Annotated in this window: 48 protein-coding genes, 5 tRNA genes and 1 pseudogene; 27 read left to right on the top strand and 27 right to left on the bottom strand. The window is 65.4% G+C overall.

Annotated elements, in window-relative coordinates; all coding sequences use genetic code 11:
* Nucleotides 1–54: 54 nt before the first annotated feature.
* From ACLPJJ_RS00535 to ACLPJJ_RS00510, 6 genes are read right to left on the bottom strand one after another with little or no spacing between them, the layout of a single operon-like run.
* The gene (locus ACLPJJ_RS00535; protein ID WP_443588712.1) at nucleotides 55–1722 is read right to left on the bottom strand and encodes a dipeptide ABC transporter ATP-binding protein; all 1668 of its coding nucleotides are present in this window, start codon (nucleotides 1720–1722) and stop codon (nucleotides 55–57) included.
* Nucleotides 1722–2579, bottom strand: coding sequence for an ABC transporter permease (locus ACLPJJ_RS00530; RefSeq protein WP_443588711.1), 858 nt, complete (start codon nucleotides 2577–2579; stop codon nucleotides 1722–1724). The genes ACLPJJ_RS00535 and ACLPJJ_RS00530 overlap by 1 nt, the downstream gene beginning before the upstream one ends.
* Complete coding sequence (locus ACLPJJ_RS00525; RefSeq protein ID WP_443588710.1) at nucleotides 2576–3511, bottom strand: ABC transporter permease; 936 nt, start codon at nucleotides 3509–3511, stop codon at nucleotides 2576–2578. Before ACLPJJ_RS00525 ends, ACLPJJ_RS00530 begins: the two co-directional genes overlap by 4 nt.
* Nucleotides 3508–5172 carry an ABC transporter substrate-binding protein gene (locus tag ACLPJJ_RS00520; RefSeq protein ID WP_443588709.1) on the bottom strand — a complete coding sequence of 555 codons (1665 nt, stop codon included), beginning with the start codon at nucleotides 5170–5172 and terminating at the stop codon, nucleotides 3508–3510. The genes ACLPJJ_RS00525 and ACLPJJ_RS00520 overlap by 4 nt, the downstream gene beginning before the upstream one ends.
* A 22-nt stretch (nucleotides 5173–5194) precedes the next feature.
* Complete coding sequence (locus ACLPJJ_RS00515) at nucleotides 5195–6544, bottom strand: LLM class flavin-dependent oxidoreductase (protein WP_443588707.1); 1350 nt, start codon at nucleotides 6542–6544, stop codon at nucleotides 5195–5197.
* An 18-nt stretch (nucleotides 6545–6562) separates the two neighbouring features.
* A complete protein-coding gene (locus ACLPJJ_RS00510; RefSeq protein ID WP_443588705.1) occupies nucleotides 6563–7870 on the bottom strand; it encodes an acyl-CoA dehydrogenase family protein in 1308 nt (435 codons plus the stop codon).
* A gap of 235 nt (nucleotides 7871–8105) precedes the next feature.
* On the opposite strand from ACLPJJ_RS00510, the gene ACLPJJ_RS00505 reads away from it, so the two are divergent.
* Genes ACLPJJ_RS00505 through ACLPJJ_RS00490 form a run of 4 tightly spaced genes read left to right on the top strand, consistent with a single transcriptional unit; the run spans nucleotide 8106 to nucleotide 12439 of the window.
* Nucleotides 8106–9596 carry an LLM class flavin-dependent oxidoreductase gene (locus ACLPJJ_RS00505; protein WP_443588704.1) on the top strand — a complete coding sequence of 497 codons (1491 nt, stop codon included), beginning with the start codon at nucleotides 8106–8108 and terminating at the stop codon, nucleotides 9594–9596.
* 58 nt (nucleotides 9597–9654) lie between these two features.
* Nucleotides 9655–10854: an SfnB family sulfur acquisition oxidoreductase gene (locus ACLPJJ_RS00500; RefSeq protein ID WP_443588702.1), complete on the top strand. Its 1200-nt coding sequence runs from the start codon at nucleotides 9655–9657 to the stop codon at nucleotides 10852–10854.
* 37 nt (nucleotides 10855–10891) lie between these two features.
* Complete coding sequence (locus tag ACLPJJ_RS00495; protein ID WP_443588700.1) at nucleotides 10892–11908, top strand: aldo/keto reductase; 1017 nt, start codon at nucleotides 10892–10894, stop codon at nucleotides 11906–11908.
* Nucleotides 11909–11926: 18 nt separating this feature from the next.
* A complete protein-coding gene (locus ACLPJJ_RS00490; RefSeq protein WP_443588699.1) occupies nucleotides 11927–12439 on the top strand; it encodes a GrpB family protein in 513 nt (170 codons plus the stop codon).
* 2 nt (nucleotides 12440–12441) lie between these two features.
* Here ACLPJJ_RS00490 and ACLPJJ_RS00485 read toward each other — a convergent pair whose 3' ends face one another.
* The 4 genes from ACLPJJ_RS00485 to hrcA form a co-directional block, all read right to left on the bottom strand.
* The gene (locus tag ACLPJJ_RS00485) at nucleotides 12442–14256 is read right to left on the bottom strand and encodes an ABC transporter ATP-binding protein (RefSeq protein WP_443588697.1); all 1815 of its coding nucleotides are present in this window, start codon (nucleotides 14254–14256) and stop codon (nucleotides 12442–12444) included.
* The gene (locus ACLPJJ_RS00480; protein WP_443588696.1) at nucleotides 14253–16073 is read right to left on the bottom strand and encodes an ABC transporter ATP-binding protein; all 1821 of its coding nucleotides are present in this window, start codon (nucleotides 16071–16073) and stop codon (nucleotides 14253–14255) included. The genes ACLPJJ_RS00485 and ACLPJJ_RS00480 overlap by 4 nt, the downstream gene beginning before the upstream one ends.
* Before the next feature lie 718 nt (nucleotides 16074–16791).
* A tRNA-Thr gene (locus ACLPJJ_RS00475) sits at nucleotides 16792–16866 on the bottom strand.
* Between the two features lie 72 nt (nucleotides 16867–16938).
* A complete protein-coding gene (gene hrcA, locus ACLPJJ_RS00470; RefSeq protein WP_443588695.1) occupies nucleotides 16939–18006 on the bottom strand; it encodes a heat-inducible transcriptional repressor HrcA in 1068 nt (355 codons plus the stop codon).
* Nucleotides 18007–18054: 48 nt separating this feature from the next.
* Between hrcA and rph the strand changes: the two genes are divergently transcribed.
* Together rph and ACLPJJ_RS00460 are read left to right on the top strand one after the other, a co-directional pair.
* Nucleotides 18055–18768, top strand: coding sequence for a ribonuclease PH (gene rph / locus ACLPJJ_RS00465; protein ID WP_443588693.1), 714 nt, complete (start codon nucleotides 18055–18057; stop codon nucleotides 18766–18768).
* Between the two features lie 98 nt (nucleotides 18769–18866).
* On the top strand, nucleotides 18867–19208 hold the full coding sequence (locus tag ACLPJJ_RS00460) for a helix-turn-helix domain-containing protein (RefSeq protein ID WP_443588691.1): 342 nt from the start codon (nucleotides 18867–18869) through the stop codon (nucleotides 19206–19208).
* A gap of 7 nt (nucleotides 19209–19215) precedes the next feature.
* On the opposite strand, the gene ACLPJJ_RS00455 is transcribed toward ACLPJJ_RS00460, so the two are convergent.
* Both ACLPJJ_RS00455 and ACLPJJ_RS00450 read right to left on the bottom strand, forming a co-directional pair.
* Nucleotides 19216–19839, bottom strand: coding sequence for a hypothetical protein (locus tag ACLPJJ_RS00455; RefSeq protein WP_443588689.1), 624 nt, complete (start codon nucleotides 19837–19839; stop codon nucleotides 19216–19218).
* 83 nt (nucleotides 19840–19922) lie between these two features.
* Nucleotides 19923–20339 carry a CoA-binding protein gene (locus ACLPJJ_RS00450; protein WP_443588687.1) on the bottom strand — a complete coding sequence of 139 codons (417 nt, stop codon included), beginning with the start codon at nucleotides 20337–20339 and terminating at the stop codon, nucleotides 19923–19925.
* Between the two features lie 41 nt (nucleotides 20340–20380).
* Here ACLPJJ_RS00450 and ACLPJJ_RS00445 point away from each other — a divergent pair, with 41 nt between their 5' ends.
* Nucleotides 20381–21958, top strand: coding sequence for a glycoside hydrolase family 17 protein (locus ACLPJJ_RS00445; protein ID WP_443588685.1), 1578 nt, complete (start codon nucleotides 20381–20383; stop codon nucleotides 21956–21958).
* Here ACLPJJ_RS00445 and ACLPJJ_RS00440 read toward each other — a convergent pair.
* Together ACLPJJ_RS00440 and ACLPJJ_RS00435 are read right to left on the bottom strand one after the other, a co-directional pair.
* Entirely contained in the window at nucleotides 21946–22356 is a 411-nt protein-coding gene (locus ACLPJJ_RS00440; RefSeq protein WP_443588683.1) for a GFA family protein, read from the bottom strand. The genes ACLPJJ_RS00445 and ACLPJJ_RS00440 overlap by 13 nt on opposite strands.
* A 2-nt stretch (nucleotides 22357–22358) precedes the next feature.
* Nucleotides 22359–22937 carry a cupin domain-containing protein gene (locus ACLPJJ_RS00435; protein WP_443588681.1) on the bottom strand — a complete coding sequence of 193 codons (579 nt, stop codon included), beginning with the start codon at nucleotides 22935–22937 and terminating at the stop codon, nucleotides 22359–22361.
* A gap of 228 nt (nucleotides 22938–23165) precedes the next feature.
* Here ACLPJJ_RS00435 and ACLPJJ_RS00430 point away from each other — a divergent pair, with 228 nt between their 5' ends.
* The 8 genes from ACLPJJ_RS00430 to ACLPJJ_RS00395 all read left to right on the top strand — a co-directional run bounded on the left by ACLPJJ_RS00430 (nucleotide 23166) and on the right by ACLPJJ_RS00395 (nucleotide 32757).
* Nucleotides 23166–24281 (top strand): ABC transporter ATP-binding protein, encoded by a 1116-nt coding sequence (locus tag ACLPJJ_RS00430; protein WP_443588679.1) that lies wholly within the window; start codon nucleotides 23166–23168, stop codon nucleotides 24279–24281.
* Nucleotides 24278–25195: an ABC transporter permease gene (locus tag ACLPJJ_RS00425; RefSeq protein WP_443588677.1), complete on the top strand. Its 918-nt coding sequence runs from the start codon at nucleotides 24278–24280 to the stop codon at nucleotides 25193–25195. The genes ACLPJJ_RS00430 and ACLPJJ_RS00425 overlap by 4 nt, the downstream gene beginning before the upstream one ends.
* Nucleotides 25192–26031, top strand: a complete 840-nt coding sequence (locus ACLPJJ_RS00420) for an ABC transporter permease (protein WP_443588675.1) — start codon at nucleotides 25192–25194, stop codon at nucleotides 26029–26031. The genes ACLPJJ_RS00425 and ACLPJJ_RS00420 overlap by 4 nt, the downstream gene beginning before the upstream one ends.
* Nucleotides 26028–27092, top strand: coding sequence for a polyamine ABC transporter substrate-binding protein (locus tag ACLPJJ_RS00415; RefSeq protein ID WP_443588673.1), 1065 nt, complete (start codon nucleotides 26028–26030; stop codon nucleotides 27090–27092). The genes ACLPJJ_RS00420 and ACLPJJ_RS00415 overlap by 4 nt, the downstream gene beginning before the upstream one ends.
* Nucleotides 27093–27232: 140 nt before the next feature.
* Nucleotides 27233–28585: a glutamine synthetase family protein gene (locus ACLPJJ_RS00410; RefSeq protein WP_443588672.1), complete on the top strand. Its 1353-nt coding sequence runs from the start codon at nucleotides 27233–27235 to the stop codon at nucleotides 28583–28585.
* A 14-nt stretch (nucleotides 28586–28599) separates the two neighbouring features.
* Nucleotides 28600–29856, top strand: a complete 1257-nt coding sequence (locus ACLPJJ_RS00405; RefSeq protein ID WP_443588670.1) for an NAD(P)/FAD-dependent oxidoreductase — start codon at nucleotides 28600–28602, stop codon at nucleotides 29854–29856.
* Nucleotides 29857–30074: 218 nt separating this feature from the next.
* The gene (locus tag ACLPJJ_RS00400; protein WP_443588669.1) at nucleotides 30075–30944 is read left to right on the top strand and encodes a universal stress protein; all 870 of its coding nucleotides are present in this window, start codon (nucleotides 30075–30077) and stop codon (nucleotides 30942–30944) included.
* A gap of 232 nt (nucleotides 30945–31176) precedes the next feature.
* Nucleotides 31177–32757, top strand: a complete 1581-nt coding sequence (locus ACLPJJ_RS00395; RefSeq protein ID WP_443588668.1) for a Do family serine endopeptidase — start codon at nucleotides 31177–31179, stop codon at nucleotides 32755–32757.
* A gap of 59 nt (nucleotides 32758–32816) precedes the next feature.
* On the opposite strand, the gene ACLPJJ_RS00390 is transcribed toward ACLPJJ_RS00395, so the two are convergent.
* The 3 genes from ACLPJJ_RS00390 to ACLPJJ_RS00380 are packed head-to-tail and all read right to left on the bottom strand — an operon-like array spanning nucleotide 32817 to nucleotide 36757.
* Nucleotides 32817–34208 carry an aldehyde dehydrogenase family protein gene (locus ACLPJJ_RS00390; protein WP_443588666.1) on the bottom strand — a complete coding sequence of 464 codons (1392 nt, stop codon included), beginning with the start codon at nucleotides 34206–34208 and terminating at the stop codon, nucleotides 32817–32819.
* Nucleotides 34205–35164, bottom strand: a complete 960-nt coding sequence (locus tag ACLPJJ_RS00385; protein ID WP_443588665.1) for a hypothetical protein — start codon at nucleotides 35162–35164, stop codon at nucleotides 34205–34207. Before ACLPJJ_RS00385 ends, ACLPJJ_RS00390 begins: the two co-directional genes overlap by 4 nt.
* Nucleotides 35165–35185: 21 nt before the next feature.
* On the bottom strand, nucleotides 35186–36757 hold the full coding sequence (locus ACLPJJ_RS00380) for a lysine--tRNA ligase (protein WP_443588664.1): 1572 nt from the start codon (nucleotides 36755–36757) through the stop codon (nucleotides 35186–35188).
* Nucleotides 36758–36853: 96 nt separating this feature from the next.
* Here ACLPJJ_RS00380 and ACLPJJ_RS00375 point away from each other — a divergent pair, with 96 nt between their 5' ends.
* A complete protein-coding gene (locus ACLPJJ_RS00375; protein WP_443588663.1) occupies nucleotides 36854–39571 on the top strand; it encodes an ATP-dependent DNA helicase in 2718 nt (905 codons plus the stop codon).
* A 69-nt stretch (nucleotides 39572–39640) separates the two neighbouring features.
* On the opposite strand, the gene phbB is transcribed toward ACLPJJ_RS00375, so the two are convergent.
* From phbB to ACLPJJ_RS00335, 8 genes are all read right to left on the bottom strand, one after another.
* Complete coding sequence (phbB, locus tag ACLPJJ_RS00370; protein WP_443588662.1) at nucleotides 39641–40363, bottom strand: acetoacetyl-CoA reductase; 723 nt, start codon at nucleotides 40361–40363, stop codon at nucleotides 39641–39643.
* Between the two features lie 190 nt (nucleotides 40364–40553).
* Nucleotides 40554–42116: an MDR family MFS transporter gene (locus ACLPJJ_RS00365; protein WP_443588661.1), complete on the bottom strand. Its 1563-nt coding sequence runs from the start codon at nucleotides 42114–42116 to the stop codon at nucleotides 40554–40556.
* Nucleotides 42113–43126: an HlyD family secretion protein gene (locus ACLPJJ_RS00360; protein ID WP_443588660.1), complete on the bottom strand. Its 1014-nt coding sequence runs from the start codon at nucleotides 43124–43126 to the stop codon at nucleotides 42113–42115. The genes ACLPJJ_RS00365 and ACLPJJ_RS00360 overlap by 4 nt, the downstream gene beginning before the upstream one ends.
* 60 nt (nucleotides 43127–43186) lie before the next feature.
* Nucleotides 43187–43717: a transcription termination/antitermination protein NusG gene (gene nusG, locus ACLPJJ_RS00355; RefSeq protein WP_443588659.1), complete on the bottom strand. Its 531-nt coding sequence runs from the start codon at nucleotides 43715–43717 to the stop codon at nucleotides 43187–43189.
* A gap of 11 nt (nucleotides 43718–43728) precedes the next feature.
* A complete protein-coding gene (secE, locus tag ACLPJJ_RS00350) occupies nucleotides 43729–43923 on the bottom strand; it encodes a preprotein translocase subunit SecE (RefSeq protein ID WP_443588658.1) in 195 nt (64 codons plus the stop codon).
* 42 nt (nucleotides 43924–43965) lie between these two features.
* Nucleotides 43966–44042: transfer RNA gene (locus ACLPJJ_RS00345), tRNA-Trp, on the bottom strand.
* Between the two features lie 93 nt (nucleotides 44043–44135).
* Nucleotides 44136–44209 (bottom strand) — tRNA-Gly (locus ACLPJJ_RS00340).
* A 228-nt stretch (nucleotides 44210–44437) separates the two neighbouring features.
* Nucleotides 44438–44523: transfer RNA gene (locus tag ACLPJJ_RS00335), tRNA-Tyr, on the bottom strand.
* 69 nt (nucleotides 44524–44592) lie between these two features.
* Between ACLPJJ_RS00335 and ACLPJJ_RS00330 the strand changes: the two genes are divergently transcribed.
* The 11 genes from ACLPJJ_RS00330 (at nucleotide 44593) to ACLPJJ_RS00280 (ending at nucleotide 55822) form a co-directional block, all read left to right on the top strand.
* Nucleotides 44593–45522, top strand: coding sequence for a TrmH family RNA methyltransferase (locus tag ACLPJJ_RS00330; RefSeq protein ID WP_443588657.1), 930 nt, complete (start codon nucleotides 44593–44595; stop codon nucleotides 45520–45522).
* 205 nt (nucleotides 45523–45727) lie between these two features.
* Nucleotides 45728–47302 (top strand): 2-isopropylmalate synthase, encoded by a 1575-nt coding sequence (locus ACLPJJ_RS00325; RefSeq protein ID WP_443588656.1) that lies wholly within the window; start codon nucleotides 45728–45730, stop codon nucleotides 47300–47302.
* Between the two features lie 130 nt (nucleotides 47303–47432).
* A complete protein-coding gene (gene dnaK, locus ACLPJJ_RS00320; protein ID WP_443588654.1) occupies nucleotides 47433–49337 on the top strand; it encodes a molecular chaperone DnaK in 1905 nt (634 codons plus the stop codon).
* 86 nt (nucleotides 49338–49423) lie between these two features.
* Nucleotides 49424–50554 (top strand): molecular chaperone DnaJ, encoded by a 1131-nt coding sequence (gene dnaJ / locus ACLPJJ_RS00315; protein WP_443588652.1) that lies wholly within the window; start codon nucleotides 49424–49426, stop codon nucleotides 50552–50554.
* Between the two features lie 184 nt (nucleotides 50555–50738).
* Nucleotides 50739–51248: a hypothetical protein gene (locus ACLPJJ_RS00310; RefSeq protein ID WP_443588650.1), complete on the top strand. Its 510-nt coding sequence runs from the start codon at nucleotides 50739–50741 to the stop codon at nucleotides 51246–51248.
* A gap of 100 nt (nucleotides 51249–51348) precedes the next feature.
* Complete coding sequence (locus ACLPJJ_RS00305; protein WP_443588649.1) at nucleotides 51349–52116, top strand: energy transducer TonB; 768 nt, start codon at nucleotides 51349–51351, stop codon at nucleotides 52114–52116.
* A gap of 55 nt (nucleotides 52117–52171) precedes the next feature.
* Nucleotides 52172–53941 (top strand): single-stranded-DNA-specific exonuclease RecJ, encoded by a 1770-nt coding sequence (gene recJ / locus ACLPJJ_RS00300; RefSeq protein ID WP_443588717.1) that lies wholly within the window; start codon nucleotides 52172–52174, stop codon nucleotides 53939–53941.
* 38 nt (nucleotides 53942–53979) lie between these two features.
* Nucleotides 53980–54055 (top strand) — tRNA-Glu (locus tag ACLPJJ_RS00295).
* Nucleotides 54056–54203: 148 nt separating this feature from the next.
* Nucleotides 54204–54416 carry a hypothetical protein gene (locus tag ACLPJJ_RS00290; protein ID WP_443588647.1) on the top strand — a complete coding sequence of 71 codons (213 nt, stop codon included), beginning with the start codon at nucleotides 54204–54206 and terminating at the stop codon, nucleotides 54414–54416.
* Nucleotides 54394–54630, top strand: coding sequence for a hypothetical protein (locus tag ACLPJJ_RS00285; protein ID WP_443588645.1), 237 nt, complete (start codon nucleotides 54394–54396; stop codon nucleotides 54628–54630). The genes ACLPJJ_RS00290 and ACLPJJ_RS00285 overlap by 23 nt, the downstream gene beginning before the upstream one ends.
* Before the next feature lie 76 nt (nucleotides 54631–54706).
* Nucleotides 54707–55822, top strand: coding sequence for a hypothetical protein (locus ACLPJJ_RS00280; RefSeq protein ID WP_443588643.1), 1116 nt, complete (start codon nucleotides 54707–54709; stop codon nucleotides 55820–55822).
* Between the two features lie 320 nt (nucleotides 55823–56142).
* Here the strand turns inward: ACLPJJ_RS00280 and ACLPJJ_RS00275 are convergent.
* Nucleotides 56143–56742, bottom strand: a pseudogene (locus ACLPJJ_RS00275) (IS3 family transposase); the annotation flags it as partial.
* A 24-nt stretch (nucleotides 56743–56766) separates the two neighbouring features.
* Nucleotides 56767–56863, bottom strand: a 97-nt coding sequence (locus ACLPJJ_RS00270; protein WP_443588716.1) for an IS3 family transposase, incomplete at its 5' end; no start/stop codon positions are given.

The raw sequence follows: 56863 nt of genomic DNA, 5'->3' as shown, positions 1-56863 counted from the left end.
CAATTCTATCTACTTTATAGAGATTTTGCGCATTCAGGGGCGAATTCCAGGATTTCAGTATACAAAAAACATTCCACGACCAGCTTCCTGATCGCAACTATTATCCATCGGAGATGACGCGGCATCGGTATGAAATTCCACATCCGGGATGGCGGCGAGGAGGGCCTGCGTATAGGGGTGACGCGGGGCGCGGAAAATGTCGCTGGCCTCGCCCGTCTCCACTATATGGCCGTCCTTCATCACGGCGATGTCGTCGCTCACGCGGCGGATCACGCCGAGATCATGCGAGATGAACAGGCAAGCGAGGTTGAGGTCGCGCTTGAGTTCGGCAAGCAGCGTGAGGATTTGCGCCTGCACCGGGATGTCGAGGGCTGAAACCGGTTCGTCGCAGATGAGCACGGCGGGTTCAGGCGCCAGGGCGCGGGCGATGGCGACGCGCTGACGCTGGCCGCCGGAAAGTTCGATGGGCCGGCGCGGCAGATGCGACTCATCAAGGCGCACCAGATGCAGCAACTCCAGCGCGCGGGCGCGGCGCTCGGGGCCGCGCTTGTAGCCCGCCACGTTCAGCGCCTCGCCCAGGACGGCCTCCACCGTGTAGCGCGGGTCGAAGGAGCTGAGCGGGTCTTGGAACACCGGCTGTACGCGACGGCGGGCGGCGCGGAGCTCGGCGGGGGAGAGGGTCAGGCAAGGACGGCCCTGAAACTGGACCTCGCCGGAATCGGCTTTCTCCAGCCCCAGGATGATGCGGGTGAGCGTGGTTTTGCCCGAACCTGAGCCGCCAACGATGCCCAGCGTGCGGCCGGCGCGCAGCGTGACAGAGGAGGAGGCTAAGGCCAGGCGCTTGCCGCCGCCGGGGCTGGCGAAGCTCTTGGTCACGCCGATTGCGGCGACCTCCACTGGTGTGGAGCGGCGCGCCGCAGGCACGGATGGAGCCGAATCGTGGGCATGCACGGTGGTGGCGGCGGCCAGCAGCTCGCGCGTGTAGGGGTGCTGCGGACGGCGCAAGATCTCTTGCGTGGGGCCGGCTTCCACAATCTCGCCGGCGCGCATCACCGCCACGCGGTCAGCTAGGCGCGCCGCCACGGCCAGGTCGTGGCTGACGATGAGCATGGCGGTATTGCCGTCGCGCAGGCTGGCCAGCAGGTCGAGCACTTGCGTCTGCACCAGCGCATCCAGCGCGGTGGTGGGTTCGTCGGCAATTAGCAGCTCAGGCTGGCAGGCGATGGCCGAGGCGATGAGCGCGCGCTGGCGCAGACCGCCGGAAAGCTGGGCCGGATATTGCGCGGCGCGCAGCTCGGGTTCGGGCACGCCCACGGCGCGCAACAGCTCCAGCATGCGGGCCTCGCGCGCCGGGCGGGTAAGGGCGCGGTGCAGGCGCAGCGGCTCGGCGATCTCCTCGCCCACCTTGCGCAGCGGATCGAGCGAGAGCAGCGCGTCCTGCAGGACAAAGCCGATGCGCCCGCCGCGTATGTCGCGCCACTGGGCCGGGGAGAAGCGGCGCGTATCGGCGCCGTCGAACTCCAGCGCCTCGGCGCGCACCACGCCCCCTGTGCCGGGCAGACCCACCAGCGTGCGCAGCGTCACGGACTTGCCGCAGCCAGACTCACCAATGAGCGCCAGGCATTCGCCGCGGTTGAGCGTGAAGGAGATGCCCTTCACCACCTGCTCGCGCCCGCCGGGAAAGTCGACGCGCAGATCGCGCACGTTCAGCAGCGGGCGCATCAGACGCGGCCCTCGCTGCGGCGGACCAGCTCGCGGCCCAGCGCGTTAACGGCCAGCACGGTCGCGGTAATGATACCCGCCGAGAAGGCTGTAAGCCACCAGCCGTTGAGCACGTAATCACGGTCGATGGCCAGCATCGAGCCCCAGTCCGGGGCGGGCGGCGGCGCGCCCACGCCCAGGAAGGAGAGCGTGGCGACGGCGGCGATCTTCCAGCCGATGTCGAGCGGCAGCAGAACCAGCACCGGTTTTATGGCATTGGGCAGCACGTGGCGCCGGATGACGGTGCCGTGCGTCAGGCCCAGCGTGAGCGCGGCCTCGACAAATCCGGCACGGCGCAGCCCCAGCGCCTGGGCCCGCACCTGGCGCGCGGCGCGCGGCACCCCGGCAACGCCCAGGGCGAAAACCAGCGTGGTGTCGGTGGCGCCCCAAAAGGAGATGATCACCAGCACCAGCAGGATCTCGGGGAAGGATTGCAGCATGTCGGCAAAGCGCATCAACGCGTTGTCGGCCAGGCGCGTGCCCAGCCCGGCCGCCACCCCCAGTGCCGCCCCGGCCAGGGCGCTGAACAGCGCCGCGCTGGTGCCCAGCAGCAGCGAGGGTCGCACCGCATAGACAATGCGCGACCAGACGTCGCGGCCGTCTTCGTCGGTGCCCAGCCAATGCGCGGTGTTGGGCGGTGCGAACAGGTTGTGGGCATTGGTGGCCAGCGGGTCGGTGCCCGCCAACGTGGCGGGAAACGCCGCCGCCAGCAGCAGCAGCAGCAAAAACGCCACCGCCAGGATGAAGCCGGGACGGAGGTCACGCAGCCAGGGGTGCGGGGCCTCCAGGCTGCCGAGGGTGGTGGTCAGCTGGCTCATGAGCGCTCCGTGCGGGGGTCGATCACCGCGTTGATGAGGTCGATGGCGATATTGATGAGAATGTTGAGCGAGGTGGCGAGCAGGGCGATGCCCAGCACCAGTGGCACGTCGCGGTTGGCAGTGGCGTCCGTCATCATGCGGCCCAGCCCCTGGCGGTTGAACACGGTCTCCACCACCACGGCCGAGGACAGCAGCCCGGCGAACATCATGCCGGCGATGGTGAGGGCGGGCACTAGCGCATGGCGCAGGGCATGGCCCAGGCGCACGCCGGCCTCCGAGAGGCCACGGGTGTGCGCCGTGACGATGAAGGGCTGCTCCAGAATGTCCTCCAGCTCTCGCCGCAGCACCTGGGCCAGCACGGCGGCGATGGGCATGGCCATGGTGATTGTCGGCAGGATGTTGGCCGTCCAGCCGCGCGTGGAGGAGGAGGGAAACAGGTGCAGGCTGAAGGAGAAGCCCAGCAGCAGGATGAGGCCAGTAATGAAGCTGGGTACCGAGGAGAGCGTGACCTCGATGCCGTTGAACAGCGAAGTGAGCCAGCGTGCCCGCTTGGCGGTGGCCAGTGCCACCATCAGCGCCAACCCTACCCCCAGCGTCATGGCCGAAACTGCGAGCGTGGCGGTGGCGCCGATTTGCCCGGCGATTAGCGCCGCCACCGGCTGGTGCAGCCGGTAGGAGGTGCCGAGATTACCCTGCAGCAGGCGGCCCAGATAGCGCAGATACTGCACGTGCAGTGGCGCGTCGAACCCGTATTCGGCTCGTACCTGATGCAGGATGGCCGGTGTGGGCAGCGCATCTGGCCCGCCGAGCAGCGTGATGGCCGGGTCGCCCGGCGTGAGGTTGATGGCCAGGAAGACGAGCGTGACGGTGCCCCAGAGCACCAACGCGCCCGCCCCCAGGCGCCAGAGCAGATGCCGGTACCTGCCGCTCATGCCGCGCTCTCCTGTAGCCAGATGGTCTCGAAATGGGGGGTTTCATGCGAGGTATCGTAGATGACGCCGCGCACCCGGGTGCCAAAGCCGATCAGCGACTGGTTGTCGTAGAGCGGCACGGCGGGCACCAACTCGATGAGCCGCGCCTGCGCCTGCGCGTAGAGCGCCGTCAGCGCCGCTGTGTCGGTGGCCTCGCGGGCCTGCTCCAGCAGCGCGTTCAGCGCCGGATCGTTGAGGCGCGAGGTGTTCTGCCCGCCCTCGTGAAAGGTCGGGATCTGGCTGCCATGATAGTTGATGTACAGCGCGTCGGGCGTGTTGGTGTGCCACACGCCGCCGCTCATGGCCTGATACTGGCCGGCAATGCGCTGCTGCAGCAGCATGCCGGTGGGCAGCGCTTCCAGTTGCAGGTCAAAGCCCACCCGTCGCATGTCTGACTGGATTTCCACCATTACTGGAATGGAGGTGACACCCACCGCAATGGCGACGCTCGCCGCCAGACGCGTGCCCGCCTTCGTGCGGTAGCCTTCGGCGTCTCGCCCGGTCCAGCCGGCTTCATCCAGCAACGCGTTAGCATGGGCGGGGTCGTAGGCCAGCGCACCTGCCGCCGAGGCATCGTAGAACGGCGTTGTCTCCGAGAGGAAATTGGCGATGGGCCGGTAGAGGCCAAAGCCGGCGATCTGCGCGATGCCGCTGCGATCCATGGCCAGAGCGGCGGCGCGGCGCACACGGATGTCGTCAAAGGGTGGCGCGGCGACATTGAAGGCGATGGCGCGGTTGGGGCAGCCCATGCGCACGCGGTTGGTCACGGCGAGCGCCGGGTTGGCGAGCGCCGCCGCTCCGGCCTGGGGCGGCAGGTCGATGGTTAAGTCGTACTCGCCCGAGGCCAGCGAGAAATAGCGCACCGAGGCGTCGGGGACAAATTCGAATTCCAGCCGGTCCAGATAGGCCGGGCCCTTATGGCCGGTGACCGGCGGTGACCAGTTGTAGTCCGGGCGCCGGGTAAAGCTCATGCCCAGCTGCGGCATGTAGCTATCCAGGATGAACGGCCCGGAGCCGATGGGATTCGTGTTGAGGCTGAGCGGGCGCTCCTTGATGACCTTGGGCGATTCCATGGCCAGCCAGGCCTGCGCCAGCACGTAGAGGAACGGCGAATAGGGCGCGTGCAGCGTGGCCTCGAAGGTGTATTCGTCCACCACCCGCCCGCTAGCGTAAGGCTGGATATACGTCGCCGCCAGCGGCGATTTGGTGGCCGGGGCGCGCATGTGCTCCAGGTTGAGCAGCACCGCCTCGGCGTTGAACTTGGCGCCATCGCTGAACGTGACATCGTCGCGCAGCGAGAAGGTGTAGGTCTTGCCGTCGGGCGAGATGGTCCAGGATGTGGCCAGCCAGGGGGCGGGCCGGCCCTGCTCGTCGAGATAGACGAGATTGTCGAACAACAGCCGGCCGATCCACTCCACGTTGGTGGCGTAGAGGGCGTGCGGGTCCAGCGCTCCGATGTCGAGGGCCACAGAGGCGCGCAGCGTGCCGCCGGGGCGGCCGGGCTGTGTCTCGCGATAGCCGCCGGAGGGCAGACCCAGAGGCGCATCGGCGCGGGCCGCGCCCGCCGCAAGTAACGCCGCCGCCCCTGCTCCGCCGCGCAGGAAAGCTGATCTTGTTAGCATCTTGCCACTCCCCCGCCGCGCTTTATGCGCGGATGGCCTCAGCCGCCCCGGCGGCGAACTGGCTCACCGGCTTGGGCAGCCCCAGATGCTCGCGCAGGGTCGTGCCGGTGTATTCGTGGCGGAAGATGCCGCGCTTGCGCAGGATGGGCACCACATGGTCCACGAAGATTTCGGCGCCCGAAGGGAAGGCGTCCGGCATCAGGTTGAAGCCATCTGCCGCCCCAGCGCGGAACCATTCCTCAATCGTATCGGCGATCTGCTCCGGCGCGCCCACCACCAGGCGATGCCCCGAGCGGATGTGCCGGGCGAGTTGGCGCACGGTCAGGTTCTCGGCTTGGGCGAGCTTGATCTGTGCCTCGAAGAACCCGTGCGAGCCCTTCTCGGGCGGCGTGAGGTCATCGAGCTTGTCCCAGGGCAGCGGCGCGTCGATGTCCAGCTCCTCGGGCTTGATCCCGATGCGCCCGGCGATCTGCGCAATCAGGCCGCGATTGCCCTCGAAACTGTCGAGATATTCGCGCCGACGCTCGGCCTCCTCCTCGGTGGAGCCGACGACCGTGGAAATGCCGGGCATGATCTTGAGGTGATCGGGGTTGCGGCCCCAGGCACGCGCGCGGGTCTTCATCTCGTTATAGAACTCGATGCCCGCCTCCAGCGTGGTCTGGGTGCAGAAGATCGCGTCGGCATAGCGCGAGCCCACGGCCTTGCCGCCCTCGGAGCCGCCAGCTTGGAAGATCACCGGCCGGCCCTGCGGCGAGCGCGAGACGTTGAGCGGGCCCTTGACGCTGAAGAAGCGGCCGTGATGGTTGATCTCATGTACCTTGGCCGGGTCGGCGTAGTGGCCGCCCTTCCAATCGCCGAGGATCGCGTCATCCTCCCAGGAGTCCCAGAGCTTGATGACCACTTCGGCGAATTCGGCGGCGCGGTCGTAGCGGCTCACATGCAGCGGCGCCTCGTCCAGCCCGAAATTCTGCGCTGCCCCGTCGCCCGCGTTGGTGACGAGGTTCCAGGCGGCGCGGCCACTGCTGATCTGGTCCACCGAGGCCACGCGCCGGGCCAGATTATAGGGCTCGTTATAGGTGGTGGAGAGCGTCGAGATCACGCCGATATGCGTGGTCGCCGCCGCCACGGCGGTGAGCAGGATGGTCGGCTCCGGGCGCCCAGCCGGGCCCTTGGCGACATCACCGCCAAGCTGCGGGCCGTCGGCGAGGAAGATGGCGTCGAGTGTGCCACGTTCGGAAATCTTGGCGATGTTGACGTAGTAATCGGGGTTGTTGATCGAAGTGGACGGCACCTCGCCCAGGCGCCAGGCGGCTTGGTGCCCGCCCAGGCCCAGAATATTCATGCCAATGGAAAGCTGCTTGCGGTCTGACATGGCTTTGATCTTTCTTGCTTAAAGAGAAGGCAGTTCACGCTCATGTGCGGGCGGCTTGGCGTCCGTGGTCTCGCCTTCCGCCGCCTGCTTGCGCTGCAGCGCCCAGCGTGTGACCGGCGCGGTGCCATTGAGCAGGTAGTCGCCAATGGCACGCTCGCGGAAAATCGCAGGGTTGTGCGAGGCCGCCGTGCGGGCGTTGCGCCAGTGGCGGTCCAGGCGGCGGCTCTCGGCCGTGGCGGAAGCGCCGCCGACCTCGAAGACCTGCGAGGTCAGCTGCAGCACGAGGTCGATGACGATCTGCTGAGCCTCGAAGGTGCGCACATTGGCCTGCACGAAATCCTCGGGCGCCGCCACCCCGGCCAGCTTCGCCTCGTAGAGCTCCTGCAAATGCCGGGAATTGTTCTCGATGATCGAGTCCAGCGCGTAGGAGAGGCTGGCCACGCGGCCGACCACGCGCTGCACCAGCGGGTCGTCCTTGGGTGACGATTTGCCGGGAATGCCAAACGCCCGGGTGCGCGGCTTCACGAACTCCACAATGTCGCGCACCGCCGCGCGGCCCACACCGGCCATGGCGGTGAGCAGGATCATCTGCAGGAAGGAAAGGTTATAGCTGTCCTCGCGCTCATCGTCCGGCGAGAAGCGGCGGATGATCTGGCTGTCCTCTATGCGCACGTTATGGAAATGCGTGGTGCCGCTGCCGGTAAGGCGCTGGCCGAATCCGTCCCAGTCGTCGATGCGCTCCACGCCTTCGGCATCCGCGGCCACCGCCACCGAGAGGAAATCGTCACCGTCCTTGGCCGCAGCCACAATCCAGTCGGCGTAGATGGTGCCGGTGGAATAATATTTGGTGCCGTTCAGACGCCAGCCTTCGCCGTCACGCGTGAGCAGCGTGGAATTGCCGGTCTCCTCGGTGCGCTCGGCCATGGCGTAGCCAATGAGCTTGTGGTCCAGCACCTTGGGGAACCAGAACGCGATCGCCGCCTCGTCACGTTGCAGCAGCCGCTCTTCCAGGAAGGCGAAATGCCCGCGGAAGGCATGGGCCACATTGGAGTCGGCGGTGGCCAGTTCCTCCAGCAGGCGGAAGAATTGCGGGATGGTCGCACCAAAGCCCCCCAGCTCGTGCGGGATGCGCACCTTGCCAAACCCGGCTTCGCGCAGGGCGGCGATATGCTCGAAGGCCAGTGTGCGGCTGAGCTCCCGCTCCACCGCCGTAGCGGCGATCTGCGGGAAAATGGGCCGGAACGGTGCGGCCAGCGCCTCGTACTCGACCGCCGCTTGGTGGAAGACTCCGCTAGACCGGTTTTCCGGCCGCACCGATGCATTCATGTTTGTGTACCCCAGGGTAGAAACTCTTTCTCCCGCCCCTCGCCTTGCGCGGACCGGCGTGAAAATCTTCTGTCCTCAGAGTCCTAAATATCTTTTTCTATCTTGTCTATAGAGTTTATCTAATCTATGGGCGACCTGTCGATCTGCCCGGTTTGGGTCGACCGCCACCACAGGGACATCACGCAACAGCAGCGGACAGGCGCACCTCCCTGCCGCCCAACACAGGACCCGCCAAATGGCCGACAAGGAAAAGAAACAACTGCACGTCAACTTGTTCGAGATGAACTGCGTCAGTCACATCATCCACGGCCTGTGGGTGCATCCAGACAACAACCGCCACCGGTTCAACGACATCGAATTCTGGACCGAGCTGGCCCAGCTCCTGGAATACGGCACGTTCGACGGCATTTTTTTGGCCGACGTGGTGGGCGCCTATGACCAATACCGTGGCGGGCCGGAGACGGCGCTGCGCGAGGCGCTGCAGATCCCTAATAACGACCCGTTCTTCATCATCCCGGCCATGGCGCAGGTAGCGAAGAATCTCGGCTTTGGCGCCACCTCGTCCACCACCTACGAGCCGCCCTTCAGCTTCGCGCGCCGTCTCTCCACGCTCGACCACATCACCAAGGGTCGCGTGGGCTGGAACATCGTGACCAGCTATCTGCCCAACCAGGCCGCCAATTACGGCCTGGACGCCGAAATGCCGCATGACGAGCGCTACCGCATCGCCAACGAGTATCTGGACGTGCTCTACAAGCTCTGGGAAGGCTCCTGGGAAGAGGACGCGGTGATCCAGGACCTCGAGCACCGGGTCTATACCGATCCCTCAAAGGTCCACTACATCAACCATTCCGGGCCGCACTTCAGGGTCAAGGGCCCGCATCTCAGCCAGCCCTCGCGCCAGCGCACGCCGGTGCTGTTCCAGGCCACCGGCTCCAATGCGGGCAAGGAATTCGCCGGGCGCCATGCCGAGGTGGTGTTCACCGGCGGTGGCTCGCCCGAGGCAGTGCGGGCCAACGTGGCCGACATGCGCGCCCGCGCCGCGCGCTATGGCCGCAACCCGCAGAACATCAAGTTTCTGGCCGGGGCGGGCATTATCGTGGGCAAAGACGCGGACGAAGTCTCCGCCAAATTTGACAACTACAAGCGCTACATCAGCGCCGAGGCGCGTCTGGCACATTCGCAGTCGCGTATCGACTACACCGCCTTCCCCGAGACCGTGACCATCGGCGAGTTGAAGAAGCGCGAGGTGAGCGGCTACGAGTTCATCCCGCCGCGCTACCGCGACGAGCAGACCGTGGGCGAGATTCTGGCCGAGCTGCGCTCGGTGAATTATGGCCGCTTCTTTGTCGCCGGCACGCCGGACATCGTCGCCGACCGCATCGAGGAATGGCTGGATGTCGATGACATCGACGGCATCAACCTGGTGCAGTACCTCACGCCCGGCACGGCGCGCGACTTCATCGAGCTGGTGGTGCCCGAGCTGCGCCGGCGCGGGCGCTTCCGCGAGACATACAACCCGGGCGAGACCCTGCGCGAGCGTCTGCTAGGTGCGGGCAATGCCCGCCTGCTGTCCGAGCATTACGGCGCGCAGTTCCGCGACCCCGCCAATTTCGGCAAGGCCACGGAGCCACTGGCCATTCCCGAGCAGAACAATGACGCGGGGCTGGAACTCTCGCACCACGAATTCAGGGAACGCGCGGCGGCCGACTCCGCCGCTGAATAAGCGAAACGGCGGCCGGGGCCTCTCCGGCCGCCAAACCATTTTAACACGGTACAGGACCATGACCGCCCATATCATCGCCTCGGAAGAAGAAGCCCTGAAGGTTGCCGACGAGCTTCGGCTGTTTTTGGAGTCCGGCGCCGCCGGACGCGACCGCACCCCCACCCCACCCCAGGCGGAACTCGACTGGCTTTCGGCCAGTGGCATTCTTGCCATCACCATTCCCCGCGCGTTTGGCGGCGCCGGCGTCTCGTATGAGACGATCGCGCGCGTGTTTCAATTGCTCTCGGCGGGCGATCCGGCCGTGGCGCAGATGGTGCAGAGCCACTACCTCTTTCTGGAGGCCGTGGGCGAGGACGGCACCCCCGAACAGCAGGCGCATTTCTTCGGCGAGATTCTGGCCGGCGCGCGGCTGGGCAACGCCCAGGCCGAAATAGGCGGAAGCTCGGCGCTCAACCTTGCCACCCGCCTGCTGCCCGACGGCGCGGGCGGCTACCGGCTGAACGGCAAGAAATACTACTGCACCGGCGCGCTGCTGGCGCATTGGCTGCCGGTGGCGGCCTTCGACGAGGAAAACCGCTTTGTGCTGGCCTTTGTGCCGCGTCAGGCCCCCGGCGTGCAGGTGCTGGACGACTGGGATTCTTTTGGCCAGCGCGTCGCCTATAGCGGCACCGCCATCCTCACCGATGTCGCGGTTCCGGCCAGCCAGGTCATTCCGCACTACAAGCTGTTCGAGCGCACCGCCATTTTCCACTCCTACGCTCAGCTTTTGCACACGGCCATTGATGTCGGCATCGCCCAGAACGCCCTGGCCGATGCTGTCGCGACCGTGCGTGCGCGTAAGCGTCCGCGCCTGGGGGCGGCGGTGGCCACGGCAACCGAGGACCCGCATGTCATCCTGCGCTTCGGCCAGTTGGTCACGCAGCTCCACGCCACCGAGTTGCTGCTCGCCCGCGCCGGGCGCGCGCTGGATGCCGCCCGCGCCAATCTGACCGAGGAAAACGCCGCTGCCGCCACCGTCGCGGTGGCCGAGGCCAAGGCCTATGCCGAGGATGTGGCGCTGGCCATCGCCACCGACATCTTCTCGCTCTCCGGCACCTCGTCCACCGAGCGCGCCCGCAACCTAGACCGTCACTGGCGCAACATCCGCACCCATTCGGTGCACGATGCCAACCATTGGCGCTACCACGTGGCGGGCGACTACCTGCTCAACCAAAAACTGCCCGGCAAGCCCGTGCGCAAGCTGGCCCAGGATTCATAACCAGCCCATCATCCAACAACAGGGAGTTTTCCACGTAATGGCAATATCCGACTACCGCCCCTTTGGCCGCACCGGCGTCAAGGTCTCGCCCCTTGTTCTCGGCACCATGATGTTTGGCGGCCGTACCGATCTTGAGACATCGGTGCGCATCATCGACCGCGCCATCGATGCCGGGATCAATTTCATCGATACCGCCAATGTCTATTCGCGCGGCAAGTCGGAGGAGGTCACTGGCGAGGCGCTCAAGCGCAATGGCAAGCGCGGCCATGTGTTCCTGGCCACCAAGGTGCATCTTCCGATGCACGACACCGCCCCCAATCTGCGCGGCTCCTCGCGGCGGCACATCATCGCCCAGGCCGAGGCCAGCCTGAAGCGCCTGGGCACCGACTATGTGGACCTCTACCAGCTCCATCGCCCGGAGCCCGATACCGCCATCGACGAAACCCTGCGCGCGCTGGACGACCTCGTGCGCTCCGGCAAGGTTCGCTATATTGGCTCCTCCACCTTCGCGGGCTGGCAGCTCGTGGAATCACTGTGGGCCGCCAAGGAGCTGGGGCTCAACCGCTTCGTCTCCGAGCAGCCGCCCTATAATCTGCTGGACCGCCGCATTGAGCGCGAGCTGCTGCCCGCCGCGCAGACTTTCGGCCTGGGCGTCATTCCCTGGAGCCCGCTGGGTGGCGGCCTGCTCACCGGCAAGTACAAGCGCAGCGAGCCCCTGCCGGCCGACAGCCGCTACGCGGTGAACGCCAACCGCCCGCAGGCACGGCGCCTCACCGACCACATCTATGATGTCATCGAGCCGCTCACGCTCCTTGCCGCCGAGAAGGGCTTCCCGCTCTCGCAACTCGCCACGGCCTGGGCCATCCAGGCGCCCGGCGTCACCGCGCCGATCATCGGGCCGCGCACCGAGGAGCAATTCGAGGACGCGCTAAAAGCCGCCGAGATCACCCTGACCAAGGAGGATCTGGCGCGCATCGACGAGATCATTCCCCCGGGTACGCACGTATCTCCCTTCTACGAGGCCCGGTTCGGCCCCAGCCTTTACCGCTGGTAACACCAAATGGCGGCGGACATGAACGACACGATCCATATCCACGATTACAGTACCGAATGGCCGCATCAGTTTGCGGCTGAGGCCCGCCGCATCGCCACGGCGTTGGAGGCGCTGGCGCCGCGCATCGAGCATATTGGCAGCACCTCGGTCCCGGGGTTGGCTGCCAAACCGGTCATCGACATTATGGTGGGGCTGGATGATTTCCGCCACACCGCGGAGGTGGTGGCGGCGCTGGAGCGGCTTGGTTATGCCCAATGGTACGAAGACCCTGACCGCTCCGAGCGGCTGTTTTTCGTGCGCTGGGCCGACGCGGCGCGTGAACACCGGCTGTCGCATATCCATGCCGTGCCCGCCGGCAGCGTTTTCTGGCGGGATCACCTCGCCTTCCGCAGCCGGCTGCGGGCTGACGCGGACCTTGCCAGCGCCTATGCCGCCCTCAAGCGCGGTCTGGCGGTTGCCCACCAGACCGACAGAGACGCCTACACCGCCGCCAAGACGCCCTTCATCAGGGCCGTCCTGGAAGCGCCGTAAGTCTATTCCGCCGCCTCGTCAAAGGACGAGAAATTCTTGCGGTACAGCATGGCATACAGCCCGCCCGCGGCGAGCAACTGCTCGTGATTGCCCTGCTCCAGGATCTCGCCCGAGCGCAGCACGATGATGTTGTCGGCGTCGCGCACCGTGGCCAGGCGGTGGGCAATGACGATGCTGGTGCGTCCTTCCAGCAGCACGCGCAGCGCCTGCTGGATCTGCGCCTCCACGAAACTGTCGATGCTGGCCGTAGCTTCGTCCAGGATGAGGATATGCGGGTCGGCCACCAGGGCGCGCGCGAAGCTGAGCAGCTGGCGCTGGCCGATGGAGAGGTTCTGGCCGCGCTGCTCCAGCAGCGTGTCGTAACCCAGCGGCAGGCGCGAGATGAACTCATGCGCCTGAGTGGCCTTGGCCGCCTCTATGATATCCTCGCGGCTGGCCCAGTGCGAGGAATAGCGGATATTTTCCAATATGGTGCCGGTGAACAGGAAGGGCTCCTGGAGCACAATGGCGATGTGCCGCCCCAGCGACGCCAGCGTGACGTCGCGCACGTCCTGCCCGCCGATGTGCACCTGCCCCTCGTTCACATCGTAGAAGCGGTGGATGAGTGCCGAGACGCTGGTCTTGCCAGAACCGGTGGGGCCGACGAGCGCCACCGTGCTGTTGGCGGGCACGGTAAAGCTGAGGTCCTTGAGCACAATCTGGCCGGGCTTGTAGCCGAATTTCACGTGGTCGAACTCAATCGAGAACTCCTTGGCTTCCAGCGGCTGCGCACCGGGCTTGTCCTCGATCTGCAGCGGCACGTCGATGACCTCCAGGATTCGGTGGCTGGCCGCCGTGGCCCGCTGCATCATGGTATATTGCTGGCTTACCGTGCGGATGGGGTCGAAGAAGCGTTGCACATAGAAGATGAAGGCGACCATGATACCGAGGTCCATGGTGCCCTTGAGCACGAACTGCCCGCCAATGAGCACGATGGCCGCCATGGCTAGGCCCGTGAGCACGTCCACCGTGGGGACCATGATCTGAGAGGTCCAGGAGACGGCCACCTGCGCCTCCAAATTGTTGTTGGCCTTCTGCGCGAAGTCGGCGAGGTTGACGCGCTCGCGCCGCGCCCCCTGCACCACCCGCACGCCGGCAATATTCTCAGCCAGTGCGCCGTTCACGATGGAGGAGGCGTCGCGCGCCCGGCGGAACTTGATCTTGGCCTGCGGCAGCCACAGCGCGCGGATGAAGATCATCACCGGCAGCACGGTGAGCGTGACGAGGGCCAGGCGCCATTCCATGACCAGCAGCACGGCGATAATGCCGACGAGCAGCACGAGGTCACCGGTGGCCTGGATGGAGGTCTCGAAGAATTCCTGCAGCGCATTCACGTCGCCCTGGAGGCGGGACATGATGCGCCCGACATGGGTCTTGTCGAGGAACGAGAGCGAGACGTCCTGCAGATGCGCGAACATGGCGCGGCGCATGTCAAAGATGACCCGCTGGGCGAGCCGCGCCGATAGCACCTCCTGGGAATAAGAGGCGGCGGCGTTGAAGCCGATGACCGCGAGGAAGATGACGCCCACCGTGTTGATGGGCAGCGCGCCGGGTTTGTGCACGGCGGCGTTCACGGCGGCGCGGATGACATAGGGGATGGCGAGTTGGGCGGCGACGAAGCACATCACCGCGCTGAGCGCCACGAAGAATCCGGCCTTGTACGGGGCCACGAAGGCCGCGACGCGCTTGAGAACGGAGGAGTTGAACGGTGCGTAGATGTCCTCATCCACCTCGCCGCCCACGCCGGCGTGTCCGCCGCCAAATGCCGCCCCGCTCATGCCGCCACTCCTTCCGTTCCGCTCTGGCTCTGCGCCGTGAACAGCGCCGCGTAATAGCCACCTGCCGCCAGCAGGCTCTCATGCGTGCCGCGCTCAATGATGCGCCCGGCCTCCAGCACGATGATCTCGTCGGCGTGCAGCAGCGAGCCCAGCCGGTGCGAGATGATAATGGTGGCCTGCGCATGGGTGGCGGCGCGCAGGGCGGCGCGCAGCTGGTGCTCGGTGGCGGCGTCCACGGCCGAGGTGGCGTCGTCGAACACCAGCACCGCCGGGTCGGGTACCATGCCACGGGCGATGGAAAGGCGTTGGCGCTGGCCGCCCGAGAGCCCCATGCCGCGCTCGCCGATGCGCGTGGAATAAGCGGCGGGCAGGCTGGCCGCGAAATCGTGGATCTGCGCGGTACGAGCGGCGTCGATGAGCTCGTGGATCTCGGCCTCCGGGTCGGCGTACGCGATGTTGGCGTCTATGCCGTCGTCGAACAGGAAGACGTCCTGAGCAATCAGCCCCACCGCCTCGCGCAGACTGTCCAGCGTGACCTCGCGGATGTCCTTGCCGTCCAGCGTGATGCGCCCGGAGGTGACGTCATAGAAGCGCGGGATGAGCTGGGCGATGGTGGATTTGCCCGAGCCCGAGGGGCCGACGATGCCCAGCGTCTGGCCGGGCTGGACAGTGAAGGAGATGTGCTCGATGGCGGGCGCGGTGCTGTCATAGGAGAAGGAGACGTCGTCGAAGCGCAGCACGCCCCGCGGACTGTGCAGCACCTGCGCCCCGGCGACATCGCGGATGGTGGTGGGCTTGTCGAGGATTTCGAACAAACGCTTGCCCGAGGAGACCGCACGCGAGGAGGCGTTCATGATCATGCCCATCTGGCGGACGGGAAGCTGCAAAATGGTCATGAGCGTGAGGAATTCGGTTAGCTGGCCCACCGTGAAGTGATGCGCCTGCACCTGCTGCCCGCCCACCCACACCACTAGCCCCATGGCCAGGAAGTAGCTGGTGTTGATCTGTACCATGGCACCGGAACGGATGAAGATGCGCCGGTTGGACAGTCGCAGGGCCTCATCACCGGCCTCGTCGTATTTCTTGATCTCAAAATCCTTGGCAGCGAAGGCACGCACCACGCGCATCCCTTGCAGGTTCTCCTCCATCACGCGGGTGAGGATGGACATTTTCTCCTGCAGGCGCGTCCAGGCCAGACGCAGCGTAAGCCCCATGCGCCCGGCGCGCCATAAGGCAAACGGCACAAAGCTCATGGCCAGCAGGGCCATGAGCGGGTTTTGCAGCACCAGCATGGTGGCCCCAATGCTCACCAGCAGCACGAGCGAGAGACAAGCCTGCAGCGCGTTCTCGATGAAGCCGCGAACGCCCTCAAGGTCCAGCATGCCGCGTGTGATGAGGTCGCCGGAATGGATGCGGTCGTGGAAGTCGAAGGACAGGCGCTGGAGTTTCTCGAAGAATTGCAGGCGCAGGTCGCGGCCCACGGCTTGGGCGATATGCTGGGCCTGGTAGCCGGCGATCATCTGGGCAAGTCCGCGCCCGGCGGCGGCGGCGATGATGAACAGCCCCATATGGGCAAGCTGGGTAAGAATGGAGTCGGGCGGTGCACCGCGATGCGATAGCAGGGCATGGGCCTGGTCCACCGACCAGCCGAGCAGGCGCGGAATGGCGAGGTTGAACAGCGTGGCGGCGAGGCTGGCGGCACCGGCGAGGGCAAAGCGCGCCTTGTACTGCCAGGCGTAACTCAGCACGCGGCCAAGGATGCGCGGGGCGTTGGCGATGTCCAGCACGCGGAGGGGAGAGATTTGGGGATCGGGCACGGTCTTCTCTCGGTTGGGAGTTGGCGACGCGCGGGGCAAGTCCGGTCGGGTTGGGGTCAAACGCGGAGGACTGGCGATAGGCCAACCTTGGGCGCGCGTGAAGACTGCCTGGAGGGGGATGGCGCCGACTATCGCATATTTCCTATTACTAATATATACTATATTTGTAAACTATTTAATTAGGCAAGCTCTGCGCGGCCGACCGCGTGTGAATCGACAAGGGGTTTCGGCACGATCGGCGCGTCAACCATTAGATTTAGCTGGGTTTTATGGGGTCACAGCGCGACGCCGCTTCACAGTCTGGGCATCGTCGCGGCGCAGGCGGCCTCCGTCCGGGGTTGATACCAACCGCCGGCAGAATGAGGCGTGGGCTCAGGAGGTGGTCAGCCAACTGGCCCCTGGCAAGGCTGAACAGGCACTGCTGGCGTTTAATGAGCGCGGCTGTTTGCATTCGGCAGACGGACAGAGCCGCCATGCGCGGGTAACGCTGCCTATCGGCGCTGGGGCAAAGACGTTTTCGACAACGGAATTGGTGGACAAAAAAAGGGGGGGGGCGGGGGCGGAGTCAGCCCCCTTCACTTTGCCCTGGCCGAGCGGCGAGGGATAGTGGCAATTCGCCGAGGGTCGATCCAACCCGGACACCAGCCGGACATTTAATTGGATAACTCCCGGAATCACTTTCGCGCCGCAGCCAATTTATTGATTTATAACGCTAAAATGGTGCCGACACCCAGGATTGAACTGGGGACCTACTGATTACGAATCAGTTGCTCTACCGCTGAGCTATGTCGGCTTAACCGGGGCGAAGGAGCCTATATCGAAGCCGGCGCCCCGCTGCAACCACCCCCTGCCGCGCAGGCGCACATTATCCCAAAAGACGCCCAATCACCCGGGCCGTATAGTCCACCACAGGGATGATCCGGCCATAATTGATCCGCGTGGGGCCAATCACGCCGATGGCGCCAACGATGCGGTCCTGCGCATTGCGCGCCGGGGCCACCACCATGGAGATGCCGGCCGCGCCGAACAGCCCGGATTCGGCGCCGATGAAGATGCGTACGCCGTCCGATGTTTCGGCCAGCTCCAGCAGGCGCAGCATGGTCTCCTCGGCCTCCAGCCGCTCGAAAAGCGCCTGGATGGTGGCGAGCTTCTCCAGCTGGTCCACATCCTCCAGCAGACGCCCCTGGCCGCGCAAAATCAGCGAACCTCCCCTGCCCTCGCTGCCCCAATCGGCCAACCCCGCCTCCACCACGGCGCTGGTCAGGGTGTCCAGTTCGGTGCGGTCGGCCACCAGCTCATCCCCCACGCGGCGCCGCAGCTCGGCGATGGTGAGGCCCGAGAGCCGGGCATTGAGGTAGTTGCTCGCCCGCTGCAGCGCGCTGGGTGGCAGGCCGGGCGGCGTCTCGATGATGCGGTTTTCCACCTGGCCATCGGCCGAGACCAGCACCACCAGCGCCCGCCCGGGAGAGAGCGGCACGAACTCGATATGCTTCACCGCCCCCTCGCCCTTGGGCGCCAGCACCAGCCCAGCGGCGGCGGAGAGGCCGGAGAGCATGGAGCTGGCCTGGGCCAGCATGTCCTGCATGCTGCGCCCGGACTGCACCAGCGCCTGGTTGATGGTGCTGCGCTCTTCCTCGGAAAGCTCGCCGAATTGCAGCAGTCCGTCCACGAACAGGCGCAAGCCCCGCTCGGTCGGCAGCCGCCCGGCCGAGGTGTGCGGCGAGAACAGCAGCCCGGCATCGGTGAGGTCCGCCATCACGTTGCGGATGGTGGCGGGGGAGAGACGCTGCGGCAGCAGGCGCGAGAGCGTGCGGCTGCCTACGGGCTCGCCGGTTTCCACGTATTGTTCCACGATCTCTCGCAACACGGCGGCGGAGCGGACATCGAGCCCCGGCGGCAGGCGGGGCGGAACGGATTTGCCTCTATGGTCCATGGTCACAGTCTCGGATAATAGCACGGCAAATCGATCAGGAGAGATATCATGCGGCCCTCAGGCAGAATTTTCGACGAACTCCGGAAAGTGTCCATCGAGACCGGGTTCTCCCACCATGCCGAGGGCTCGGCGCTGATCCGCATGGGCGGGACCGAGGTGCTGTGCACCGCCAGCGTCGAGGGCAAGGTGCCGGGCTTCATGCGCGGCCAGGGCGAGGGCTGGATAACGGCCGAATACGGCATGCTGCCCCGCGCCACCCATACCCGCGGCGACCGTGAGGCCGCGCGCGGCAAGCAGTCCGGCCGCACGCAGGAGATCCAGCGCCTGATCGGCCGCTCGCTCCGCGCCGTGGTGGACCGCAAGGCCATGGGCGAGATCACCGTGACGCTGGATTGCGACGTGCTGAACGCTGATGGCGGCACGCGCTGCGCCTCCATCACCGGGGCCTACGTGGCCATGGCGCTGGCCTTCCGCAAGCTGCAGGCCAACAACGTGCTGAAGGCCTTCCCCATCACCGGGCACGTGGCGGCGGTCTCCTGCGGCATCTTCCAGGGCAACCCGGTGCTGGACCTCGACTACAAGGAGGATTCCAGCGCCGACGCCGATGCCAATTTCATCCTGACGCAAGGCGGCGGTATCGTGGAGATCCAGGCCACGGCGGAAAAATCCACCTTCGACGACGCCTCCTTCCAGGCGCTGCTGGCGCTGGCGCGCAAGGGCACGACAGAGCTTTTCGCCGCGCAGAAGGCGGCTTTGGGCTAAAATTCCCGCGGGGCTGCCCTATGGGCGGCCCCATTTTACACTTGCGTGACTATAACTTCTACTATAATGATAGGCTTTATGGTTTGAAAGGTCGCGCCATGCAGGTCAGCCCGAGCCCCCGGTCTTCCGCCCACACCGCCCCGCTAACCCCGGATTGCGCGGCGCCGCCCGTGCTCGGCACCACAGTGGAGCGCTTGGCGCTGACCCTGCTGAACCTCGCCGAACGGTTTGAGGTGGAACCCGGGGTGGAACTGTTCATCACCCCGTCGGTCACGCTCGACGAACTCGCCGCCCTGGCCGGCGGCACCAGCCACACGGCCGGGCTGCTGCTGGCGCATTGGCTGGAAGAGGGCATCGTGGCTTGGCGGCGCCAGCGCCTGCTGCTGTGGAACGCCCCGGCCCTGTATCGGCTGGCGCTGGGTTCCCCGCCCGCCGCCTGAGGGCCGGTTACGGCTGGCTCACGCTCAGGTTGGAGACAGTATAATCCGAGGCGCCACTGGCATTGCCCTCCCCCTCGAACCCGACCGCACCACCACCTTGCGGCGCCGGAAGGGATAGCGCCCCCGCCGATTGACCGTTGATATACAGCGTCACGTAATTGCCCTTGGTGACCAGGCGCAGCGTGTTCGGGGCGCCGGATTTCACTAGGCTGGTCTTCGTGTACGGCACGATTGTCTCCCAGTGCGGGGCCGGCGTGGAAACGTGCTTGAACACGCCAAACGTTCCCGCGGTGTCGGAGATCGCGAAGTCGAAGAAATCGCTGGGGCCGGTGGACCAGAACAGCAACCCGCAGGCGTTGCCATTACCGTTGTTCGGCGCGACCGTGACGCTGGCATCCATGTCGGTGAAGTCGAAACCGCTATAGGTAACCCAGCCCGCACCATTGGCCGGGGCGGTGATATGCACCGCGCCGTTTTCCATGTGTACCGACGCCCCCTGCGGGCCCAAATTCAGCGGCCAGTTGGTCAGAGGGTCGGAGAGCACCGGCGTACCGGCGAATGCCGGAGCAGCGGCCAAGCAAAGAATGGCGCCATAAACGGCGCCAAGTATTGTATGGACAACCCGTTGCATCGGACATCCCCCGTTTTTTATTCCGGTTATGAGACAATGACGCTAGAACTCCAGGAGTCGAAAAGTCAATCGAAGTTTTGCCGTCAGTGCCCGTGCGACAGTCCCAGACGCGGCATCTCGATCGCGGGGCAATGATCCATCACCACCGCCAGACCAGCCGCGCGGGCTTTCGCCGCCGCTGCCTCGTTGACCACGCCGAGCTGCATCCATACCGTCTTCGCGCCCAGGCGAATCGCCTCCTCCACCGGGGCGTCTACATCCTCCGCCCGGCGGAACAGGTCCACCATGTCCAGCGGCGCGGCCTCGGCCAAGCTTGCCACCACCTTGCGGCCCAATATCTCCTGCCCGGCGAGGCCCGGATTTACCGGCGTCACATCGAACCCGTTCTCCAGCAGAAAGCGCATCACCTCGTACGAGGCACGCTCCGGCTTGGCCGAGGCCCCGACCAGGGCGATGCGCTTCGTCTGTGTCAGGATACGGCGGATCTCTTCGTCACTCATCTCTCTTCCCCAAAAATGCACGCCCGGCTAAGCCTTTGGCCATGATCAAACCCCTTATCGCCTGTGTGCTGCTGAGTCTGCTGACCTTCGCCATGTGGGCGAATCCCAACCGGCCTCAGGCGGGGGATGTGACCATGCCGGCGGGCAAGTTCAACAGCCTGTCCTACGCGCCGTATCAGGCCTGGCAGAGCCCGCTCTCCAAGGACTATCCCACGGGCGCCGAGGTGGCGAAGGACCTCGCTTTGGTGGCGACCCAGGCGAACGGCATCCGCACCTATTCCGCCATTGAGGGCGATTACGACATTGGCGCGCTCGCCAAGCAGGCGGGGCTGAAGGTCTGGCTCGGCATCTGGCTCAGCGGCAACCCGCAGGACAACGCCAAGGAGATCGCAGCCGGCATCGCCGAGGCCAACGCGCACCCTAACACCATCACCCGCGTCATCGTCGGCAATGAAGTGCTGCTACGCCGCGACCTCTCGGTGGACGACCTGATCGCCGATATCGACTACGTCCACGCCCGGGTGAAGCAGCCTGTTGCGTACGCGGACGTCACTGATTTCTGGAAACAGTTCCCGCAGGTGGCACCGCATGTGGACGTGGTGATGATCCATTTCCTCCCCTACTGGGAAGACAAACCGCTCTCCGTGGACGACGCGCTGGCCGAGATCCAGTCCACCACCGACCAGTTCAAGCGGATGTTCCCCGGCAAGCAGATTTCCATCGGCGAGACAGGCTGGCCCTCGCGCGGGCGCTGGCGCGGCCCCGCCGCCACCGGCCGGGTGGAAGAGGCGGTGTTCCTCCGCCGCTTCGTCACCCTCGCGAACCAGGAGGGCGTAGATTACAACCTGATCGAGGCCTTCGACCAGAACTGGAAATACGAGGACGAAGGCGTGGCCGGGGCCAACTGGGGCATCTGGACCGCCGACCGGCAGCCAAAATTCCCGCTCAACGGCCCGGTGGTCGAGACCCCGGACTGGCCCTGGTACGCCGGCTTAGGCGCGCTGGCCGGTGTGCTGCTGTTCGCCGCCGTTGGGTTCCGCAACCTGCGCCTCGCTTTGCCCGCCTTCGCGCTGGGCAACGGCATCGCCCTGGCCTGCTCCGGCACGCTGCCCATGCTCTATGACAACTGGCTGCGGCTGGACGCGCTGGTGAACCTACCCTTGCAGGCGCTGTTCGCAGTTCTGGCCATCCGCCGGGCCGATGCCTTGCTCGCCAAGCGCCCGGTGCCGCCGGTCACCACCGGGGCGATGGTTCTGGCCAGCGCGCGCCACTTCCGCCTGCCCCTGAACTATGACGGGCTGTGGTTCATCTTCCTGGCCTCCGCCGCTGTGTTCGAGGCGCTGCTGGTCTTCGGCGGCCGCTACCGCGACGCCCCAATGCCGGTGTTCATCGTCCCCGTCATCGCCACGGTGCTGCGCTTCTGGACCAAGGACAAGCCGCAGCGGATGGGCTGGGAAGAGCTGCTCGCGGGCTTCAGCCTGGCGGTGCTCGCGCTGGCCGACATGGTCATTGAAGGGCCCAGCAACCTGGATTTCATTATCTGGAACGTCGTGGCGCTGGTGCTGGCCGCGCCGGTGGTGATCGCCGCCGAGGGCAAACGCCGGGTTCAGAGGTCGTAGGGCGGCGCCTTGTCGTACGCGGGCAGGGATTCATCCAACGCCTGCCAGGAGATTCGCTCGCACACCCAGCCCTGCACGGTGGGGCGGATGGCCTCGGGCTCATCCAGCGAACCAAGCATGACGCCGACGGAGCGGCCCTCGCTATCGGTCATGTAGAGCGGGCTGCCGCAATCGCCGCAGAACCAGCGCATGGCCTGGGGCGAGGAAGCATAGCCCCGCGCCGCCCCCTTGGTGACGCAAAAGCGCCCCGGCGGCACCTGCACCCATGGCACCGCCGCGGCACCGCTCGCCTTGCGGCATTCACGGCAGAAGCAGACATCCGCGACATCGCCGGGTTCATAGTCCAGACTGTAGGTGATGGCACCGCAGAGGCAACCGCCGGTGAGATGTACCACCATGGCTAGAACGAGGGCGGCGAGTTGGCGCTGATCAGCACGCAGGGCTCTGCCCCCGGATTGCGGAAGCGGTGCGGAATATCGGAGCGGAAATAATACGCATCGCCCGGGTTGAGCAGCCGCTCCTGCAGGCCAACCGTGACGATAAGGCAGCCTGAGACGACGACACCGCATTCCTCGCCGTCGTGGCGGAGCATCGCATCCCCCGTATCGGCACCGGGCTGGTAGGTTTCGCGCAGCATTTGCAGCGTCCGGTCCTTTACCTTGCGGCCGACCATGCGCATGGAAATCGCCGGGTCGTAGGAGATTTCAGTCAGCTCCTCCCCGGTGAAGAACACGTTGTCGGACGGCGAGAAGTTCAGCGTGAAGAAGTCCGCCAGCGAGAGCGGAATGCCGTCCAGAATCTTCTTCAACGAGGAGATCGACGGGCTGACACGGTTTTGCTCGATCAGCGAGATCGCCCCGTTCGTCACCCCGGCCCGGCGTGCCAACTCACGTTGCGTCAGCCCGAAAATCTGCCGCACCAGCTTCAGCCGGGTGCCGATATCGGCCGACATGTCATCGTTCTCGAGGGCTGCCGACATGTTCTCCATTATGATCTTCACGTTTAGGATTTTCAACAATGCTACGCGGGCAAGCTACTCGCATGCAACGAAAAACACGCATCACGAGAAAAAGATCATCCAATTATTCTTGACGTATTAAGGGGCCGTAAGCCACACTCGCCCAGCAATATTTTTGGGGTTTTGCGTGCTGTGGACCATCGAGCGGCTTGGAGCTGACATCCTTAACCAAGCCAGCCCGGCAGGCGCATGATGTCTGCCTCTACCAGCCCCGCGGCCGCAGTAGCCGCCCCCTCGGCCAAGCGCGGCGCCATTTCCATCCGCGGCATTACCCGGATTTTCAACGGGTCAGCGCCGGCCGTGGACCATGTAAATCTCGAAATTCATGCCGGGGAATTTTTCACCTTGCTGGGCCCCTCCGGCTGCGGCAAGACCACCCTGCTGCGCATGATCGCCGGGTTCGAGACACCCGATGAGGGCCGGATCTTCATCTCCGGCAAGGACGTGGAGGACGTGCCGGCGCATAAGCGCGCGGTGAACACCGTGTTCCAGTCCTACGCGCTGTTTCCGCACCTGAATGTGGAACAGAATATCGGCTTCGGCCTGCGCATGCGCGGCATCAAGAGCCCGGAACGCAAGAAGCGGGTCGATGCCATCATGGAACTGCTGCAGATTGGCCAGTTCGCCACGCGCAGCGCGGCACAGCTCTCCGGCGGGCAGCGCCAGCGCGTCGCCCTGGCCCGCGCGCTGGTGAACGAACCGGATGTGGTGCTGCTGGACGAGCCGCTCTCGGCACTGGACGCCAAGCTGCGCGCTGAACTGCAGATCGAGCTGCTGCGCATGCAGAAGCGCCTGGGCATGACCTTCATCTTCGTCACCCACGACCAGCACGAGGCGCTGGTGATGTCCGACCGCATCGGCGTGATGAGCAAAGGCAAGCTGGAGCAGGTCGGTCCGGTGCTGGACGTGTACGAGAAGCCGAAAAACGTGTTCGTCGCGGAGTTCCTGGGCCTCTCCAACATCTGGCCGGTCACGCCCACCGGCACAAATACCGCCGCGTCGCCGATCGGCGAATTGACCATCGACGCACCGCTTGCCGGCGCGACCTTGGCGATGATCCGGCCGGAGAAGATCTGGATCTACAACGACACAGCGGCGCCAAAGGACCGTGTGAACCTGTTCTTCGGCACAGTGCGCGAGGCCATCTACATGGGCGCCTCGACCCAATACCGCATCGAGCTTGCAGGCGGGCATTTGGTGCTGGCATTCGACACCAACAACCAGGCCGCCGAGCGCAGCTGGCGCCCCGGCGAGGCCGTGGCCGTGGAGATGAAGCCCGACAACATCATGCTGATCTCGCCATGAGCGCCGGGGTAAAAACCGAAGCCGAAATCGAGACCGGGCGGCAGCGCCTGCGGCTCTGGGTGACCTCCGGGCCGGGACTGGTCTGGATCATGATCTTCCTGCTGATCCCCAGCGCCGTGCTGCTCGGCATCGCCTTCTTCTCCTCCAACGACTATGGCAGCCCCGTGCTGCCGCTCTCCGTGCAGTCTTTCCAGCAGGTGGCGGGGTACTCGCTGCTCGGCTGGGACCCGGGCAATATCATCATCTTCCTGCGCTCGCTGAAGCAGGCGGGCATCGCCACGCTGGTGTCGGCGGCGCTCTCCTACCCGCTGGTGTTCTTCATCCTCAGCCGCCCGGAATCGGTGCGCCCGCTGCTGCTGCTGTTCATCGTGCTGCCCTCCTGGACCAACCAAGTCGTGCGCACCTATGCCTGGATGGAGCTGCTTGGTCCCAACGCGCCGGTCTCCTGGGTCGCGCATCTGCTGCACGCGGTCCCGCCGGATCTCGGCCTGGCGCCGGGCAGCTTCGCCGTGACCACCGGCTTGGCGTATAACTACCTGCCCTACATGATCGTGCCGCTCTACGCCTCGGCGGAGAAGCTGGACTGGACGCTGGTGGAAGCCGGGCGGGATCTCTACGCCTCCGGCGCGCGGCTGTTCTGGCACACGGTGTTCCCGCAAACCCTGCCGGGGCTGCTCTCCGGCGTCATCTTCGTCGCCATTCCGGCCTTCGGCGACTACGTGGTGCCGCAACTGCTCGGCGGCGACAAGGCGCTGATGATCGGCTCGCTGATCGCCAACCAGTTCACCGAGACGCCGGACTGGCCCTATGGCGCGGCGCTCACCATCATCATGCTGGTGTTCACCGGCATGGGGCTGGTCGGGTTCCGCATCCTCACCCGGAAGCTCGGCGGCGCCGAGGAGGCGACGATATGATCCCGCGCGGGGTTCGCTACGCCCTCTCCGGCATTTCCTGGCCGCTTTATGCGCTGCTGTACACGCCGCTGGCGCTGGTCGCGTTCTACTCCTTCGCCCCGGCGCCGAACCAAGCCGGGCATTCGCTGCACGCCTACGGCGTGCTGCTGCACGATGGCGCGGTGTTCACCGCGCTGCAACGCTCGCTGATCCTCGCCTTCGGCTCGGCCATCACGTCCACCGCGCTCGGGACGCTGCTTGGCTATGGGCTGTGCCGGTTCCGTAACGCGAACGCCAAGGGCGTGCTCGCGCATATCCCCAGCCTCATCATCTATACGCCGATCATCATGCCCGGCCTGGTATTCGGCATCTCGGAGCTGATTTTCTTCAACTTCGTGCACAGCGCCACGGGGTTTCTCGGCGCCGGGCTGCAGACGATGATCATCGCGCACATCACCTTCCAGGTGCCTTATGTCGCGCTCACCGTTTTTGCGCGCCTCGCCGGGCTCGACCCGTATCTGTTCGACGCCGCCAACGACCTCTACGCCGACAGCTTCAAGAGCTTTTTCCATCTCATCATCCCTGTGGTGGAGCCGGCCATTATCGGCGGGTTCCTGCTCGGCATCACCCTCTCCATCGACGATTTCACCATCAGCTTCTTCACCGCCGGGCCGGGCAGCGTGACACTGCCGATCTATATTTATTCCGCCATCGCGCGCAAAGGTATCTCGCCCGAAATCAACGCCCTCGGCACGCTGATGATCGGCACGATCATCATTATGGCGCTGGTTCATTTTTTTATCTCTAGGCACCGCGAGCGCGGCGCTCAATTTTCAGCAAGGGGGAATGTTGTATGAAGTTCTTGTCCTTTGTCGCCGCTGGAGCGCTGGCCCTTGGGCTTGCCGCGCCGCAGATGGCCCGCGCCGCCGAGCAGCCGACGCTGAACCTGTTCATCTGGTCCGACTATATTTCCGAATCGATCATTGACGGCTTCGAGCTTGAGTGCAACTGCAAGGTGGTCGAGACCGATTACGAGAGCAACGCGGAAATGTCCGCCAAGCTGAAGGCGGGCGGAGATTCGCAATACGACGTGGTGGTGCCCTCCTCCTATTATGTGCCGGAGCTGGCCGATGAAGGGCTGATCCAGCCGCTCGACCACAGCAAGCTGACGAATTTCGGCAATCTGTTTCCCAAATTCCAGAACCCGGATTACGACCCCGGCGATAAATACTCGGTCCCCTACCAGTGGGGCACCACCGGCATCGTGTACGATCCCGCGAAGATCAAGAACCCCGGCACCGGCTGGGCTCTTCTGTTCGACCCCACGGTGAACCCGAACTACCCGTTCGTGCTGCCTAAAGGCGAAGGGCGCGACCAGATCGGCGCGGCCTGCGCCTATCTCGGCTACGGCTTCAACTGCTCCGATAAGAGCCAGTGGATTGCCGCAGCCAAGCTGATCGAACAGACCAAGAAGCGGCCGAATTTCGCCGGCTTCGTCGATGAAACCCCGGCGCGCGACCAGATGAAGAGCGGGCTGATCGCCGTCTCCATGGCGTATAATGGTGATATCGCCAGCTGCTACGCTGACGGCAGCTGCGCGAAGCTGAAATATTTCCTGCCGGATCAGGGCACGGAGATCTGGGTGGATACCATGGCGATTCCCGCGCACGCACCGCATCCGGATCTCGCCATTGAGTTCATCAACTACATCCTCGAGACCAATGTCGGCGCGGCTTTGTCCAACTTCAACCAGTATGCCAGCCCCAACCAGTCAGCGCAGCCGCAGCTCACCGGCATCATGGCCACCGAGTTGATCGTCCCGACCGATGCTGACATGAAGAAACTGCAATTCCTCGCCCCGCTGCGCGGCGCCGACTACAAGCTGTTCAACCAGATCTGGACCAGCGTACTCCAATAAACCGGCTAGCGTCCCGCCCCTGAAATTCGCAGGTGAATTTCAGGGATAAGCGGGCCGCTAATCTGTTGATTTTACGAGTGTCCACTTCGGGACACTCGGCGGCGCTCAATCCCGGGCGCCGCCAGCCAATCGAGGACAATATGAGCAATGAAACAATCGACCTGAAGGACTGGTTCGACGAACATCGGATCACTGAAGTCGAATGCCTGGTGCCGGACCTCACCGGCATCCCGCGCGGCAAGATCATGCCGGCGCAGAAATTCTTCCAGGGCAGCGCGCCGCGCCTGCCGGAAGCGATCTTTATCCAGTCCGTAACCGGCGAGTACCCGGAAGACCCCGAAGACAAGCTCACCGACCCCGCGATTATCGACATCAAGCTGATCCCGGACGTAAGCACCGTCCGCCTCGTGCCCTGGGCGCATGAGCCCACCGCGCAGATCATCCATGATTGCCAATACGCGAACGGCACACCGGTGCCGATGGCGCCTCGGCAAGTGTTGCAGCGCGTGCTCAAGCTCTACGAGGATAAGGGCTGGAAGCCGGTACTGGCGCCGGAGCTTGAATTCTACCTCGTGGCCCGCAACACGGACCCCGACTACCCGCTGGTGCCGCCCGTGGGGCGCTCCGGCCGGCAGGAGAGCGGACGGCAGAGCTACTCCATCGATGCGGTGAACGAGTTCGACCCGCTATTCGAGGAAATGTACGATTTCTGCGATTTGCAGGAAATGGACCTCGACACGCTGATCCATGAGGAAGGCGCTGCGCAGGTGGAGATCAACTTCCTGCATGGCAACCCGCTGCATCTCGCGGACCAGGTGTTCCTGTTCAAGCGCACGGTGCGCGAGGTGGCGCTGCGCCACAACATCTACGCCACTTTCATGTCCAAGCCGATGGGCGGCGAGCCCGGCTCGGCCATGCATGTGCACCAGAGCATCGTGGACCCGAAGACCGGGCAGAACCTGTTCGCGGGGCCGGATGGCAAGGCGAGCAAACTGTTCCGCTCCTATATCGGCGGGCTGCAGAAATACATTCCGGCGGCGATGCCGATCTTCGCCCCGAACGTGAATTCCTACCGCCGCCTCACGCGCTTCTCCAACGCCCCGATCAACCTGCAATGGGGCTACGACAACCGCACCTGCGGGCTGCGGATACCATTTGGCGACCCGTCCGCCATGCGCGTGGAAAACCGCGTGCCCGGCGCCGATGCCAACCCGTACCTCGCCTTCGCCGCGACGCTCGCCTGCGGCTATCTCGGCATGGTGGAAGGGCTGACACCGACCCCCGAACAGGTCGGCTCCGCCTATTCCGGCGAATACACGCTGGCGCGCGAGCTCTCCCACGCGCTCGACCTGATGGATGCGAGCGAGGGCTTGCGTGAGATTCTCGGCGAGAAGCTCGTGGATGTGCTGGTAGCGGTGAAGCGGATCGAATACGAAACCTATCTGCGCGTCATCTCCTCCTGGGAGCGCGAGCACCTGCTGCTGAACGTCTAACCGGACGGCGAATTATGCTGAACAATTACTACCACGCCACACGGCGTGTGAATTTCGTCGCCAACACACTGGCGCGTGATGTAGCTGTGGATGTTGCCATCATCGGCGGCGGCATCACCGGCGTTTCCGCGGCGCTGCATCTGGCCGAGCGGGGCTATTCCGTGGCCCTGCTGGAGGCGCAGAACATCGGCTGGGGGGCCTCCGGGCGCAATGGCGGGCAGGTGCTGCCGGGTTTCGGCTGCTCGCTGCACCAGCTCAAGAACCTTACCGACGCAGAGACGATGAAACGGCTGTGGGACATGTCGGTAGAGGCCGTGGAGCTGCTGTACGCGCAGATCTCCCGCTTCGCCATCCCCGCAGACCCGGTGCGCGGCTATCTGCACGCCGCCATCAAGCCGCGCCATGTGCGCGATTTGCGCATGGAGCAGGAGGAGCTGGCGGCCCTGGGCGCGCCGGTCGGGCGGCTGCTGGAAGGCGCGGAGTTGCGCGCGCGCCTCGACAGCCCACGCTATCTGGCGGCGCTTGAGGATAGTATCTCCGGCCATATCCACCCGCTCAACTACACGCTGGGTCTGGCCAAGGCGGCTCAGGCGGCAGGGGCGAAACTCTATGCCGGGGCGAAGATCTCGCGCGTCGAGGAAGGCACGACGCTCACCCTGCATGCAGGCCCGCACAAGGTCCGCGCCAAGTTCCTGCTGGTGGCGGGCGGCGCGTATCTCAACGGGCTGGTGGACGACCTCTCCGGCTACGTCATGCCGGTCGGCACCTACATCATGGCGACCGAGCCGCGCGCGGACGTGCCCTCGCTGATCCCGCACAACGAGGCGGTGGCGGACCTGAACTTCGTTCTCGATTATTTCCGCCGCTCGCCCGATGACCGCATGCTGTTCGGCGGACGCGTCTCCTACTCCACCCTGCCGCCGCCGAGCCTCGGCCCCTCCATGCTCAAGCGCGCCACCCGGGTGTTTCCGCAGCTGAAGGATGCGAAGGTGGAATTCCTCTGGGGCGGGAATGTGGACATCACCGTGAACCGCGCCCCGCATTTCGGGCATCTAACGCCTAACATATTGTTCGCGCAGGGCTTCTCCGGCCATGGCGTGGCGCTCACGGGCTTGGCCGGCAAGCTGGCGGCGGAGGCCATTGCCGGGCAGGCCGAGCGGTTCGACGTGTTCGCCCGTATCCCACATGCCCGCTTCCCCGGCGGGCGGGCCTTGCGCACCCCTGCCCTGCTGGCCGCCACCACCTGGTTCCGCCTGCGCGACATGCTCTAAGAGTCCCGTTCAAAACCCTACTATGCCGGCCGCCTGGCACCGCATTTCTGCGCTCCGGTGCTCACGTACTTCATGTACGCTCCGCTCCGGTGCTCGCAATACGCCGCCATTCGGCTCGGCCTAGCGGGTTTTGAACGGAACTCTAACTCCAGGAAACCGTTGCATTCTTCCCCGCGGCGGGGCCAATATCGGTAACTGAGCCCAGGAGGGGGAACACAATGTCGGTGCGCAAATTCCTGCTGCCGGTCAGCAGTTCAGCCTCGGCCGGCACCGCCCTGCAAACCGGGCTGATGCTGACCAAGATGTGGAATGCGCATCTGCAGGTGCTGCACATCCGCTCCGATGCGCATGACATCGCCCCGTTTGCCGGCGAAGGGCTTTCCGGCGCGCTGATCGAGGACATGCTCAACGCCACCGAACGCGAAGGCGGCACGCGGGCGCGGCATCTGCGCGAACTGTTCGAGGCAGCGACTGAAGCGGCGGAGGTCCCGGCGGGCAATGCGATGCGAGGTCGAAACGAGCCCAGCGCCAGCTTCACCACGCTCACCGGGCGGGAGGAGCAGCTGATCGCGTTTCAGGCGCGGCTCGCCGACCTCACCATCGTGCCCCATCCGCAGGCGGGCGAGGATGTGGCCACGGCGGATGCGCTGCATGCCGTGTTGTTCGATTCCGGGCGGCCGGTGCTGCTGGCCCCGCTTGAACCGCCCAAGAGCATCGGCAAGCGCATCGCCATTGCCTGGAACGGCACGGCCAACGCGGCCTCGGCGCTGGGCTCGGTTATGCCCTTCGTGCGCCAGGCGGAGGCGGTGCGCATCCTGGTCTCCGAAGATTACGCCAAGCCCGGCCCCACCGGGGCGGAGGTGGCGGAATACATCTCACATCATGGCGTGACCGCCGATGTCGTGCGGTTCCATGCCATCAACCGCGTCGCCGGCGCCGGGCTGTTGGCGGCAGCGGCGGAGTTCGGTGCGGACCTGATGTCCATGGGCGCGTATTCCACCGCCTCGCGCCTGCGCCAGCTCATCCTGGGTGGCACCACGCGCCACGTGTTGGAAAATGCGCAGCTGCCGGTGCTGATGAACCGATGATTAAGAGCCCCGGCCTTACTTTCGCCGCGAGCCACGCCTATCTCCGGTACATGATGATTGATATCCGTCTCTTCGCCTCGCCCATGGCGCGGCATAGTTTTGCAACCGGTGAAAAAATGTAACCTCCAAACGCCGGACATTGAGAGCGAGAGATTATTGTGGCATTTATGCCACAGTACAGATTTTCTACCGCGATAAGTCAAAGATTTTTCCGCAGGAGACCACACAAGACATGCGTAAAACCTTCACCCGTGGCACCGCGCTCACGCTGGCTCTTTTCGGCGCTACCGCCCTGGCCGGCCTACCAGCCGCCCCGGCACGCGCAGCGGACTCATCGCTGGACGAAACCGCGGCCGTGCAGCAGGGCTTCGCCCCGGTGCCGGACTTCTCTGGCTTGGTGAAGCACGTGGCCCCGGCGGTGGTGTCCGTCGATGTGCATCTGAAGCTTAACCAGACCTCCGACGACCAGGACGATAATGGGGGCCAGGGCGATAATGGCGGCCAGGACCAGGGCCAGAACGGCCTGCCGCCGGGCTTCCCGCAGATCCCGGGTTTCCCATTCGGCTTTGGCACGCCGCAACAGCCGCAGGCGGTCGAAGCCAAGGGCTCCGGCTTCATCATCGACCAGAGCGGTATCATCGTCACCAACAACCATGTGGTGAAGGATGCGCGCACGGTCACCGTCACGCTCTCCGACGGCAATACCTATCCGGCGAAGATCCTCGGCACTGACCCGAAGACCGACCTTGCCGTGTTGAAGATCTCCGCAGGGCATCCGCTCCCGTATGTCGATCTCGGCCCCTCATCCTCGGTGGAGCCGGGCGAATGGGTGGTGGCCATGGGCAACCCGTTCGGGCTGGATGGCACGGTGACGGCGGGTATCGTCTCCGCCCTCGGGCGCGATATCGGCGACGGCCCGTATGACAAGTTCATCCAGATCGACGCGCCGATCAACGAGGGCAATTCCGGCGGCCCGCTCTTCGACCAGAAGGGCGAGGTGATCGGCGTCAACACCGCCATCCTCTCCCCCTCCGGCGGCTCGGTCGGCATCGGCTTCGCCATCCCGTCCGACATGATCAAGCGCGTGGTCACGCAACTGATCAGCGGCGGCAAGGTGGTGCGCGGCTATCTTGGCGTCGCGGCGCAGGAAATCTCGCCGCAGATGGCGCAGGCGCTGGGCCTGCCGACGGATGATCCGGCCAAGGATGGCGCGCTCGTCGCCGCCATCTCGCCGGGCAGCCCCGCCGAGAAGGCCGGGCTGAAGGCAGGCGACGTGATCATCAGCGTCAACGGCCAGTCCGTGACCAACCCTGGCGATCTCGCCAGCGACGTCGCCAATGTGGACCCCAACCACAAGGCGGACATCGTGTATCTGCGCAACGGCAAGCAGAACACGGTTTCCGTCGCCGTGGCGACCATGCCGGCGAACCCGGATGCGGCATTCCAGCAGGGCGGCAACAGCAGCTCCAGCACCGCGCCGCAGCAGGGCGCGCTGGGCCTCACCCTGGCGCCACTCACCCCGGATGCGCGCGACCAGCTCAACCTGCCCGACAGCGCCACCGGCGCGGTGATCACAGCGGTGAAGCCGAACTCACTGGCGGACCAGGCCGGGCTGGAGCCGGGCGACCTGCTGGTCGGCGTCGGGGCCACCAACGTGAACAGCCCGGACGACGCGGTGGCCGCCATCTCGGCTGCGCGCAAGAGCGGCAACGGCGCCTTGGCGCTGCGTATCATCCGCCAGGGGCAGGCGCTGTTCGTGGGCATCGCGGTGAGCGGACAGGGTGACAGCTCCGGCGATTCCAGCGGCCAGTAAGCCGGGCCGGATCGGCGCCATTAAAAAAGGCCAGGGGCATTTCCCCTGGCCTTTTTGTTTCAGCCCGCCGGCAGGCGGAGATGGTAGCTCTTCGGACGGGTCAGGGTTTCGTAGCCCCAGCGCGAGAGGGTGTAGCCGCGGCCGGTATCCTTCACGCCAACCCACGGCAGCGCCGGGTCCAGCGCGTCGCAGCGGTTGAGGAACACGGTGCCCGTCTCCACGCGGTCGCCAATGCGCTCCGCCGCCTCCACGTCCCGGGTGAAGATCGCGGCGGTGAGACCGTATTCGCTGTCGTTCATCAGGCGGATGGCCTCTTCGTCATCCTTCACCTTCATGATGCCGACCACGGGACCGAAGGTTTCCTCGGTCATCACGCGCATCGAGTGGTCCACGTTGATGAGGATCTGCGGCGCCATGTACGGCGTGCCCGCCTTGTCCGCCGCGAAGGCAGCCGGGTTGATGAGGGCGCGCGCGCCTTGGCCCACAGCCTCGTCCACCTGGCTGCGGATGAAGGCCGCCGCCTTGGCGGACACCACCGGGCCGATATTGGTCTCGGGGTTGGTCGGGTCGCCAAGGCGATAGGTGTTGGTGAACGCCACAGCGCGCTCCACGAACTCTTCGAACACGCTCTCATGCGCGTAGATGCGCTCGATGCCGCAGCAGGACTGGCCGGAGTTGAAGAAGGCGCCGTCGATGAGGTTATCGACCGCAAAGCCGACATCGGCATCGGCGCGGACATAGGCGGGGTCCTTGCCGCCCAGCTCCAGCCCGACGGAGATGAACCGCTCCGACGCGGCGCGGGAAACGGCATGGCCCACCGGCACCGAGCCGGTGAAGTTCACATGTGCGATGCGGGTGTCCCTCACCAACTGCTCGGCGGTGGAACCGGCCACATGGATGTGCTGGAAAACGCCGTCCGGCAGCCCGGCCTCGTCGAAGGCCTGCTGGAAGCGCTCGGCCACCAGCTGCGTCTGCGCCGCGTGCTTCAGCACCACCACATTGCCGGCCATGATCGCGGGAATGATGGAGTTCACGGCGGTGAGCAGCGGGTAGTTCCACGGCGCGATGACGAACACCACGCCGAGCGGCGTGCGCTTCACGTAGCGCTTGAAGCCTTCCTTCGGGCCGGGGTCGAGCGGCGCCAGACCCGCCGGGGCTTCGGCGATCATGTAGCGGGCGCGGTCGATGCAGGTGCGCACCTCGTTCGGCGCCTGGGAGACCGGGCGGCCCATCTGCCAGGCCAGTTCCAGCGCGATCTCGTCGATATGCGTCAGCAGCGCGTCGCAGAAGCTGGAGCAATACGCGGCGCGCTGCTCCAGGGGCGTCAACGCCCAGGCGCGCTGGGCCTTCACCGCGTTGTCCAGCACCGCGTTGATATGGTTCTCCCCGGCGAAGGGGCGCTCGGCATAGACGTTGCCATTCACCGGCGTGATTGTCTGTTGCATGCTCATTTTGTTTCTCCCGGCGCTTGCGTCTGCGCCCACAATTCGTGTGCGGCGTAGCAGAGTCCGCCTAAGCACGCCGGCGCCAAAAAATACATGACCCTGAACAATAGAATAGCCCCCAGCGCCTCGGCGGTGGATAGATATGCGGAGAGGCCGAGCAGAAGCAGCGAGTCGAACACCCCCACCCCGCCCGGCAGCCCGGAATAGGCGCCGGAGGCGTAGGCGGCGAGGTAGAGGCTGAGCAGCAGCGGGAAGCTCAACCCTGGTGTGGCGGGCAGCACGGCGTAGAGTATGGTACTCGCCGTCGCGATGTCCGCACAGGAGAGAAGGATCTGCGCCATGGCGAGGCGCGCGCCGGGCAGCGCGATCTCGCGCCCGAGCAGCCGCACGGACTCCCGCGCCCGCGCCGCCGCGATATAGGCGGCGGGAATGCCGATCAGGGCCAGCCCTGCCAAACGCAGCAGATCCGGCGCGATATTGCCGAACACCGGCAACACGCCGGGCTGCAGCAGCAGAAACACCCCCAGCATGGCGGCAAACCCAAGGGTGAAATTGCTGCCCGAGAGCGCGACGATGCGCGTGATGCCCGCCGTTGGCACGCCCCATTGCGCGTAGAGCCGCACGCGGATAGCGGCGGCGGACAAGGCCGGCGCGCCGAGCACATGGCTCAGCGTATAGGCGCAGAACGAGGCGAGCCCCACCCGGCGCAGCCCGAGCCGGGGGAATTTCGCCACCCGCCGCGCGAACATCACGCCCGGCAGGTCATAGGCGCACATGATGCAGCAGCTGAACCCCAGCATCACCACGGCATGAAAGACATGCTCGCGCGGCGTAGCCTCAAGTGCCGCGAGAATATCGCCCAGGCTGAGCTTCTTCAGCGCGCCACGCAGGCCCAACGCGGCGCCAGCCAGCACCAGCACGCCGAGCGCCGGCGGCAGGTATTTCAGCGCCTTGCGCCTCATGCCCCGCGCCTTAAGGCTGGTTTAGTCGCGCGCCAGGGAGGTTTCGATCAGCGCCACGGTCCGCTCCACGCCGTAGAGGGCGATGAAGCCGCCGAAGCGCGGGCCTTCCGTGGTGCCGAGCAGCACCTGGTACAGGCAGTCGAACCACGCCTTCAGCGGCGCGAACGGGTGGCGCTTGCCGACTTCATAGACGAGGTTCTGCAGCTTCTCCGCCTCGTTATCGCCCTTATGCGTGGTCTGCTCGCCCGCCTTCAGGCTCTCGGCCAAGTCCACCAGCGCGCCGCGCTCGACATCGGTTGGCGCGCGGTATTGCTTGGTGGGCTGCACGAAGTCGCGGTTATAGGCGATGGCGTGATGCACCAGCTTGGCCAGGAACGGGTAGGTCTCGGCATTCGCGCCTGGGATATAGGCGCGGATGAAGCCCCACAGCATCTCCGGGCTGTCGGCATTGATGACCGAGGCCAGGTTGAGCAGCATGGTGAAGCCGATCGGCGACCCGGCATGCTCGGGCAGCTTGCCGGCATGAATGTGCCAGGCCGGGTTGTCATGCGGCTTCTCGGCCGTAGGCAGGGCGGCGACGCTGTTGATGTAGTCGTCCGTGGCGCGGGGGATGACATCGAAGAACAGGCGCTTGGCCCGCTGCGGCGCATGATACATGAACTGCGCCAGGCTCTCCTTGGGCGCATAGGTCAGCCATTCGTCGATGGACAGGCCATTGCCCTTGGACTTCGAGATCTTCTGCCCCTTCTCGTCCAGGAACAGCTCGTAGGTGAGCGTCACCGGCGGCTCCTTGCCCAGCGCGCGCACGATATCCGAGGAGAGCTTCACGCTGGGGATGAGGTCCTTGCCGGACATCTCGTAGTCGACGTCCAGCGCGTACCAGCGCATGGCCCAATCGGCCTTCCACTGCAGCTTTGCATTGCCGCCGAGCACCGAGGTCTCGAACCGGGTGCCGGTCTCGGGGTCGGTCCACACCACCGTGCCGTTATCCACATCCACCTGCTCGATAGGCACCTGCATCACCACGCCGGTGCGCGGGTGGATGGGCAGGATGGGCGAGTACGTGGCCTTACGCTCCGCGCCCAGCGTGGGCAGGATGATGTTCACGATCTCGTCGTGATGCGCGAGCGCGTGCAGCAGCGCGTTATCGAAACGGCCGGAGGCGTAATAGTCGGAGGCCGAGGCGAACTCGAACTCAAAGTCGAAGGCGCGCAGGAAGTCCTGCAGCATGTTGTTGTTGTGCTCGCCGAAGCTCTCGAACTTGCCGAACGGGTCGGGGATTTTGGTCAGCGGCTTGCCGAGATGCTGGCGCAGCATGTCCTTGTTCGGCACGTTGTCCGGCACCTTGCGCAGGCCGTCCATGTCGTCGGAGAAGGCCAGCAGGCGCGAGGGCATGCCGGTGAGGTCGGTAAAGGCTTTCCGCACCCAGGTGGTGCGCGCCACCTCGCCGAACGTGCCGATATGCGGCAGGCCGGAGGGGCCGTAGCCGGTCTCGAACAACGCGTGGTCTTTGCCTTTCTGTTTCAGGCGCTCGGCGATACGTTCAGCTTCACGGAAGGGCCAGGACAGAGAGGTAAGTGTGTTTTCGCTCATGATGCGCCTGCTCTAGAACCGGATTTGCACGCCCGCAACAGGGCCTGCGTTCAGCAGACGAGACAAAGCGTGAACAGCGCCGTATAACAGCCAGGTATGCCGATTCTTCCGTCCATGCCCGCTCTGGTCGCCGGTCACGGCCGCGCCGTCATCCTGGGGGTGGATGGCGTGGTCGCGCCGGTGAAGCAAGGCGGCGTGGCGCGCCAGCTCGGCGAGGCCACGGCCCTGGTGGTGCATGGCCCGGCGACACTGAAACGCCTCGGCAACCCGGCCATCCAGGTGCTGGACCTGCTGGAGCTGTTCGCCTTCATCTGCCCGGCGGAAACGCTGGCCCCCACCCCCGCCGGACTCGCCCGCGCGCTGGACATGGACGTGCCGCACAGCCTGGACTCCGCCGCCTTAGCCCTGGCGGACATGGCCGAGGCGCTGCTCGCACGGCTGGCCGCGGGCAAGAACACCCCGGCCAACCGCGACGCCCCTGGCCTTGCCACGCGCATGGGGGCTGCAGGCTGGGGCTGGGCGCCCTATGTGCTGGCGGCTTTGGGCCAGCCCGATGCAAGGCCGGACGGCATGGCGATGCGGCTGGGCAAGCGCCTGCCGAAATGGGAGGAAGTCGCCCCCCGCCCGCCACCATCCGCCTTCGCTGTCACCTCGGCCCAGGCCCGCGCCCGGCTCGCCACCCTGCTTGGCCCCGGCGCAGAACAGCGCCCGGCCCAGGCCGACTACGCCTCCGCCGTGTCGGAAGCCTTCGCCCCGCGGCTGGCGGAGGGGAGCCCGCATGTCGTCATTGCCGAGGCCGGCACCGGCACGGGCAAGACGTTCGGCTACCTTGCCCCTGCCTCGCTCTGGGCCGAGCAGAACAAGGGCGCGGTGTGGATCTCCACCTACACACGGCATTTGCAGCGGCAGATCGAGCAGGAGGCAAGCCGCCTGCCCGCCGGCACCAAGGTGGTGCTGCGCAAGGGGCGGGAGAATTATCTCTGCCTGCTGAATTTCGAGGATGCGAGCGGCGTAGAGCGCTACGCCACCCCGCTCGGACTGATCGCCCGCTGGGCCATGGCCAGCGCCGATGGCGACCTGTTCGGCGGCGACCTGCCCGGCTGGTTCGCCGAACTCTTTGGCGGCGCGCTACTCGCGCAGATCGCCGACCGGCGCGGCGAATGCATCCATGCCGCCTGCCCGCATTTCTCCACCTGCGTGATCGAGCGCGTCGTCCGCAACGCCCGCGAGGCGGACCTCGTCATCGCCAACCACGCGCTGGTGATGGCCCAGGCCGTGTGGGGCGGGCTGGATGACGACTACGTGCCAACCCGCTACGTGTTCGACGAAGGCCACCACATTTTCGACGCGGCGGACAGCGCGTTCTCGGTGGAGCTTTCCGGCACCGCCATGGCCGAGCTACGGCGCTGGCTGCTCGGCGCCGAGGGCACGCGCTCGCGCGCCCGTGGGCTGGCCCGGCGGCTGGAGGACATCACCGCCACCGACGACAAGACGCTGAAATACGTCGACGCAGCGCTGAAGGCCGCGAAATCCCTTCCCGCGCCGATGTTCTCCACGCGGCTCGACCCGGAGCTGGAGCCGGATAAAAACCCTGCGGAGGCGCTGCTGCGCGCGTTGCGCGTCCAGCTCCGTGCCCGCGCCACCGAGAACGAGCTGAATGGCGCAGCCGGGTTCGAGGCTGATCTGCACCCGCTGAACCCGGACATCCTCCCGGCAGCACAGGCCCTCTCGCAGGCGCTGGAGCAGTTGCGCACTCCCCTTGTGACGTTGCGCGAGCATATGCTGGAGCGGCTGGAGACTGAGCCGGACATCGAGGAAACCACCCGCCAGCGTCTGGAGGGCATCGCCCGTGGCCTGAAACGCCGGGGCATCGACCCGCTCGCCGCTTGGCGGCGCATCCTCGACGGGCTGGCCGCCGAACCCGCCCCCGGCGAACGCCCGGCGCGCATCGAGTTCCTGCGCCTGGACCGCGAGGCCGGGACCGACCGCGATGTCGCGCTGCTCTCGCATATGCTGGACCCGACGGAAGCCTTCATCCAGAGCATCGCCGCCCCGGCGCACGGGCTGCTCATCACCTCCGCCACGCTGCGCGACGGCACCGATACGGAAACCGCCTGGGAGAATGCCGAGGCCCGCACCGGGGCCGTGCATCTCGCCGCGCCCGCCATCCGCGCGGCGTTCGACTCACCGTTCGACTATGCCGAGCGCACGCGCATCGTGCTGGTCTCGGATGTGAACACGCAGGATATCGGCGCGCTCGCCGGGGCGTATCAGGCGCTATTCCAGGCCGCGGGCGGCGGGGGCTTGGGGCTGTTCACCGCCATCTCGCGCCTCAAGGCCGTGCATGCGCGCATCGCGCCGAAGCTGGAGGATGCCGGCATCCCGCTCTACGCCCAGCATGTGGACGCGATGGACAACGCCACCTTGGTCGACATCTTCCGCGCCGAGGAACATTCCTGCCTGCTCGGCACCGATGCCATGCGCGACGGCGTGGACATCCCCGGCAACGCGCTGCGCCTGGTGGTGTTCGAGCGCACGCCCTGGCCGCGCCCGGACATCCTGCACCGCACCCGCCGCGCGCATCTCTCCCACGGCGCACCCAAGGACTACGACGACGCCATCGTGCGCCTGCGCCTGCGCCAAGCCTTCGGCCGCCTCATCCGCCGGGCCGACGACCGGGGCGTGTTCGTGCTGATGGACCGGCAGGTGCCCTCGCGCCTGTTCTCCGCCTTCCCCGAACACGCGCCCATCATCCGCTCCGGTCTTGCGGAGGCCATCACCGGCATCCGCAGGTTCCTGAGCCAGGAGGGATAGCAGCCAATAAAAAAGGCCAGGGGGCAGTGCCCCTTGGCCTTTCCGTATCCCAGGCTACCCCGCCCGGGATTAGTACATGTGCTGGCCGCCGTTGATGGAGAGGGTGGAGCCCGTAATGAAATCCGCGTCGTCGGCGGTGAGGAACGCCACGCCGCGGGCGATGTCATGGGCGGTGCCAAGACGGCCGCGGGGGATCTTGGCAATGATCTTCTCCAGCACGTCGGGCGGCACGGCGCGCACCATGTCGGTATCGACATAACCAGGCGCGACGGCGTTCACCGTGATGGCGTAGCGCGCGCCTTCCTGCGCCAGGGCCTTGGTGAAGCCATGGATGCCGGATTTGGCGGCGGCATAGTTCACCTGGCCGTACTGGCCGGCCTGGCCGTTGATCGAGCCGATATTGACGATGCGGCCGAACTTCTTCGCCTTCATGCCATCGAACGTGGCCTTGCACAGGTTGAAGCAGGAGCCGAGATTCGTATCGATCACCGCATCCCACATGTCGCGGGTCATCCTGCCGAGCACGGAGTCGCGGGTGATGCCAGCGTTATTGATCAGGATCTCGATGGCGCCGTGGCGGGCGGTGATGTCGTTCACCGCCGCAACAGATTCTTCATAATTGCCGGCGTCAAACTTGATCGATTCGATCCCGGTTTCGTTGGTGAAGGCCTCAGCCGCGGCGGTGTTGCCAGCATAGCTGGCGATGACGGTGCGGCCCGCCTCTTTGAGGGCGATGCTGATAGCCGCGCCAATTCCACGAGTGCCGCCGGTGACCAATGCTACGCGAGACATATTAAGTGTTCCTCCAGGGTTTTCACGACGCTAGACTGAATCGCGGCCGGTTATAAGCCGCAATGTGAAACTATCCAGCAATGTGAAACTATCCACAAGTGCCGCATCCAATCTAGTGCGCACTGTTTTCAATTTAAAACAGTTTTATGAAATGACGTAGATCAAGCCGCCGCCACAATTCCGCCGGTGGTTAGTGCCCCCCGGGCGCCGCGTGGCCGGTGACCTTTTGCAGACATGCCGTGGCGGCGATGGAGACGAGCATGGCCGCGCCCAGCAGGGCGAAGGCATCGCCATAGGCGAAATAATCCGCCTGCAGGCGCACCGTAACGCCGAGCAGCTGAACCGCCTGGGCCTGCGCCGCACTGGGGTCATTCATCCCATGCGCCATGAAATAATTCTGCAACATTTGGAGGCGCTGCTGTGTCGCGGGATTGAGCAGGCTGATGTCGGGGGTGATGATCGCCGAGTGGAACTTCTCGCGGTTGGTGAGGAAGGTCTGCACCACGGCGATGCCGATGGCCCCGCCCAGGTTGCGCAGCATGTTAAACAGGACCGAGGCGGACCCGGCATCCTTCAGCGGAATCCCCGCCGTGGCGATGAGTGTCATCGACGGGAATACCAACGCCTGGCCGATCGCGCGGATGAGATTGGGCACGAGCATCTGCGGCCCGCTATCGTCCGGCCCCAGGTTCATGTTCATGAACGAGCTGATGGTGAACAGCAGGAGCCCCGCCCCGAGCAGCAGGCGCGGGTCGATCCGGCGCATCAGATACGGGCTGAACGGGATGATGAGGAGTTGCGGCAGGCCGATCCAGGCCATGACCAAGCCAGCCTGCTCCGCGCTGTAGCCATGCACCACCGCGAGGTAGAGCGGGATAAGATACACTGCCGAGTACAGCACGAAGCCGAGCATGGAGTTGGCGATGCTGGAGAAGGCAAAATTGCGCCGGGTGAACAGATACAGATTCACCAGCGGCGCCTTGTTGCCGGGGCGCAGTTCCTGCACCAGGAAGGCGACTAGCGAGATGGCGGAGACGATGGAAAGCCGCAGGATGAGCGGCGAGCCGAACCAGTCATCCTTGTTGCCCTCCTCCAGCACCACCTGCAGCGTGCTCAGCCCGACGCTCATGGTGATGACGCCGAGCCAGTCCCCCTGCCAGAATTTCTCCAGCTGCATAGGCGCGGGCTTCAGCCCCCAGACGAGAGCGCTGAGCATAAGCGCCCCGGGAACCAGGTTGAGGAAGAAGATATAGCGCCAGCCGTAGAGGTCGGTGATCGCGCCGCCAATGGTGGGGCCTATGGCCGGGGCGAAGGTGGCCGAGAGCGCGAACACGGCGAAGCCGACGGGGCGGGTCCGCTCAGGCAACAGCGTCATGACACAGAGCAGGCCGAGCGGGATGAGCACGCCGCCCGCGAACCCCTGCAGGGCGCGCAGCGCCACCATCTCGGGGAAGGTGGTGACCAGGCCGCAGGCGGCCGAAAACAGCAGGAACAATGCCGTATTCGCGATGAGGTAGCGGCGCAGCGAGAACACCGTGGTCAGCCAGCCCGAGAGCGGGATGACGACGATCTCACCGATCAGGTAGGCGGTGGAGATCCAACCGCCGTCATCGAGCCCGGCACCGATGCCGCCCTGGATGTCGGGCAGCGAGGTATTCACCACCTGGATGTTGAGCACCGCCATGAACGCGCCGATCAGCCCGCCCGCCACGGCGACAATGTTGCGCAGCGGGACTTTCTCGGGCGCCGTCACGGCTGGCTGCGCGTGTCGATTTCCGGCTCCACCGACATGCCGGGCCGCAGCTTGCCAATTTCATCCGGCGTCAGGTCGAGCAGGATCTTCACCGGCACGCGCTGCACGATCTTGGTGAAGTTGCCGGTAGCGTTATCTGGCGGCAGCAGGGCGAAGGTCTGCCCCGAAGCAGGGTAGATAGCATCGACATAGCCCCGCACGTCCAGGCTGGGGAAGCCATCGACATGCACCGTCACCTTCTGGCCGGGGACCATGTGGGTGATCTGGGTCTCCTTGTAATTGGCCAGCACATAGACCTGAGCAAGCGGCACGATGGCCATGATCTGCGTGCCTGGCTGCAGATAATCGCCGACCGAGACGCTCTTGTTGCCGACGATGCCCGCCATCGGGGCGCGAATCTCGGCATGGGTCAGGTCCAGCGCCGCCTGCGCCGCCTCTGCCTTGGCACGGGCCAGGGCGGCGTTCAGCACCTCCACCTCGGCTATGGCGGCCTGAAGATTGGCGTTATCGGCATCAAGCTGGGCGCGGGCGGCGGCAAGGTCGGTGGTGGCCTGCTCGGTCTCCTGCTCCGGGCTGGCGCCCTTGGCGGAGAGGCTGGCGTAACGCATCTGGTTGCGTTCGGCGAAGGCTAGGCGCGCTATATCGCCCTGTACTGCCGCCTTGGCCGCGGCGATTTTCGCCTGTTGCAGGACCAGCGCCGCCTCTTCATTGGCGGCTTCCGCCTTGGCCGCGGCCAGGGCGTTCTGGTAGTCGCGCGGGTCGATGACTACGAGAAGCTGGCCCGGCTTGACCGCCTGGCCGTTATCGATCGCGACCTCGGTGACATAGCCGCCGACCTTGGCGGCGATCAGGCTGGAATCGGCGGCAAGATAAGCGTCATCGGTGCTGACGAGATACTGCCCGACCAACAGGTAACTCGCGATCCAGGACAGGAGTGCAATGGCATTAACAACAGCCGCGCCGAACAGAGCCCAGCGCGGCGGTTTCTTGGATGAATTCACGTCAGCCACTTTGTCCCTCTCCCCTTATTAAGGCGGAACGTAAGGGACGCGGCGGAGATTACAAGTGCGTCAGAGCTTCTCGACCTGGGCGTATTCCAGGTCCACCGGCGTGGGGCGGCCGAAAATGGAGACCATGACCTTCACGCGGCCCTTCTCCTCGTCCACCTCTTCGATCACGCCGTTGAAGCTGGTGAACGGGCCGTCCGACACGCGGACCTGCTCGCCGATCTCGAAGATCACGGCGGGGCGGCGCGTTTCCGTGCCTTCCAGCTGCTGCTTCATGATGCGCTCGGCCTCGGAGTCCGTGATCGGGCTCGGCTTGTTGCGGGAGCCCAGGAAGCCGGTAACCTTCGGCACGTCCTTCACCAGGTGCCAGGCGTCATCCGTCATGTCCATGTGGATAAGCACATAGCCGGGGAAGAACTTGCGCTCGGTGTTCACCTTCTGCGCGCGGCGCACCTCGGTCACTTCCTCGGTCGGCACCACGATCTCGCCGATATGATCAGCGAGCCCCTTCAGATCAGCCTGTTCCTTGATCTGCTGCGAGATCTTCTTCTCGAAACCCGAATAGACGTGCAGGACGTACCAGCGCTTGGCCATCAAAAAATTCCTTAACTTCCGACGCCGAACAGCGCGCGCATGACAGCGCCGATGATCTGATCAACGGTCAGGAAAAACAGGGCCGTGACGATCACCATGGCAAGCACGAGCCCCGTGGTCTGCAGGGTCTCCTTGCGCGAGGGCCAGGTGGTTTTCGCCGCCTCGGCACGCACATCGCGCGCAAATTTCACCAGGTTGAACGCCAAAACCAAACTCCGAGAAACAGCGAATGATGTGCTGGGAAGGGATGGCAGGGGCGGAGGGTCTCGAACTCTCAACCTCCGGTTTTGGAGACCGGCGCTCTAACCAATTGAGCTACGCCCCTATCCGTACCAGCACGGAAAGCGCCTTCCACACTCTGGCGCGTCCGCTGTCAAGTGTTTGCACCCTTTAGCCTGACGTTTTGCGTCTGGCAAAATGGAGCGGGTGACGGGAATCGAACCCGCACAACCAGCTTGGAAGGCTGGGACTCTACCGTTGAGCTACACCCGCGTGCAAGCACTACCCGTTGCCGGGCAGCCCATGGTTAGGACAATACCGGTGGGCGAGTAAACCCCATGTATTTGAGGCGTTCGGCCAAAACCATTCCAAAATGCGCTAGGCTGAGTCGGCTGGCGTGCAGTTTCGAGCACCGGAGCGGAGCGTACTTAATGTACGCGAGCACCGGAGCGCAGAAAATGCGCGTCAGACTGCCAGCCTAGTAGCATTTTGGAATGGTTTTGGTGGAAGGGGTTGGATTCGAACCAACGTAGGCGCACGCCAACGGATTTACAGTCCGTCCCCTTTAGCCACTCGGGCACCCTTCCGTATGGGCTGCTCATTTCTCTGAAACTGGCTTGGTTGTCAACGCAAGGGTGGAGATATAGTGAAAGCCCATGACCCAGAACCGCCCTCCCCGCGGCAAATTCGGCCGCCAAGGCGACCAGAACCGCCCGATTTCCGGCCGCCCGGCACAGGGCGGAGATAACCGCTTGAGCTTGGCCGGACGCGGCGAGCAAAAGCCCGAGCACCCGCAAGGCGCCCGCCCGCCGCGCGGCGAACACGGACGCGGGGGAAGCCGCGGCCAAGCCGCCACCCCGGCCGGGGCGGTATGGCTGTATGGCACCCATGCGGTGGGCGCGGCACTGAAGAACCCGCAGCGGCGCTTCCGCCGACTCGTGATTACCGAAGAGGCGCAGGCCGCGCTGGCGGCGGAATGCCCGCAGCCATGGCCGATCCAGCCCGAGATCACCCCGCGCGACCGAATCGACGCGCTGCTCGGCGCCCGGCCCGGCTCGGGCATCGTGCACCAGGGCATCGCCCTGCTCACCGACCAGCTCACCGCCCCTGCCCTGCTGGACGCGCTGAAGCGTCCCGGCCCGATTCTGGTGCTCGACCAGATTTTTGATCCACGCAATGTCGGCGCGCTGATGCGCACGGCCCAGGCCTTCGGCGCCTGCGCCGTCATCACCCAGGACCGCAACGCCCCGGAGGAAACCGGCGCGCTGGCAAAAGCGGCCTCCGGCGCGCTGGAGACGATCCCGCTGCTGCGAATCGTTAACATCGCGCGCGCGCTGATCGCGTTGAAATCCGCCGATGTCTGGGTGGTGGGGCTGGACGGCCATTCTCCCAGCCGCCTTCGCAGCGAGGATTTCGCCGGAAGGCGAGTGGCGCTGGTGCTGGGCAGCGAGGGCGAGGGCATGCGCCGCCTGACGCGCGAGACCTGCGACGAAGTCTGCGCCCTGGCGATGCCGGGCGGGATGGAGAGCCTGAACGTCTCCGCCGCCGGGGCCGTCGCCTTGTACGAGCTGACCCGCGCGCCATGAGGAGCAAGACCCGGCAAACTTCTTGCGCCGGGTAAGAAATTCTCCTAATTTCCGGGCCATGGCTTATGCCCCCACCCTTGCTGGGCTGCTCCTTCGACTTATCCGCCCCTGAGCGTTAAGTCCCTTTCGCGCGTTTAAAACGCCGCCGCCGCTCAGGGGAATGCCCACCACCACCGCAACGGCATTTGTACGGAAGAGCAGAAACATGACCATAAACCACCCCAATTTCGGCGCGATGGACGACAAGCGCGTCATCATCTTCGACACCACGCTGCGCGACGGCGAGCAGTCCCCCGGCTTCTCGATGAACATCGACGAGAAGCTGCGCATGGCCGAGGCTCTGGCCGCGCTGGGCGTGGACGTGATGGAGGCCGGCTTCCCCGCCGCCTCGCCCGGCGACTTCGAATCGGTGACCCGCATCGCGGAGAGCATCAAGGGCCCGGTCATCACCGGCCTGGCCCGCGCCGCCGTCAACGACATCACCCGCGCCGGCGAGGCCATCCGCGCCGCCGAGCGCAAGCGCATCCACACCTTCATCAGCACTTCCCCGCTGCACATGAAGTACAAGCTGCGCATGGAGCCGGAGACGGTCCTGGAGCATGTCACCTCCTCCGTTACCCTGGCGCGCAGCTTCACCGATGACGTTGAGTGGTCGGCCGAGGACGGCACCCGCACGGATATCGACTTCCTGTGCCGCTGCGTGGAAGCCGCCATCAAGGCTGGCGCCACCACCATCAACATCCCCGACACGGTGGGCTATGCCGTGCCCGAGGACATGCTGCGCATCTTCTCCACCGTGCGCCAGCGCGTGCCGGGGGCGGACCGGGTGATCCTGTCCGCGCATTGCCATAACGATCTGGGCCTGGCCGTGGCCAACACCCTGGCCGCCGTGCGCGGCGGGGCGCGGCAGATCGAGTGCACCATCAACGGCATCGGCGAGCGCGCGGGCAATGCCTCGCTGGAAGAGGTGGTGATGGCCATCCGCACCCGCCCGGACGCCAACCCCTACCACCACAACATCGAGACCACGCGCATCCTGCGCACCTCGAAGCTGCTGTCCACCATCACCGGGTTCGACGTGCAGCCGAACAAGGCCATCGTCGGGCGCAACGCCTTCGCGCACGAATCGGGCATCCACCAGGACGGCATGCTGAAGAACGCCGCCACCTACGAGATCATGACCCCCGAATCGGTGGGCTGGCAGAAGACCTCTCTGGTGATGGGCAAGCATTCCGGCCGTGCCGCCTTCCGCGACAAGCTGAGCGCGCTGGGCTATGGCGACCTGGGCGACAACGCGCTGAACGACGCCTTCAATCGCTTCAAGGATTTGGCCGACCGCAAGAAGATCGTCTACGACGAGGACATCGTGGCCCTGGTCGATGACGAGGTGGTGCGTGGCCATCAGCGCATTAAGTTTGTGTCGCTGGAAGTCTGGGCTGGTTCCAAGGCCAAGCCCCGCGCTTTGCTGGAGCTGGAGATCGACGGCGAGAAAAAGGTTGCCGACGAGCGCGGCGACGGCCCGGTGGACGCGGCCTTCAACGCCATCCACGCCATCTTCCCGCACACGGCGGCGCTGCAGCTGTTCTCGGTGGGCGCCGTGACCGAGGGCACCGACGCCCAGGCCCGCTGCACCGTGCGCCTGGAGGAAGACGGCAAGACCGTGGACGGCCAGGGCGCGGACACGGACACCATCGTGGCCGCCGTGCGCGCCTATATCCATGCGCTGAACAAGCTGATCACCAAGCGCGCCCGCACCGCGCCGGAAGCCCTGTCTGCTTAAGAGGCCTCCCCGCCGGGCGCCACAAGACCCTTGTGTCCGGCGGGGGGTTTGAATACATATTGGGCATTGTTCAAAGGGATCGCCCCGGTGCTTCGGGCTGGCGCGATCCGCTGCAAAGGAGCGAAAACATATGAGTAAAGTGATCGGTATCGACCTGGGTACCACCAATTCCTGCGTCGCCGTCATGGAAGGCAAGGATGTCCGCGTCATTGAAAATGCCGAGGGCGCCCGCACCACCCCGTCGATGGTGGCTTTTGCCGATTCCGGCGAGCGTCTCGTAGGCCAGAGCGCCAAGCGCCAGGCCGTCACCAACCCGACCAATACCCTGTTCGCCGTCAAGCGCCTGATCGGCCGCCGCTACGACGACCCGACCGTGACCAAGGACAAGGGGCTGGTTCCCTATACCATCGCGCGCGGCGATAACGGCGATGCGTGGGTCGAGGCGAAAGGCGAGAAATATTCGCCGAGCCAGATCAGCTCCTACATCCTCACCAAAATGAAGGAGACCGCCGAGGCGTATCTCGGCGAGACCGTGACCCAGGCGGTGATCACCGTGCCGGCCTACTTCAACGACGCCCAGCGCCAGGCGACCAAGGATGCCGGCAAGATCGCGGGCCTCGACGTGCTGCGCATCATCAACGAGCCCACCGCTGCGGCGCTCGCCTACGGCATGGACAAGAAGAACGCCGGCACCATCGCGGTGTATGACCTCGGCGGCGGTACGTTCGACATCTCCGTGCTCGAGCTGGGTGATGGCGTGTTCGAGGTGAAGTCCACCAACGGCGACACCTTCCTCGGCGGTGAGGATTTCGACCAGCGGATCATCGATTACCTGGCTGACGAGTTCAAAAAGGACCAGGGCATCGACCTGCGCCGGGACAAGCTCGCCCTGCAGCGCCTGAAGGAAGCCGCGGAGAAGGCGAAGATCGAACTCTCCTCCTCCAAGGAGACCGAGATCAACCTGCCCTTCATCACGGCGGACGCTTCTGGACCAAAACATCTCGTGCTGAAGCTGACCCGCGCCAAGCTGGAATCGCTGGTCGAGGACCTGATCGAGCGGACCCTCGCCCCGTGCCGCGCGGCGCTGAAGGATGCCGGCGTGACCGCAGGCGAGATCAACGAGGTGATCCTGGTCGGCGGCATGACCCGCATGCCGAAGGTCATCGAGGCGGTGAAGACCTTCTTCGGCAAGGAGCCGGCCCGCAACGTGAACCCGGATGAGGTGGTCGCCATCGGCGCCGCCATTCAGGGCGCCGTGCTCCGCGGCGACGTGAAGGACGTGCTGCTGCTCGACGTCACCCCGCTCAGCTTGGGCATCGAGACGCTGGGCGGCGTGTTCACCCGCCTGATCGACCGCAATACCACCATCCCGACCAAGAAGAGCCAGACTTTCTCCACCGCCGAGGACGGCCAGACGGCCGTGACCATCAAGGTCTTCCAGGGCGAGCGCGAGATGGCCGCGGACAACAAGCTGCTCGGCAATTTCGACCTGCAGGGCATTCCTGCGGCGCCCCGTGGCGTGCCGCAGATCGAGGTGACCTTCGACATCGACGCCAACGGCATCGTGTCGGTCTCCGCCAAGGACAAGGCGACCGGCAAGGAGCAGCAGATCCGCATCCAGGCTTCTGGCGGTCTCTCCGATGCCGATATCGAGCGCATGGTGCGCGATGCGGAAGAGAACGCGGCGGCCGACAAAGCCCGGCGCGAGGCGGTGGAAACCCGCAACCACACCGAAGGCCTGGTCAATCAGGTCGAGAAGACCCTGAAGGACGCGGGCGACAAGGTGGCGGCGGCGGACAAGGCCGAGGCCGAGGCCGCGATCGCCGAAGCCAAGAGCGCCCTGGAAAGCGGCAGCGCCGAGACGGTGAAGGCCGCCGGCGACAAGCTGACCCAGGTGGCGATGAAGGTCGGCGAGGCGCTGTACAAGACTGAAGCGCAGGCTGGCGCGGCGCCAGGCGCCGAAGCCGGACCGGCCGGTGAGAAGGTGGTCGACGCCGACTTCGAAGACGTCGACGACAAGAACAAATCCGCTTGATCCCGGGTTTCAAATCAACACATGAAAATCCCGGGGTTCGCCCCGGGATTTTTTTCGATTCGCAGAGTTAGGAACATAGCGCCGCCATGGCCAAACAGGACTACTACGCCACGCTCGGGGTTGAGCGCGGCGCCAGCGCCGATGAATTGAAGAAGGCTTACCGCAAGCTGGCCATGCAGTATCACCCGGACCGCAACCCCGGTGATGCGAAAGCGGAAGAGAAATTCAAGGAAATCAACGAGGCCTACGACGTCCTCAAGGATGACCAGAAGCGCGGCGCCTATGACCGCTTCGGCCACGCCGCCTTCGAGAATGGCGGCATGGGCGCGGGTGGCGGCATGGGCGGCGGCTTCGGCTTCGAGGGCGGGCTCGGCGATATCTTCGAGCAGATGTTCGGCGGCGGCGGGCGCCGCAGCGGTGGTTCGCAATCGGGCGCGGACATCAAGGCCGCCGTCGAGATCGACCTGAAGGAAGCCTTCACCGGCACCAAGGCGAATGTGCGCGTGACCACCCGCATGACCTGCGATGCCTGCGGCGGTTCCGGCTCGGCTGACAAGAGCGGCTCGGAAAGCTGCGGCACCTGCGGCGGCGCCGGGCGCATCCGCGCGCAACAGGGCTTCTTCCTGGTCGAGCGCACCTGCCCCACCTGCGGCGGCTCCGGCCGCGTGGTGCGCAACCCGTGCCGGGTATGCGTCGGCGCCGGCACCGTGCCACGCGAGAAGACGCTGGCTGTGCAGATCCCGGCCGGCGTGGAAGACGGCACGCGCATCCGCCTCTCCGGCGAGGGCGAGGCAGGAGCCCGCGGCGCACCGCCGGGCGATCTGTACGTGCATGTCTCCGTCCGTCCGCACCCCATCTTCCAGCGCGACGGCGCCAACATCTTCTGCCGCGTGCCCCTGCTGATGACGCAGGCGGCGCTGGGCGGCGAGATCGAGGTGCCGACCATCGACGGCACGGCTTCCAAGGTGAAGATCCCGGCTGGCACGCAGTCGGGCGACCAGTTCCGCTTGCGCGGCAAGGGCTTCTCCGTGCTGCGCAGCACGCAGCGCGGCGACATGTATATCCAGGTCGCCGTGGAGACGCCGCAGAACCTCACCCGCCGCCAGCGCGAGTTGCTGGAGGAGTTCGCGCGCGAGGCGCACGGCCACAAAGCCGGCAGCCCGGAGCATGAGGGCTTCTTCGCCAAGGTGAAGGACTTCTTCGAGGGACGGAACTGAACGGCTGCTCCACAAGTCTACTCCGGTGGCCGTCACGAACTGGCATTTTATTGCCGTAATCCGGCGTTACTTAAGTTTTGGATACGAATTGTAAGACCTGGGGAGGTTTGCGTTGCGGCGTGCCGCCCCGGGACTTAATGTCGGTGCCAAGACAAGGCTGTGCACAGCACGCAGGAGTACGACAATGAGAAAGGACATTCTGGGCCTCGCCATGCTGCCGCTGTTGGCGCTGGGCGCCTGCAGCGTGGCGCCGCCGAGCGGACCTACCGTGGTGGCCATGCCTGCCCCGGGCAAGAGCTGGCCGCAGTTCCAGGAGGATGACTACAACTGCCGCAACTACGCGCAGTCGCGGATCTCCAATTCTGGCCAGGTGTCGGCCGACACGCAAAACAACTCTGCCAAAACGGCCGTGGCAGGCACGCTGCTCGGCGCCGCCGTCGGTGCCGGGCTGGGCTCGCTGGCTGGCAATGTGGGGGCTGGTGCCGCCGTGGGCGCGGGGGCCGGTTTGCTTGGCGGCGCCTCCGTGGCAGGTAATAACGCCCAGGCTACTGCGGATTCCCTCCAAGGCCGCTATGACGTGGCCTATGCACAGTGCATGGTGGGAAATGGCGAGACGATTCAGCAAGGTCCTTACGCATCGGCCCAGGGATATTACGCAGCCCCGCCTCCGCCCGCTTACTACGCTCCTTATTGAGGCCAGCGCCTCGTCCGACATAGCCGATTTCGCGGCAGGCGATCGCCTGGCCGCGCCGGAAGGCCGCCCGCGCTGGCACCCCTGGGCCTGGGGTGCCGCGTTGCTGTTGCACGTGCTGGCGCTCTGCATCGTGCTGTTCGTCCGCACCCGTCCCCCGGTGCAGGAGGAGCAGAGCCCGCCCGGTGTGTCAGTGGTGTTCGAGAATGGCGGCAGCCCAGAAAGTACTGCGCCGCCCATCGTGCGGCAGGGCCAGCCCCAGCAGGCCGAAACGCCTGCCACCCCGCCGCCACCACCACCGCCTCCCACGCCGCAGACCCAGGCCGAGGTGAATCTCAACATGCCGGAGAACCCGCTGGCCTCGCTACCCAGCGCGCCGAAGCCGCAGCCCACGCCGCCGCAGCCCCGCCCGCACCCCCGCCCTGCCCCGCCGCAGCGCTATATCGTGATGAACGACATGTCCTATGGCAGCCCCTCGGCCAGCGCGGCGCCCGCCCCCACGCATGGCCGGGCAATGAATCTCAGCCTTCCGCAAAACGACACACAGGCCGTCACCGGTGCGGATTTCGCTGTGCATGGCGATGCCGGATCGGACTGGGACGCAGCACTCACCAAATGGGTGAGCGAGCACGCCTATTACCCGCAGGCCGCGATCGCACAGAACCAGCAGGGGACCGCGGAGGTGGAATTCACCGTGGACCGCAACGGCCATGTGACCGGGCTGCGCCTGCTGCGCTCGGCGGACTCCACCTTCCTGGACCAGGCCTGGGAACTGCTGTTCTCCGACAACCAGCTGCCGCCCTTCCCAGCGGACGCCAAGGACGACCATGTGACCGTGGACTACACGGTGCATTATCAGCTCGTGCCATAAGAGATCGCTGCAAAAGCTTGCCTCGACTCGGCATCTCCGATTGAAGCGGGGGATGATGGATGACCACGCCTTTGGGATAACGCAGAGCCTCACGGGCAAGCGCTGGGTGTGGCGCACTCGCCATGAGGAGCGGGTGGGGCAAGGACTTGCACAGCAGCTGGGCATGCCCGAGTTGATGGGCCGCCTGCTCGCCGCACGGGGCGTGAGCGCCGAGCATGTCCCCGATTTCCTCGACCCCACATTGCGGGCCATGCTGCCCGACCCGTCCAGCATCGTGGACATGGACGCCGCCGCCGCGCGCCTCGCCGATGCGATAATGGATGGCGAGACCATCGGCGTGTTCGGCGATTACGACGTGGATGGCGCCTGCAGCGCGGCCCTGCTCGTCACATTGCTGCGCCAGCTCGGCTGCAACGTGGTGTACCATGTGCCGGACCGCATACTGGAAGGCTACGGCCCCAACACCAACGCCCTGCGCGGCATGGTGGAGCGCGGTGCGCGGCTGCTGATCTGCGTGGATTGCGGCACGGCGGCTCATGCGGCCTTCGCACCGTTGCACAACGCCGCCGACATTCTGGTGTTCGACCACCATAAATCCGAGGGTCCGCCGCCGCCGATCCGCGCCACGGCGAACCCGAACCGGCTCGACTGCACCTCCGGCCTGCACAATATCTGCGCCGCCGCCGTCACCTTCATCGCCTGCGTGGCGCTGCTTCGCAGCCTGCGCAAGCGCGGCTTCTTCGAGAGCCGGCCGGAACCGGATCTGCGCGAGTTCCTGGACTTGGTGGCGCTGGCAACAGTGTGCGACGTGATGCCGCTGACCGGGCTCAACCGCGCCTTCGTGACGCAAGGCCTGCGGGTGATGGCGCGCCGGTCCCGGCCGGGCATCGCGGCACTGCTGGATGTCGCCAAGCTTACCGAGGCGCCGAACGCCATGCATTGCGGCTTCGCCCTGGGGCCGCGCATCAACGCCTCCGGCCGCATTGCCGAGGCCGATATGGGGCTGCGCCTGCTGCTGGCCGAGGACGAGGCTCTGGCCGCCGAGCTGGCCCAGGCGTTGGACGTGGTGAACCGCCAACGCCAAGCGGTGGAGGCTGGCATTACCTCCGACGCCATGGCCCAGGCCCAGGCGCAGGTCGAGGCCGGGCACGGGGTTATCCTGCTCGCGCAGGAGGGGTGGCACCCGGGCGTGGTCGGCATTGTCGCGGGCCGGGTGAAGGAGAAGTTCAACCGCCCTGCCCTCGTCGCCGGCATTACCGAGGGCATGGCCAAGGGCTCAGGCCGCTCGGTTCCCGGCATCGACCTCGGCGCAGCGGTCATCGCGGCGCGGCAGAGCGGGCTCCTGGCCACCGGCGGCGGCCATGCCATGGCGGCGGGGTTCTCGGCACCCGAGACGGCGCTGGGCGAGTTGCACGAGTTCCTGAGCGCCCGCTTGGCCAAGGCCGCCGAATTGCCCGCCACGGCCGAGCTGATGCTGGACGGCGTGCTGGGCGTGGCCGGAGCCGACGCGGCTCTGGCGCAGATGGTGGCCAGGCTGGGCCCCTTCGGCACCGGCAATACAGAGCCGCTCTTCGTGCTGCCGCGCGCGCGGGTGGTGAAGTCCGACCGCATCGGCAAGGATGGTGGCACGATTCGCGCCATGGTCGAGGGCGAAGGCGGCGGGCGGCTGAAAGCGCTGCTGTTCCGCGCCAAGGATGGCCCGCTGGCCGAAGCCCTGGACCGCGCAGGCGGCGCACCGCTGCACCTGGCTGGATATCTGCGCGCAGAAAGCTGGCAGGGCCGTGTTTCGGCTGGTTTTTTCATTACCGACGCCGCCCCCGCTTGACTGATCACGCGGAGCAGCGTAGCAGGCGTCCACCTTTAGTCCCCATCGTCTAGAGGCCTAGGACACCGCCCTCTCACGGCGGTAACAGGGGTTCGAATCCCCTTGGGGACGCCATCACTTCCAACATATTGATATCGCTAGATATTTTTGGTGTCGTCCCGCGAATGTGACATAGCTTTGTGTCATAGCGGGAAGCCATATGTCGGGTTGTTCGTACGTCGAAAGGCGGGGCAGCAGGTACTATTTCCGGGTGTGGGTGCCGTTGGATATCGCGGCCATTGCCGGCGGACGCAAGACGAGCGCCGCGCCACGGCTGGTTCCAATCCTGCCGGACCTGATCAAGATGGGGCTGCTCGACTGGGCGAAGAAGCAAGCCGCCAGTGGCACACCCTTGTTCAGCCCGGCGCTGAGCCAAGAACCGCCGCGCATGGTCGAAATGGTTGAACCAGTATTTGAATGCCACGGTCAGCAATGACCTGCAGGTCGTGCTCTATTCGCTGCGGCATAGCTTCCGGCAGATGCTCTGGGCGAGCAACATTGGCGATGAGCTGGCGGACAAGATTTTTGGTCATTCGACAGGAAAGGTCGGGGCTGGGTACGGGCAAGATCTCAGCCCGGACGAAGGGCAGCTATTTGCGCTCAGCGTAAAGCCGCCTGTGTGTTTGCGGCATTTATGGCGGCTGCCATGAGCCAAGCCCGCCGCCGTTGACATGACGACGCAGACCGGGCTTCGCTGCGTGCGTCGTCACCGTCCTTGGAGATCCAATGCCGCCTGACCTGATCATCCGCGACGGCGCGATCGTTGCGTTCCGAATGTTTGGTATCGCCCATGAAATCGACCTGAAGCAGGTGGAGGCGTTGTGGGCCAGCCAAGCCCGCGCCGCCCACCGAGGCCGGCTGACCACCACGCCGCCCAAGGCAATGGCGTTCGGCGTGCCACCAGTGGCGCTGCCGCTTGATCCGGTCACGCTGGAACTGGAGGGCGCAAAAATTGCCGCGGAGGTGACGGCGCGCGTCTATGATTTCGGCGCCATTTCCTTTGCGTTACGCGTGCCTATCAAGGAGGTGCACTGGCCGCTGTTCTTGACCCAGTTCCGCGCTGTGGACCGCGCAGTCGGGCAAGCCTCTGGCACCACCATCTGGGCTGACCTGCTACGGCATGTGCGCGGCCTGTTGGCACCGGCGCTGCTCCGCCCTGCCCTGTCGCCGATCGAGGAAGACTATCTCATCGGCCTGGTGCACGGTTTCGATGAGGAGCTGGCGGCTGCCACATTGCTTGAGCGCATCGACCTGGTGCCGCTACTCTCCGGCGACCAGCGCCCGCTCTCGGAGGGCGCACGCCTGGACTTGATGCGTCAGCGCTTCTCTTACTACACCGACGATCTGGTGGTGCTGACCTGGGCCCGCGCCTTCATCTACGAGCCGCGCGGCGACGCCGACGTGATGGACGTTCTGGAAGTCGCGAACGCACGGCTTTTGGAAACCCGCTACTATGATGAGCTCCTGGACGCCGAGCTGCCGCGTATGTATGACTTGATCAACGACGTGCGCCGCACCAATGTCATGCTCGCTCCGCGCCGTTTCTCCACCTTGGCCCGCCGCCTGTACACGCTGGTCGCGGAGGTGACGGAACTCACAGAAAAACTCGACAACGCCTTGCAGGCCACCGGCGACGTGTATCTAGCCCGCATCTATGCCGCCGCACTGGACCTGTTCCGCGTGCACGCTGTAGGTGCTGCCGTGGACCGAAAGCTGGCGATCATCCGCGATACCTATGCGGCTTTGCATGACGAAGCCTCGAGCGCACGGGGAGAGCTTCTGGAAATCCTCGTGGTGGTGCTGATCGGGTTGGAAATCGTGCTTCCGTTCGTGCATCTGTGATGTGGAGGTCTCGGCACCTAGTGTTCTGGCTCCAACGCCTGTTTCCCTCTATCGAATCGGAAATACCGATCCTTGGGAATCCCCCTACAGAGAGTCAGAATCAAGGCGGGCTGGTATAAAACACCTCAAACGCCAAAAGTCGTAACAAAAGCCAGACGTTCACAAGCAGACACAGCGTTTACGGCGGTGGTTAGGCTGGGCGACAAGCCAGTTTTTTCAATACCTTCCGCCGCGAGGGACGAGGCTGATCGCGATTTGTTCTTGAGTTCGGTAAAAGTGGTTGAACTGCCCCGGATTTCCCGGAGGCTGATTGGTTTGAGTCACGCTGCCATTGGCTGCGTGTTTAGCGCGGCGTAATAGCGTTCCTCGGCTTCTGCCGGCTGCATGTTGCCGATGGGCTCCAGGAGCCGTCGATGGTTGAACCAATCGACCCATTCCAGGGTGGCGTACTCGACGGCCTCAAAGGATCGCCAGGGGCCGCGTCTGTGGATCAGTTCCGCCTTGTAGAGGCCATTGATGGTCTCGGCCAGGGCGTTGTCGTAGCTGTCGCCGACGCTGCCCACGGAGGGCTCGATGCCGGCCTCGGCCAGGCGTTCGGTGTATTTGATGGACACGTACTGCACGCCGCGGTCCGAGTGATGCACGAGCCCGCCACCCTGCACGGGGCGTGCGCTCATGCAGGGCTTGCTCCAGGGCATCGAGCACGAATCCCGCATGGGCGGTGCGGCTGACCCGCCAGCCGACGATCCGCCGTGCGAACGCATCAATGACAAATGCTACATATACAAATCCGCCCCAGGTGGCGACATAGGTGAAGTCGGACAGCCACAGCCGGTTCGGGCACGGGCACGGGCACGGGCACGGGCACGGGCACGGGCACGGAACTGGCGGTTGACGCGATCAAGCGGGCAAGGTGAGCTGCTGCCGGTTTCGTGGACAGTAAGTTAAGCTAGCACGGCCTTGGCTTCGAATTCCATGGGGCTGAGATAGCCTAGCTTGGAATGGCGTCGTCTCGGGTTATAGAAGCGCTCGATGTAGTCG

Source organism: Acidocella sp., from assembly GCF_052326845.1.
GTDB lineage: Bacteria > Pseudomonadota > Alphaproteobacteria > Acetobacterales > Acetobacteraceae > Acidocella.
This window is presented reverse-complemented; position numbering and strand designations above follow the sequence as displayed.

Excerpts from the sequence above, each read along its gene's own strand:
- ACLPJJ_RS00535 (WP_443588712.1), bottom strand. The coding sequence starts at position 1,722 with ATGCGCCCGCTGCTGAACGTGCGCGATCTGCGCGTCGACTTTCCCGGC.
- ACLPJJ_RS00530 (WP_443588711.1), bottom strand. The coding sequence starts at position 2,579 with ATGAGCCAGCTGACCACCACCCTCGGCAGCCTGGAGGCCCCGCACCCC.
- ACLPJJ_RS00525 (WP_443588710.1), bottom strand. The coding sequence starts at position 3,511 with ATGAGCGGCAGGTACCGGCATCTGCTCTGGCGCCTGGGGGCGGGCGCG.
- ACLPJJ_RS00520 (WP_443588709.1), bottom strand. The coding sequence starts at position 5,172 with ATGCTAACAAGATCAGCTTTCCTGCGCGGCGGAGCAGGGGCGGCGGCG.
- ACLPJJ_RS00515 (WP_443588707.1), bottom strand. The coding sequence starts at position 6,544 with ATGTCAGACCGCAAGCAGCTTTCCATTGGCATGAATATTCTGGGCCTG.
- ACLPJJ_RS00510 (WP_443588705.1), bottom strand. The coding sequence starts at position 7,870 with ATGAATGCATCGGTGCGGCCGGAAAACCGGTCTAGCGGAGTCTTCCAC.
- ACLPJJ_RS00505 (WP_443588704.1), top strand. The coding sequence starts at position 8,106 with ATGGCCGACAAGGAAAAGAAACAACTGCACGTCAACTTGTTCGAGATG.
- ACLPJJ_RS00500 (WP_443588702.1), top strand. The coding sequence starts at position 9,655 with ATGACCGCCCATATCATCGCCTCGGAAGAAGAAGCCCTGAAGGTTGCC.
- ACLPJJ_RS00495 (WP_443588700.1), top strand. The coding sequence starts at position 10,892 with ATGGCAATATCCGACTACCGCCCCTTTGGCCGCACCGGCGTCAAGGTC.
- ACLPJJ_RS00490 (WP_443588699.1), top strand. The coding sequence starts at position 11,927 with ATGAACGACACGATCCATATCCACGATTACAGTACCGAATGGCCGCAT.
- ACLPJJ_RS00485 (WP_443588697.1), bottom strand. The coding sequence starts at position 14,256 with ATGAGCGGGGCGGCATTTGGCGGCGGACACGCCGGCGTGGGCGGCGAG.
- hrcA (WP_443588695.1), bottom strand. The coding sequence starts at position 18,006 with ATGGACCATAGAGGCAAATCCGTTCCGCCCCGCCTGCCGCCGGGGCTC.
- rph (WP_443588693.1), top strand. The coding sequence starts at position 18,055 with ATGCGGCCCTCAGGCAGAATTTTCGACGAACTCCGGAAAGTGTCCATC.
- ACLPJJ_RS00460 (WP_443588691.1), top strand. The coding sequence starts at position 18,867 with ATGCAGGTCAGCCCGAGCCCCCGGTCTTCCGCCCACACCGCCCCGCTA.
- ACLPJJ_RS00455 (WP_443588689.1), bottom strand. The coding sequence starts at position 19,839 with ATGCAACGGGTTGTCCATACAATACTTGGCGCCGTTTATGGCGCCATT.
- ACLPJJ_RS00450 (WP_443588687.1), bottom strand. The coding sequence starts at position 20,339 with ATGAGTGACGAAGAGATCCGCCGTATCCTGACACAGACGAAGCGCATC.
- ACLPJJ_RS00445 (WP_443588685.1), top strand. The coding sequence starts at position 20,381 with ATGATCAAACCCCTTATCGCCTGTGTGCTGCTGAGTCTGCTGACCTTC.
- ACLPJJ_RS00440 (WP_443588683.1), bottom strand. The coding sequence starts at position 22,356 with ATGGTGGTACATCTCACCGGCGGTTGCCTCTGCGGTGCCATCACCTAC.
- ACLPJJ_RS00435 (WP_443588681.1), bottom strand. The coding sequence starts at position 22,937 with ATGTCGGCAGCCCTCGAGAACGATGACATGTCGGCCGATATCGGCACC.
- ACLPJJ_RS00430 (WP_443588679.1), top strand. The coding sequence starts at position 23,166 with ATGATGTCTGCCTCTACCAGCCCCGCGGCCGCAGTAGCCGCCCCCTCG.
- ACLPJJ_RS00425 (WP_443588677.1), top strand. The coding sequence starts at position 24,278 with ATGAGCGCCGGGGTAAAAACCGAAGCCGAAATCGAGACCGGGCGGCAG.
- ACLPJJ_RS00420 (WP_443588675.1), top strand. The coding sequence starts at position 25,192 with ATGATCCCGCGCGGGGTTCGCTACGCCCTCTCCGGCATTTCCTGGCCG.
- ACLPJJ_RS00415 (WP_443588673.1), top strand. The coding sequence starts at position 26,028 with ATGAAGTTCTTGTCCTTTGTCGCCGCTGGAGCGCTGGCCCTTGGGCTT.
- ACLPJJ_RS00410 (WP_443588672.1), top strand. The coding sequence starts at position 27,233 with ATGAGCAATGAAACAATCGACCTGAAGGACTGGTTCGACGAACATCGG.
- ACLPJJ_RS00405 (WP_443588670.1), top strand. The coding sequence starts at position 28,600 with ATGCTGAACAATTACTACCACGCCACACGGCGTGTGAATTTCGTCGCC.
- ACLPJJ_RS00400 (WP_443588669.1), top strand. The coding sequence starts at position 30,075 with ATGTCGGTGCGCAAATTCCTGCTGCCGGTCAGCAGTTCAGCCTCGGCC.
- ACLPJJ_RS00395 (WP_443588668.1), top strand. The coding sequence starts at position 31,177 with ATGCGTAAAACCTTCACCCGTGGCACCGCGCTCACGCTGGCTCTTTTC.
- ACLPJJ_RS00390 (WP_443588666.1), bottom strand. The coding sequence starts at position 34,208 with ATGAGCATGCAACAGACAATCACGCCGGTGAATGGCAACGTCTATGCC.
- ACLPJJ_RS00385 (WP_443588665.1), bottom strand. The coding sequence starts at position 35,164 with ATGAGGCGCAAGGCGCTGAAATACCTGCCGCCGGCGCTCGGCGTGCTG.
- ACLPJJ_RS00380 (WP_443588664.1), bottom strand. The coding sequence starts at position 36,757 with ATGAGCGAAAACACACTTACCTCTCTGTCCTGGCCCTTCCGTGAAGCT.
- ACLPJJ_RS00375 (WP_443588663.1), top strand. The coding sequence starts at position 36,854 with ATGCCGATTCTTCCGTCCATGCCCGCTCTGGTCGCCGGTCACGGCCGC.
- phbB (WP_443588662.1), bottom strand. The coding sequence starts at position 40,363 with ATGTCTCGCGTAGCATTGGTCACCGGCGGCACTCGTGGAATTGGCGCG.
- nusG (WP_443588659.1), bottom strand. The coding sequence starts at position 43,717 with ATGGCCAAGCGCTGGTACGTCCTGCACGTCTATTCGGGTTTCGAGAAG.
- ACLPJJ_RS00330 (WP_443588657.1), top strand. The coding sequence starts at position 44,593 with ATGACCCAGAACCGCCCTCCCCGCGGCAAATTCGGCCGCCAAGGCGAC.
- ACLPJJ_RS00325 (WP_443588656.1), top strand. The coding sequence starts at position 45,728 with ATGACCATAAACCACCCCAATTTCGGCGCGATGGACGACAAGCGCGTC.
- dnaK (WP_443588654.1), top strand. The coding sequence starts at position 47,433 with ATGAGTAAAGTGATCGGTATCGACCTGGGTACCACCAATTCCTGCGTC.
- dnaJ (WP_443588652.1), top strand. The coding sequence starts at position 49,424 with ATGGCCAAACAGGACTACTACGCCACGCTCGGGGTTGAGCGCGGCGCC.
- ACLPJJ_RS00310 (WP_443588650.1), top strand. The coding sequence starts at position 50,739 with ATGAGAAAGGACATTCTGGGCCTCGCCATGCTGCCGCTGTTGGCGCTG.
- recJ (WP_443588717.1), top strand. The coding sequence starts at position 52,172 with ATGGATGACCACGCCTTTGGGATAACGCAGAGCCTCACGGGCAAGCGC.
- ACLPJJ_RS00280 (WP_443588643.1), top strand. The coding sequence starts at position 54,707 with ATGCCGCCTGACCTGATCATCCGCGACGGCGCGATCGTTGCGTTCCGA.